General features: G+C 61.3%; 55 protein-coding genes and 4 pseudogenes (2 of these 59 only partly in view). 22 read left to right on the forward strand and 37 right to left on the reverse strand.

What is annotated here, in order from left to right; all coding sequences use genetic code 11:
• From ACWNC0_RS04440 to ACWNC0_RS04505, 14 genes and pseudogenes are all read right to left on the reverse strand, one after another.
• Positions 1-751, reverse strand: the 5' portion of a protein-coding gene (locus ACWNC0_RS04440; protein ID WP_449469915.1) for an efflux RND transporter periplasmic adaptor subunit. Its footprint begins 740 nt before the window's first position; only the first 751 of its 1,491 coding nucleotides appear in the window; it begins with the start codon at positions 749-751; its stop codon lies off the left edge, out of view.
• Entirely contained in the window at positions 748-1,977 is a 1,230-nt protein-coding gene (locus tag ACWNC0_RS04445) for a TolC family protein (RefSeq protein ID WP_449469916.1), read from the reverse strand. The genes ACWNC0_RS04440 and ACWNC0_RS04445 overlap by 4 nt, the downstream gene beginning before the upstream one ends.
• A 135-nt stretch (positions 1,978-2,112) precedes the next feature.
• Positions 2,113-2,406, reverse strand: coding sequence for a hypothetical protein (locus ACWNC0_RS04450; protein ID WP_449469917.1), 294 nt, complete (start codon positions 2,404-2,406; stop codon positions 2,113-2,115).
• A gap of 102 nt (positions 2,407-2,508) precedes the next feature.
• Positions 2,509-2,883: a hypothetical protein gene (locus ACWNC0_RS04455; protein ID WP_449469919.1), complete on the reverse strand. Its 375-nt coding sequence runs from the start codon at positions 2,881-2,883 to the stop codon at positions 2,509-2,511.
• Between the two features lie 46 nt (positions 2,884-2,929).
• Positions 2,930-3,373 (reverse strand): DUF411 domain-containing protein, encoded by a 444-nt coding sequence (locus ACWNC0_RS04460; protein ID WP_449469920.1) that lies wholly within the window; start codon positions 3,371-3,373, stop codon positions 2,930-2,932.
• A 43-nt stretch (positions 3,374-3,416) separates the two neighbouring features.
• Entirely contained in the window at positions 3,417-3,767 is a 351-nt protein-coding gene (locus tag ACWNC0_RS04465) for a DUF305 domain-containing protein (RefSeq protein ID WP_449469921.1), read from the reverse strand.
• Positions 3,768-3,882: 115 nt separating this feature from the next.
• A complete protein-coding gene (locus ACWNC0_RS04470) occupies positions 3,883-4,329 on the reverse strand; it encodes a DUF305 domain-containing protein (protein WP_449469922.1) in 447 nt (148 codons plus the stop codon).
• A 44-nt stretch (positions 4,330-4,373) separates the two neighbouring features.
• A complete protein-coding gene (locus tag ACWNC0_RS04475) occupies positions 4,374-5,099 on the reverse strand; it encodes a PepSY domain-containing protein (RefSeq protein WP_449470008.1) in 726 nt (241 codons plus the stop codon).
• Positions 5,090-6,319 (reverse strand): copper resistance protein B, encoded by a 1,230-nt coding sequence (locus ACWNC0_RS04480; RefSeq protein ID WP_449469924.1) that lies wholly within the window; start codon positions 6,317-6,319, stop codon positions 5,090-5,092. Before ACWNC0_RS04480 ends, ACWNC0_RS04475 begins: the two co-directional genes overlap by 10 nt.
• Positions 6,316-8,211, reverse strand: coding sequence for a copper resistance system multicopper oxidase (locus ACWNC0_RS04485; RefSeq protein ID WP_449469925.1), 1,896 nt, complete (start codon positions 8,209-8,211; stop codon positions 6,316-6,318). Before ACWNC0_RS04485 ends, ACWNC0_RS04480 begins: the two co-directional genes overlap by 4 nt.
• 93 nt (positions 8,212-8,304) lie before the next feature.
• Positions 8,305-8,878 (reverse strand): annotated as a pseudogene (locus ACWNC0_RS04490) (RNA polymerase sigma factor).
• Positions 8,875-9,311 (reverse strand): annotated as a pseudogene (locus tag ACWNC0_RS04495) (periplasmic heavy metal sensor). The pseudogenes ACWNC0_RS04490 and ACWNC0_RS04495 overlap by 4 nt, the downstream one beginning before the upstream one ends.
• Positions 9,308-9,589: a hypothetical protein gene (locus tag ACWNC0_RS04500; RefSeq protein WP_174839324.1), complete on the reverse strand. Its 282-nt coding sequence runs from the start codon at positions 9,587-9,589 to the stop codon at positions 9,308-9,310. The pseudogene ACWNC0_RS04495 and the gene ACWNC0_RS04500 overlap by 4 nt, the downstream one beginning before the upstream one ends.
• 139 nt (positions 9,590-9,728) lie before the next feature.
• Entirely contained in the window at positions 9,729-10,325 is a 597-nt protein-coding gene (locus tag ACWNC0_RS04505; protein ID WP_449469926.1) for a c-type cytochrome, read from the reverse strand.
• Between the two features lie 222 nt (positions 10,326-10,547).
• On the opposite strand from ACWNC0_RS04505, the gene copC reads away from it, so the two are divergent.
• Complete coding sequence (copC, locus tag ACWNC0_RS04510) at positions 10,548-10,928, forward strand: copper homeostasis periplasmic binding protein CopC (RefSeq protein WP_179563643.1); 381 nt, start codon at positions 10,548-10,550, stop codon at positions 10,926-10,928.
• A 4-nt stretch (positions 10,929-10,932) separates the two neighbouring features.
• A complete protein-coding gene (gene copD / locus ACWNC0_RS04515; RefSeq protein WP_449469928.1) occupies positions 10,933-11,868 on the forward strand; it encodes a copper homeostasis membrane protein CopD in 936 nt (311 codons plus the stop codon).
• Positions 11,869-11,984: 116 nt separating this feature from the next.
• Here copD and ACWNC0_RS04520 read toward each other — a convergent pair whose 3' ends face one another.
• Positions 11,985-13,196: a type II restriction endonuclease gene (locus ACWNC0_RS04520; RefSeq protein WP_449469930.1), complete on the reverse strand. Its 1,212-nt coding sequence runs from the start codon at positions 13,194-13,196 to the stop codon at positions 11,985-11,987.
• 66 nt (positions 13,197-13,262) lie between these two features.
• Positions 13,263-13,535 carry a flagellar biosynthetic protein FliQ gene (locus ACWNC0_RS04525; RefSeq protein WP_149524083.1) on the reverse strand — a complete coding sequence of 91 codons (273 nt, stop codon included), beginning with the start codon at positions 13,533-13,535 and terminating at the stop codon, positions 13,263-13,265.
• 314 nt (positions 13,536-13,849) lie between these two features.
• Here ACWNC0_RS04525 and ACWNC0_RS04530 point away from each other — a divergent pair, with 314 nt between their 5' ends.
• The 9 genes from ACWNC0_RS04530 to ACWNC0_RS04570 all read left to right on the forward strand — a co-directional run bounded on the left by ACWNC0_RS04530 (position 13,850) and on the right by ACWNC0_RS04570 (position 30,575).
• The gene (locus ACWNC0_RS04530; RefSeq protein WP_449469932.1) at positions 13,850-14,737 is read left to right on the forward strand and encodes an NAD(P)/FAD-dependent oxidoreductase; all 888 of its coding nucleotides are present in this window, start codon (positions 13,850-13,852) and stop codon (positions 14,735-14,737) included.
• A 209-nt stretch (positions 14,738-14,946) separates the two neighbouring features.
• Entirely contained in the window at positions 14,947-17,205 is a 2,259-nt protein-coding gene (locus tag ACWNC0_RS04535; protein ID WP_449469934.1) for a heavy metal translocating P-type ATPase, read from the forward strand.
• Positions 17,202-17,591 carry a Cu(I)-responsive transcriptional regulator gene (cueR, locus tag ACWNC0_RS04540; protein WP_196227735.1) on the forward strand — a complete coding sequence of 130 codons (390 nt, stop codon included), beginning with the start codon at positions 17,202-17,204 and terminating at the stop codon, positions 17,589-17,591. The genes ACWNC0_RS04535 and cueR overlap by 4 nt, the downstream gene beginning before the upstream one ends.
• Positions 17,592-17,957: 366 nt before the next feature.
• Positions 17,958-22,319 (forward strand): AAA domain-containing protein, encoded by a 4,362-nt coding sequence (locus tag ACWNC0_RS04545; RefSeq protein WP_449469936.1) that lies wholly within the window; start codon positions 17,958-17,960, stop codon positions 22,317-22,319.
• 158 nt (positions 22,320-22,477) lie between these two features.
• The gene (locus ACWNC0_RS04550; protein ID WP_449469937.1) at positions 22,478-25,126 is read left to right on the forward strand and encodes a PD-(D/E)XK nuclease family protein; all 2,649 of its coding nucleotides are present in this window, start codon (positions 22,478-22,480) and stop codon (positions 25,124-25,126) included.
• Entirely contained in the window at positions 25,126-27,321 is a 2,196-nt protein-coding gene (locus ACWNC0_RS04555; RefSeq protein ID WP_449469938.1) for a UvrD-helicase domain-containing protein, read from the forward strand. Before ACWNC0_RS04550 ends, ACWNC0_RS04555 begins: the two co-directional genes overlap by 1 nt.
• Positions 27,308-28,534 carry a 3'-5' exonuclease gene (locus ACWNC0_RS04560; protein ID WP_449469940.1) on the forward strand — a complete coding sequence of 409 codons (1,227 nt, stop codon included), beginning with the start codon at positions 27,308-27,310 and terminating at the stop codon, positions 28,532-28,534. The genes ACWNC0_RS04555 and ACWNC0_RS04560 overlap by 14 nt, the downstream gene beginning before the upstream one ends.
• On the forward strand, positions 28,531-29,784 hold the full coding sequence (locus tag ACWNC0_RS04565) for a phospholipase D-like domain-containing protein (RefSeq protein ID WP_449469941.1): 1,254 nt from the start codon (positions 28,531-28,533) through the stop codon (positions 29,782-29,784). Before ACWNC0_RS04560 ends, ACWNC0_RS04565 begins: the two co-directional genes overlap by 4 nt.
• Positions 29,781-30,575: a hypothetical protein gene (locus ACWNC0_RS04570; RefSeq protein ID WP_449469942.1), complete on the forward strand. Its 795-nt coding sequence runs from the start codon at positions 29,781-29,783 to the stop codon at positions 30,573-30,575. Before ACWNC0_RS04565 ends, ACWNC0_RS04570 begins: the two co-directional genes overlap by 4 nt.
• Positions 30,576-30,610: 35 nt before the next feature.
• On the opposite strand, the gene ACWNC0_RS04575 is transcribed toward ACWNC0_RS04570, so the two are convergent.
• The 3 genes from ACWNC0_RS04575 to ACWNC0_RS04585 form a co-directional block, all read right to left on the reverse strand.
• Positions 30,611-30,865: a helix-turn-helix domain-containing protein gene (locus ACWNC0_RS04575; RefSeq protein ID WP_449469943.1), complete on the reverse strand. Its 255-nt coding sequence runs from the start codon at positions 30,863-30,865 to the stop codon at positions 30,611-30,613.
• On the reverse strand, positions 30,853-31,170 hold the full coding sequence (locus ACWNC0_RS04580) for a recombinase family protein (protein ID WP_449469944.1): 318 nt from the start codon (positions 31,168-31,170) through the stop codon (positions 30,853-30,855). Before ACWNC0_RS04580 ends, ACWNC0_RS04575 begins: the two co-directional genes overlap by 13 nt.
• A 170-nt stretch (positions 31,171-31,340) precedes the next feature.
• Positions 31,341-31,763, reverse strand: coding sequence for a MerR family transcriptional regulator (locus ACWNC0_RS04585; protein ID WP_014072603.1), 423 nt, complete (start codon positions 31,761-31,763; stop codon positions 31,341-31,343).
• 76 nt (positions 31,764-31,839) lie between these two features.
• Here ACWNC0_RS04585 and ACWNC0_RS04590 point away from each other — a divergent pair, with 76 nt between their 5' ends.
• The 4 genes from ACWNC0_RS04590 (at position 31,840) to ACWNC0_RS04605 (ending at position 37,094) form a co-directional block, all read left to right on the forward strand.
• Positions 31,840-32,235 carry a mercuric transporter MerT family protein gene (locus ACWNC0_RS04590; RefSeq protein ID WP_449469947.1) on the forward strand — a complete coding sequence of 132 codons (396 nt, stop codon included), beginning with the start codon at positions 31,840-31,842 and terminating at the stop codon, positions 32,233-32,235.
• 12 nt (positions 32,236-32,247) lie between these two features.
• Positions 32,248-32,577, forward strand: coding sequence for a heavy-metal-associated domain-containing protein (locus tag ACWNC0_RS04595; RefSeq protein WP_004213249.1), 330 nt, complete (start codon positions 32,248-32,250; stop codon positions 32,575-32,577).
• A gap of 37 nt (positions 32,578-32,614) precedes the next feature.
• The gene (gene merA, locus ACWNC0_RS04600) at positions 32,615-34,033 is read left to right on the forward strand and encodes a mercury(II) reductase (RefSeq protein ID WP_004213247.1); all 1,419 of its coding nucleotides are present in this window, start codon (positions 32,615-32,617) and stop codon (positions 34,031-34,033) included.
• 91 nt (positions 34,034-34,124) lie between these two features.
• Positions 34,125-37,094, forward strand: coding sequence for a Tn3 family transposase (locus ACWNC0_RS04605; RefSeq protein WP_014072601.1), 2,970 nt, complete (start codon positions 34,125-34,127; stop codon positions 37,092-37,094).
• Positions 37,095-37,106: 12 nt separating this feature from the next.
• Here ACWNC0_RS04605 and ACWNC0_RS04610 read toward each other — a convergent pair whose 3' ends face one another.
• The 8 genes from ACWNC0_RS04610 to ACWNC0_RS04645 form a co-directional block, all read right to left on the reverse strand.
• The gene (locus ACWNC0_RS04610) at positions 37,107-37,346 is read right to left on the reverse strand and encodes an SMODS domain-containing nucleotidyltransferase (RefSeq protein ID WP_449469949.1); all 240 of its coding nucleotides are present in this window, start codon (positions 37,344-37,346) and stop codon (positions 37,107-37,109) included.
• A 9-nt stretch (positions 37,347-37,355) separates the two neighbouring features.
• Positions 37,356-37,649 (reverse strand): hypothetical protein, encoded by a 294-nt coding sequence (locus tag ACWNC0_RS04615; protein WP_449469950.1) that lies wholly within the window; start codon positions 37,647-37,649, stop codon positions 37,356-37,358.
• A 223-nt stretch (positions 37,650-37,872) separates the two neighbouring features.
• Positions 37,873-38,052: a hypothetical protein gene (locus ACWNC0_RS04620; protein ID WP_449469952.1), complete on the reverse strand. Its 180-nt coding sequence runs from the start codon at positions 38,050-38,052 to the stop codon at positions 37,873-37,875.
• Between the two features lie 47 nt (positions 38,053-38,099).
• Positions 38,100-38,453 carry a DUF488 domain-containing protein gene (locus ACWNC0_RS04625; protein ID WP_021318864.1) on the reverse strand — a complete coding sequence of 118 codons (354 nt, stop codon included), beginning with the start codon at positions 38,451-38,453 and terminating at the stop codon, positions 38,100-38,102.
• Positions 38,453-38,782 carry a hypothetical protein gene (locus ACWNC0_RS04630; RefSeq protein WP_449469954.1) on the reverse strand — a complete coding sequence of 110 codons (330 nt, stop codon included), beginning with the start codon at positions 38,780-38,782 and terminating at the stop codon, positions 38,453-38,455. Before ACWNC0_RS04630 ends, ACWNC0_RS04625 begins: the two co-directional genes overlap by 1 nt.
• A gap of 77 nt (positions 38,783-38,859) precedes the next feature.
• Positions 38,860-39,108 carry a hypothetical protein gene (locus ACWNC0_RS04635; protein WP_015449313.1) on the reverse strand — a complete coding sequence of 83 codons (249 nt, stop codon included), beginning with the start codon at positions 39,106-39,108 and terminating at the stop codon, positions 38,860-38,862.
• Between the two features lie 37 nt (positions 39,109-39,145).
• A complete protein-coding gene (gene metB / locus ACWNC0_RS04640; RefSeq protein WP_449469956.1) occupies positions 39,146-40,318 on the reverse strand; it encodes a cystathionine gamma-synthase in 1,173 nt (390 codons plus the stop codon).
• A 425-nt stretch (positions 40,319-40,743) separates the two neighbouring features.
• Complete coding sequence (locus ACWNC0_RS04645) at positions 40,744-41,118, reverse strand: MarR family winged helix-turn-helix transcriptional regulator (RefSeq protein WP_449470010.1); 375 nt, start codon at positions 41,116-41,118, stop codon at positions 40,744-40,746.
• A 115-nt stretch (positions 41,119-41,233) separates the two neighbouring features.
• On the opposite strand from ACWNC0_RS04645, the gene ACWNC0_RS04650 reads away from it, so the two are divergent.
• From ACWNC0_RS04650 to ACWNC0_RS04660, 3 genes are all read left to right on the forward strand, one after another.
• Positions 41,234-43,018, forward strand: a complete 1,785-nt coding sequence (locus ACWNC0_RS04650; protein WP_449469958.1) for a chloride channel protein — start codon at positions 41,234-41,236, stop codon at positions 43,016-43,018.
• 129 nt (positions 43,019-43,147) lie between these two features.
• Positions 43,148-43,528: a response regulator gene (locus ACWNC0_RS04655; protein WP_435568550.1), complete on the forward strand. Its 381-nt coding sequence runs from the start codon at positions 43,148-43,150 to the stop codon at positions 43,526-43,528.
• Positions 43,529-43,674: 146 nt separating this feature from the next.
• Entirely contained in the window at positions 43,675-43,950 is a 276-nt protein-coding gene (locus ACWNC0_RS04660; protein ID WP_449469961.1) for a hypothetical protein, read from the forward strand.
• 239 nt (positions 43,951-44,189) lie between these two features.
• Here ACWNC0_RS04660 and ACWNC0_RS04665 read toward each other — a convergent pair whose 3' ends face one another.
• The 8 genes and pseudogenes from ACWNC0_RS04665 to ACWNC0_RS04700 form a co-directional block, all read right to left on the reverse strand.
• Positions 44,190-45,545, reverse strand: a complete 1,356-nt coding sequence (locus tag ACWNC0_RS04665; RefSeq protein WP_449469963.1) for an efflux transporter outer membrane subunit — start codon at positions 45,543-45,545, stop codon at positions 44,190-44,192.
• A 46-nt stretch (positions 45,546-45,591) separates the two neighbouring features.
• A pseudogene (locus ACWNC0_RS04670) lies at positions 45,592-46,490 on the reverse strand (efflux RND transporter periplasmic adaptor subunit).
• A gap of 1 nt (position 46,491) precedes the next feature.
• On the reverse strand, positions 46,492-46,716 hold the full coding sequence (locus ACWNC0_RS04675) for a DUF1656 domain-containing protein (protein ID WP_008828027.1): 225 nt from the start codon (positions 46,714-46,716) through the stop codon (positions 46,492-46,494).
• A pseudogene (locus tag ACWNC0_RS04680) lies at positions 46,713-48,788 on the reverse strand (FUSC family protein). The gene ACWNC0_RS04675 and the pseudogene ACWNC0_RS04680 overlap by 4 nt, the downstream one beginning before the upstream one ends.
• Before the next feature lie 145 nt (positions 48,789-48,933).
• Positions 48,934-49,203, reverse strand: a complete 270-nt coding sequence (locus ACWNC0_RS04685; RefSeq protein WP_100239764.1) for a hypothetical protein — start codon at positions 49,201-49,203, stop codon at positions 48,934-48,936.
• A gap of 402 nt (positions 49,204-49,605) precedes the next feature.
• Positions 49,606-49,923 (reverse strand): hypothetical protein, encoded by a 318-nt coding sequence (locus tag ACWNC0_RS04690; protein WP_275504688.1) that lies wholly within the window; start codon positions 49,921-49,923, stop codon positions 49,606-49,608.
• Positions 49,924-50,096: 173 nt separating this feature from the next.
• Positions 50,097-50,537, reverse strand: coding sequence for a DUF934 domain-containing protein (locus tag ACWNC0_RS04695; RefSeq protein ID WP_020820542.1), 441 nt, complete (start codon positions 50,535-50,537; stop codon positions 50,097-50,099).
• Positions 50,530-52,164, reverse strand: coding sequence for a nitrite/sulfite reductase (locus ACWNC0_RS04700; RefSeq protein WP_100239765.1), 1,635 nt, complete (start codon positions 52,162-52,164; stop codon positions 50,530-50,532). Before ACWNC0_RS04700 ends, ACWNC0_RS04695 begins: the two co-directional genes overlap by 8 nt.
• Before the next feature lie 225 nt (positions 52,165-52,389).
• On the opposite strand from ACWNC0_RS04700, the gene ACWNC0_RS04705 reads away from it, so the two are divergent.
• On the forward strand, positions 52,390-52,833 hold the full coding sequence (locus tag ACWNC0_RS04705) for an Rrf2 family transcriptional regulator (protein ID WP_008828736.1): 444 nt from the start codon (positions 52,390-52,392) through the stop codon (positions 52,831-52,833).
• Positions 52,834-52,861: 28 nt separating this feature from the next.
• On the opposite strand, the gene ACWNC0_RS04710 is transcribed toward ACWNC0_RS04705, so the two are convergent.
• Positions 52,862-53,347 (reverse strand): DUF6306 domain-containing protein, encoded by a 486-nt coding sequence (locus tag ACWNC0_RS04710; protein ID WP_449469966.1) that lies wholly within the window; start codon positions 53,345-53,347, stop codon positions 52,862-52,864.
• The gene (locus ACWNC0_RS04715) at positions 53,344-54,192 is read right to left on the reverse strand and encodes a LysR family transcriptional regulator (RefSeq protein WP_054435103.1); all 849 of its coding nucleotides are present in this window, start codon (positions 54,190-54,192) and stop codon (positions 53,344-53,346) included. The genes ACWNC0_RS04710 and ACWNC0_RS04715 overlap by 4 nt, the downstream gene beginning before the upstream one ends.
• 64 nt (positions 54,193-54,256) lie before the next feature.
• Between ACWNC0_RS04715 and ACWNC0_RS04720 the strand changes: the two genes are divergently transcribed.
• The 3 genes from ACWNC0_RS04720 to ACWNC0_RS04730 all read left to right on the forward strand — a co-directional run.
• Positions 54,257-54,730 (forward strand): hypothetical protein, encoded by a 474-nt coding sequence (locus ACWNC0_RS04720; RefSeq protein ID WP_156800006.1) that lies wholly within the window; start codon positions 54,257-54,259, stop codon positions 54,728-54,730.
• Positions 54,731-54,783: 53 nt separating this feature from the next.
• Complete coding sequence (locus ACWNC0_RS04725) at positions 54,784-54,963, forward strand: hypothetical protein (protein ID WP_449469967.1); 180 nt, start codon at positions 54,784-54,786, stop codon at positions 54,961-54,963.
• A 97-nt stretch (positions 54,964-55,060) separates the two neighbouring features.
• Positions 55,061-55,579: the 5' portion of a peroxiredoxin gene (locus ACWNC0_RS04730; protein ID WP_008828739.1), read on the forward strand. 123 nt of this gene lie beyond the right edge of the window; 519 of the gene's 642 nt are visible here — the first part of the coding sequence; its start codon is at positions 55,061-55,063; its stop codon lies off the right edge, out of view.

A 55,579-nucleotide genomic window follows, 5' to 3' on the forward strand; every position in this document is an offset into this window, starting at 1 on the left:
CCGTGCCAAGGCCGTTGACCTCGGCAAGCGTCTGTCCTGCCGTCATCGTCATGCCGGCCCGCACATCTAACGTCTTGATAACGCCGCCGGTTGGCGTGGAAATCGTGATGACATTGTGCGGCCGACCCGTTCGCTCGACCGATGCGACCGTACCAGACGGCATGCCAAGCAGTATGAGCCGCTGGCGCGCTGCCTGTATCAAAGCCGCGCTCCCGGTGCGGCGGACCGCCAGGAACTCGGCCTGTGCGCCACCCCATTCGGGAACGAGCAGGTCGGCGAGTGGGGCACCGGCGCCAATGATGTCGCCGGGCGCCCGGGCATAGACCCTTTGAACGAACCCGCCAGCGCGCGCCTGGACGATCGCGACATCGCGCTGGTTGAAGTCGATCGTGCCGGTGGCGGTCAGACTGCTGGTCAGTTGTCCCCGTCGTACGGCGACCGCGCGCAGCCCCAGCGTTTGGGACGCAGCGGGATCGATGCGGATGCCCGGCGCGTTGCCGCCGCCTTCATCGGCATATTTGGGGATGGTCTTCATCCCCATCGACGAAAGCGTATCCGGATTGTTGTAGTGCTCTTGCGGCACCATAGGATCGTACCAGTAAAGCGCCTTACGACCGGAATCGGCTGTTTGCGTAGGAGCGGTTTCGCTCCCACCGAGGTGGGCGATGCCATAGCCTGCGCCACCAGCGACGAGGGCGAGCGCTGCGGCGGCAAGACCCAGCCGGGCGCGCGGTGATATCTCGAGGCTCATCGATCTTCGCTCCGGTATGTGAGAGTCAATCGCGCGCCGTCAGCGGCGACCAGCGCCTCGCGGTCGAGGACAGTGAGGGTTGCGTCGGCCAGCGCGGCATAAGCGTCGGCGACATCGACAAGACTGGCGCGTCCAGCACCGTAGCTGGCGGTCTCCAGTTTCACGCGCTGCTCGGCCAGCGGCTGCAGCGTTCCTTGCGCGCGCATCCATTGTTCGTGGTGCATGACATGGTCGGCGATATCGGCATCGAGGTCGGCAGCAAGAGCGCGGCGCGCCGCTTCGCGTTCGGCCAGAACGCGCCCGGCATTGGCCTGGGCAGCGGCGATTCCGGCGTTCTGACGATTGCGGGTGAAGAACGGCAGGCTGACCGTCACGCCAGCAGAGACATAATCGCCGAAACGGGGATCGCGGCGCTGATAGGCGACATTCACGCCGAAGTCAGAACGCCGACCGGCATCCGCCACCCTTACATCGGCATCGGCTTGCCCAGCCTGGGCATCGATCATCTGGATGGTGGGATGGCGATCGAGGGCAGCACGAAGCTCGGTCCCATCGACCGGAAATTCGGGAATTGGACCGGCAATCTCCGGCGCGGGATCGCCGGTCCAACGGGTAAGTGTAGCGCGGGCACGCGCGACGTTCGAGACCAGTTCGCTCCGGCGATCCTGCATCGTGGCGATGGCCTGCTGACCGGCAAGCGTCTGCGCCGGCCGTACGCTGCCCGAAGCGACAGCGCCGGTCGTGGTCCCTACGACGCGCTCGAGCCGGGACAGCACGTCTTCAAGAGCGGCAAGCCTGCGCTCGGCATAGGCCAGATTGATCCACGCCAACGCCGTACCTACCTCGACGGTGCGCGCCTCGACCGCCGTATCAGCCTCCGCCGCCCTGATGTCGCTATCGGCGCGCGCCTGCTGGGCATGGCGCTTGGCGAGGTTAGGAATGTCCTGAGACACGCCCACCCGCGCCATGGTAAAATTGTCCCGCTGCGGCTCGAACGCGAGCGGTCCTGATATCGGGAAGCTGTCTACGCCCACTGCGAGGGTGGGATCGGGCAGCGTTCCCGCGGCCCCACGCGCCGAACGCGCGGCATCAGTGCCAAGTGTCTTCGCTCGAATGGAGGGAGCATCGTGCTTAGCCTGGCGAAGCGCCGCATCGAAGGTCAGCGGACCGGCGAACGCAATCCCGGGGATCGCCGCGAGCAGCGGCGCACAAACAAACAATCGCATGGAAAACTCCTGATCGGAGGACCGGATCGGCCGCGCACACTATGACAGGCATATCAGTGGCGGCGGAATGGGGGGCATTCCGCCGCCACTGCTGGCCTAGCCGTCTATGCGACCTGAAGCGGCCAGAACTTTTGCCTAACCGACCGACGGGGCCGACGAAGGCAATGCCATGCTGTGCATCTGCTTCATGCAATCAGCAGCGTCGGCGCTGCTCATCTTCATCATGTCGCAGTCGCACGCCGCCACTTGCGTGGTATCAGGCACCCAGACGCGCCGCTGTCCCTGGAGCGGCGCACGCGGTCCATATTGCGGGACCGACTTCCACTCATAATGGCCGGACTGTTGGCTGTGGTCCGGTTGGCCGGCGAATGCGGCGACGGGTGCGGCAAGGGCTACGCCCAGCAGCGCATAGAAAACACGGTTCTTCATGACTATCATCCTTTGGCAAATCATCGGGGTAGCCGCAGGTTGGACAGGAGGTTCGATCCGCGACAGGCGCGACGACCCTTCCAGCCTTACGGCCGAGTTCGATCAGCCAAGGAGAGTCGGCGGTTCCGGTTCGGGAGCAACGTCACCGCCGCGCAGGACAGTGGTGGTCGACCAGAAGGCCAGGGTCGGATCGGCCGCGCGCACCGCAAGCGTCGGTGCGTCATTGCGAACCGCCATGGGAATGACACAGCCCATCGCGGCGATGCAGGCGAGCGTCATGCCCTTGCAGGGTTTCTGCGCGGGCTGCTGTTGCTGCGTCATCATCTTCATGCAGTCTTCGGACATGCCGGAATCGGCCGTCTCGGTCATCGCCATCGATACGGACACTACAGGCGGTGCTGACGCAAAGGCGGCTTCCTGGCCGAGCAGACCGAGCAGAGCTCCGAGCAGGAGAAAGAGGGGAAGCGCACGTTTCACAGCTGTAATCAACTACGCCAATCTTGATCCAAGAGCAACGCCATGCTCATCCGCCGTGCCGCGCGTAGATAGTTTCGCTTCCTGCACCAAAGGCTAAGACATTGAACGGCTGAACCGGCTGCCCGGGGGCCTCCATGCCTGGTGATCCGAGAGGCATGCCCGTTACGGCAAGACCGCTCACACCACGAGGACGCTGCGCGAGAACGCGCTTCATGTCCCCGATAGGGACGTGTCCCTCGAAAACCATGCCGTCGACGATCGCTGTATGACATGATGACAGCCGAGCGGGCACGCCGTGCGTGCGCTGAAAGGCAGATCGCTGCTGATCATCGATTATGGCCACGCGCCGGCCGAATTGCTGGCGGACCTGGGCGGCCCATTTCTCGCAGCAACCACATCCTGGATCGCGATGGACTGTGATAGGTACAGCCGCGGCACTGGCGACCGAGACAGACGCGGCGAACGCAGCAAGAACGAGTTTCAGTGGCATATACACCTTCAGTTATCCCCCGCCCTTGGGCGGGGGAAAGTCTCTACTGCGCACGCTTGTGGCGAGCTCTTAGCCAGCCCTGCAGCTCGCCCACTTCCCGAGTCTGCTCGGTAATCGCCTTGGTCGCCATCGTTCGAACCTGCGCTTCCTTTGTGTCGCGCAAGACGATGCGTGACATCGCGATCGCGCCGCGATGATGCTCGATCATCTTGCGAACCCAGGTTTCCGTCGCGTCGCCGCCCATGGCGGACATCATCTTCTGATGCATCTCCATCTCGGCCGGCGGATACGGGTTGGCCGGCGTAGGGTTCGTCATCTGGCCCATGTCCATCTTCGAATGGTCCATGCCCTGCATTTGCGCGATCGCGGGTGTGGTCAACAATCCGACGATCATGACGGCGATTATTTTCTTCACAATTCTCTCCTCATCGCCCCGCATTGTTAATACGCGCGAGCGCGCCCTTACCCTCGCAAGCCTGCGCGAATTTTCGAGAATGGGATGGCGGAACCTACCTGCGGGCGAGAATAGCCTTCATCTCATCAATCTCGCGCCGTTGGGATTCCTCGATGCCACCGCACAGCCGGACGATTTCCGGGTCCTTCAGGCTCGCCTCGCGACACATGAGGATCGCCCCCGAATGGTGCGGGATCATCGAACGCAGGAATGCCGTGTCACCGATCGTCGTTTGCGTGCGGATCAGGGCGAACGATCCAGCAAATATCACAACCGAGCCGACCAGAAGGGCCGCATTGGCTGCCTTTGATGGGAACATATGACCCATTGCGAGGATCATCAGCACCACCATCGGCGCGACCATCATCAGCGTCATGTAGACCATATTGAGATTATTGTAGAAGCTCCCCAGGCTGTCGATCATGACGAACATCACCAAATACATGATAATGCCGCCGACCAGCGTCTGCAGCGCGAGGCTCGCATAAGCATTCTTCATCATCGGTCGTCTCCTTTGGCCCCCGCCCAAGAATTCCCCATGTTCGTTCAGTTCTTGCGGCGCCGCTTTCGCGGCCAGCGAAAATACAAAAGGGCAGAACCAGCGATCGCCAGCGCAAGCCCCCCAGCGGCGAATCCAATCAGCCAAGGTGTGTTGAAATCCTCATGGTTCTTCCAGTCCATGATGTGGAGGCCCCAGAAGAAGTCGTAGAGACGCCAGGTGCCGTTCCTGACGGCGACGATTCGACCGCTGTTTTGCGCAACATAGATACGGGTCGCGTCGCGGTCCGGGAAATCGACCCGCCATGCCGGCAGCGTCGCCTTATATTCGGTGCTGGCGGTCAAAATGGCGCGTACGCTCGGCGGCGGCGCCACGCCGCGATAGGCTTGGACCGCGACTGCTCGCGCCATTGCAGCATTTAGAGGAGGGATGCGCTTTCCAGTCTCGGCGTCGTGAAGCAGCACCGCACCATCGGCCAGCTCGACCTCGGCGACTTCGCGTCCCAGCAGCAGACGATATCGGACCTCTCGCGCGGGTTTGTTCGCCTCGCGCAACACGAGATCCAGCGGTGCACGGGGACGAGCTTGATCAAGCGTCGCTGGCGATACCCGCTCCACGAGACGTTCACCGCGAACCCGGTCGATCGGCAGCACGCTCATGATCAGGCCGCTGGCAAACCACAGCAATAGCTGGACACCGATGATCAGAGCCAGCCAGCGGTGGACGCGGCTAGCCCCGACGTGGAGCCGAAGCCGGTTGCTCCTCAGAACCAGGTCCGCACGCCAATGACGAAACTCGTCGCCTTGACGCCTTTTCCATCGGCGCGGGCATAGTCTGCGGTCTGCCCGAATTTTCGATCGTAGGACACGCCGATATAGGGCGCAAACTCACGTCGAATCTCATAGCGCAGGCGCAGGCCCAGCTCCGCGTTGGAGAGGCCCGACCCGATCCGGGTTTCGGGCACATCCTGCGCCGATAGGTTCAGTTCGACGCGGGGCTGAAGGATCAGGCGCTGCGTGAGGCGCTGATCGTAATAGCCCTCGATCCGTCCCAGCACCTCGCCCTTGTTCGACAGAAACACGGCTGCTTCTGTTTCGAACCAGTAAGGCGCGACGCCCTCAATGCCGATCGTTGCGTAGGTGCGGGAGGGATTGGGTTTAAAATCGTAGCGGACGCCCGCCTGCACATTCCAGTAGGGATCTAGCGCGCGACTGTAGAGTGCCTGAACTTCGGCGCTATCGACGCCTTCTCGAAAAGCCCCTTCGCCCTCGGTCTTTACGACGAGCCGGTCGAGATCCTTGCCGAACCACGCTTCGCCATCCCACCGATAGCCATCGCGACCATTTCGGACCTGATATTCGGCCAGATTGAACAGGATCATCGAGGATGTGCTGCCGCCATGTTCGTTGTGCAACATAGCGCGGGAATCGGCCATCGCGCCGTTCTGGTAAATCCGATCCGCATAATGATCGCTCGGCGGCAATGGTGCCGGCGCGTTGCCCGGTGCAAGGCTCGTGCCCCCTGCCCCATGCCCCGCCATCTGCCCGTCCATCGCCATCCCGGGCATCGACGACATGTCATGCTCCATCGGCTGACCACTTCCAGCAGCAGGCATATTCATGCCGGGCATATCGTGTTTCATAGCGCCACCCGCCGTGTCCGGCATTGTCATGCCAGGCATGCTCGACATGTCATGTCCGGCATGGGGATCGGCCTTCGGAGATGCCTTGCTTCCCGTCGTTCCCGACATGTCGTGCGCGGCGGCATTGGGTTTCGCCGCAGGTGTCGCGCGCCTGGCGGGTGTTGGTCTGGTAGCCGGCTTGGCCGACGTTTTGCGCTTGGCGGGCGTAGCGGGCTTTGCTGCAGGCCTTTTCTTCGCGGGCGCCTTGGCTGCAGGCATGTTCATGCCCGGCATATTCTGCATGGATTGCGCGCTCGCCGGTACTGCGAAAGCGAGCGGCGCGGCGCTGATCAGGAGAAGAAGCGACTTCATGCGGCTTCTCCCCGGGGACGGACAGAGACTACGCGCATCATCCCGGCGTGCATGTGGTAGAGCATATGGCAGTGGAAGGCCCAATCTCCGACGGCGTTGGCGGTGAGATCGAAGCTCACCTTGCCGCCCGGCGCGACGTTCACCGTGTGCTTGCGCGGCGAATATTCGCCATGGCCCGTGACCAGCTCAAAAAAATGTCCGTGAAGATGGATCGGGTGCGACATCATCGTGTCGTTCACCAGCGTGACACGCACCCGTTCATTTTCGAGAAACGGAATTGGCTCCCGCTTGTCGCTCAGCTTCACGCCGTCGAACGACCACATATAGCGTTCCATGTTTCCGGTCAGATGAATCTCCATTGCGCGGTCGGGAGCCCGCACGTCGGGATTGCGGTCGACCGCCATGAGATCGCGATAGACCAGAACACGGTGCCCGACATCGTCAAGGCCCTGTCCGGGCTCTCCCGTGCGATCCATCGGCATAGGAGAGATCGTCTGCACGCCAGGGCCCATCTTGACCTGCGGGGCTTTGCTGGCGTCGCGCATATTCATGCCGCCCATTCCGCCCATCGCCATGCCGCCCATCGCGTCGCCGGCCGGCGCACCCATTCCAGGCATGTTCGCCATCGAACCATCGGCCGGCTTGTCCATTGCGGGCATCGAGGCCCCGGATTCCATGTTCATTCCAGCCATACCGCCCGCAGCGGCCCCGCTTGCCGACATGTCATGTCCCATCGCTGAGTGGTCCATGCCTTGCATGCCACCCATATCCATGTCCCCCATGCCCATGTCTTTCATATTAGCGAGGGGACGTTTGCGGAGCGGAGGCACTTGGGCTGTCATGCCTTCGCGCGGGGCCAGAGTGGCGCGCGCCATGCCCGACCGATCGACGGATTCGCCGACCAACGTGTAGGCGCGATCATCGACCGGCGTGACTATGACGTCATAGGTCTCGGCGACCGCGATCTGGAACTCTTCGACCTCGACGGGCCTGACATTGAGACCGTCGGCCTGAACCACCGTGAGTTTGAGGCCGGGAATCCTGACGTTGAATGTCGTCATCGCAGAGGCGTTGACAAAACGCAGCCGGACGCGCTCGCCAGGTTTGAAAAGAGCGGTCCAATTATCCTGGGGCCCATGCCCGTTCACGAGGTATGTATAGGTCGAACCCGTAACATCGGAGACGTCGGTCGGGTCCATCCGCATATTGCCCCAGTCCAGGCGCTCTTTGAACGGTTGGTCTTCCTTGTTCAGCAGGCCGGCCAGCGTTTGACGCTGGTAGCTGAAATAGCCGCCACCGACCTGTTTGAGCTTCCGGAAAATGGCATGTGGATGCATCTGACTGTGGTCGGAAAGCACTATGACATGCTCACGGTCAGACCGGATCGGATCCTCGCCCTCCGGATCGATGACGATCGGCCCATAATGGCCCATCTGCTCCTGCAACCCCGAATGACTATGATACCAGTAGGTTCCGGCCTGAACGATGGGGAACTCATAGACGAAGGTCGACCTGGGCTTGATGCCGGGAAAGCTGATCCCGGGCACTCCATCAAACTGGAATGGTACGAGTAAGCCATGCCAGTGGATCGAGCTGTCTTCGTCGAGATCGTTGATCACCGAAAGGCGCGCCGTCTGCCCCTGGCGCAGCCGGATGAGGGGTGCCGGCACCGTGCCGTTGATGCCAATGGCATGGCTTGCCCGGCCATCGATCATCATCATCTGATGGGCGATTTTGAGCGTGATATCGTTCCCGGTGACGATCGGGAGCGGCTTCACGATCCCGGCCGAAACGGGCTGAGCCCATGCTGGCATCCAGGCCGACAATGCCAAACCACCGCCGGTCAATGCGGCACCGCGGAAAAGGTCGCGGCGGTTCAATACCGGGGGCATAGTATCTCCTTGTTCAACGTGCAGCACTCCGGGTCCGCAAAGGCGCTCGAGCGCGGTATCTCTCTCTCCTTACGCGCGAGCGGGGCGCACCCCTCATTCCTCGGCCAAGATTTCCGCAAGGCGCGACCGCGCACGGTAAAGGCGCGTCTCGACCGCCTTGCCACTTATCGAGAGCGCAGTTGCCGCTTCCGACTGATTCAGCCCTTCGACTGTGCGGAGCAACAGAACTTCCCGCAACGAGACCGGTAGCGCGCTGATTGCGGCGGCCATTCGTTTGATCTCCATTTTTGAGTCGGCACTGGCATGCGCGGAGGGTGCATCATCCGGCACTTGTTCGATCTCGGCGTCGGACGCTGCAGAACCGAAGGTGAAGAGCTGCCGCACCTTCTGGCGGCGGCGCCAGTCGCGGCATTTGTTAATCGCGATCCGGGACAGCCAAGCCCGGAGCGGCCGCGCGCCATCATATTTTCGCAGATGGCTGAACGCGGAGACGAAGCAGTCCTGGGTGAGGTCTGAGTGCGTCCTCGGCATTCCCCACCAGGCCGCGTACCAGTCGAAATATCGCAGCCTGGTGCCGATGCATGATCTCTGCGAAGGCCGGCTGCCGACCCGCGAGCGTTAGCGCCGCAAGTTCACCGTCCGAGCACGCGCGAAGATCCAGACTCACCGTGCATCGTCGGTGAGCGCATGTACCACCGCCTGATCGAAGGTCTTGGCCTGATCAGGGCGCAAGATCTGGCGCATCGCGAAGATATGGCCAAGCGTTTCCTCTGCAGCTCGCCCATCGCCTGATGCGACTGATCGACGGCCGCCGTGACACCCGGTCCGTTGCCATGTTCGGCTTCGATCGCGGCCGCGAGACGCGCGTTGTCCGCTCTCAGTTCGAGCTCCAGCGTGCGACGACGCACGGCAAAGCGCTGCTCAAGCAGTTCGATCTGCGCCTTCTGACGGTCGTCCAGGTCGAGCTTGCTGTGCAACACGTCGTGGAGTTCGACACCGGTCGCCTTGGGCTGGGGGAAGAAGTGACGCCCAAGGAACACGCCCGCAACGGCTGCGACGAATGCGACGACAGCTACCAAAACAAGCAATTTTGCCTTCATTGAGAGCCTACCAGCAGCGTCGAGGGGGCAAGCGGATTGGATGGCCCGAACGGCGAGAGCGTGACCGATGCCTCGGCAGGCGGCGTAAATCCGTTGCTGGCGATACCGAGCAGCACTGCTCCAAAGGCGGCCACTGCACCAAACCGGAGTTGAGAAGCGGCCGAAACCTGCGGCAATGCCGCAATGCGTTGGAACACGGCCTCCTCCAGACCGATCAGGCCCGGATGATCCGGTTCATTGCGCAAGCGGGTCAAAAGCCCATCCAAGTCTGTTTTCATCGCAAATCCCAATCTCTATCTGTTCAGCGCGCTGGCACGAGTGCCGCCCTCTCTGCCGTTCGCTCAACCAACCCTCAGTGATTGCGTGCCCCGCGGTCGGTTTGGCTGAACGGCGACCTGTCGGCAGGCGGACACATTGTTACGGCATCATCTTTTTCATGCCAGGCATATCCTTCATCATCGCGTCATGGTCTTCAGGCGCACTGGCAAGTGCTGCCTGATATTGCGCCGGGGTCATCTTGGGCAGTTGCCGCACGAAAGCCACCATGTCCCAGATCAATTCGTCGCTATGCGTTTTACCCCAGGCCGGCATCGCAGTCAGCTTGACCCCGTGCTTGATGATCCAGAATTGTTCCCTTGCCGATCGCTGTGGCTCCCGGAAAAGCTCGGGTGCCTTGGGATAAAGGCCTTGGCTGATCTCGGACTTTTCCAGACCCGGTGCGAGATGGCAGCCGCTGCACATCTCGGTGTAAAGTCCTGCGCCGCTTTGCAGCCGTTTCATGTCCGTTAGGTTGGCCGGGACGCCCACGTTGCGAGCCCGGACGGCGATCGAACGATCACGAAGCTGCTCTATCAGCCAATAGACCGGTCTGGTGTGCGGCGAATCCGCCCCGATGTCATAGGCGCCCACATATACGACAATCCCAGCCAGTGCACCGCCGACCAGCGCCGCGACCGCGATGAACGGGCCGCTCGGAAAATGTTTCCGAAGCCATGCCTTCCTTAAATCTTCCATCGCGTTCTCCCCAGCCGAAATGCCCTTGGTCGATCGGTGATGTCGCACCCATCCACTTGATCATACGCGCGGCGAGCTTCCACCCCTCATCCGGCGCGCAGGTCTGCGGCGCACACCAGTTGGCGCCCCGAATTCGAAGAAATCGTGCCCGTCGGATGAGGGGTCACGGTGCGCGGTGCGTAAATCGCTTTGTCGGCAGTATCGCCGCCCATGGAGAAATCGATGTTTCGTAAAACAGCTTTCGCCGTCGCCATGGCGGCGTCCGTCCTCGCCGCTACCGCTGTTCAGGCACACCCCAAGCTCAACAGCGCAAACCCGGCAGCCAATGCCGTCGGCGCATCCCCAACGAGGATCCAGCTCGTCTTTTCCGAGGCGCTGGTCGCGCAGTTCTCCGGGATCGACCTGACGATGACCGAAATGCCCGGCATGAAGATGGGGCCGATGAAGATGAATGGCGTCACGACGACCGTGGCTGCAGATGGCAAGACGCTCGTAGCCACGCTTGCCAAGCCGCTGCCGGTTGGAACCTACAAGGTCGACTATCACGTCGTCTCTACCGACACCCATCGCATTCAGGGCAGCTATACCTTCAAGGTCCAGTAAGAGCGTGCCGGACATCATAGCGATTGCGGTCAGGCTAGGGCTTTATCTCGATCTCATGCTGCTTTTCGGGTTGCCGATGTTCGGCCTATATACGTTACGCGGGACCGAGCGAGCATCCGGTTCGGTCCTGCGCTTTCGCTCGGTCCTGGCGACGATCGCGCTCGCCGGCATCGTATTATCGATCTTGGGCATGATAGCCTTGGCGGCCTCGATGGGCGGTGTGCCGGTCGATCAAGTGGACCGCGCCACTGTCAATCTTTTGATATCGGGCACAGCGATCGGCACCGTCTGGCAAGTTCGGGTGGCAGCACTCTTACTGGTCCTGTACTTTTCCATTGTCGGGTGGCGACGCCCTGCATTCGCCCTCTGGTCAGTTTCAGTAACGGCAGCGATCGCTCTCGCGACTTTGGCCTGGACTGGTCACGGCGCAGCTGATGAAGGGTTGTGGGGATGGATCCATCTTGGCGCCGACATCACTCATCTGTTGGCCGCAGGCATATGGATTGGAGCGCTTTCCGCCCTGTGCCTGCTCATTTTTCGCCCAGCGGCCCGCATGGCAATCGATCATGTCCACCTGTCTCACCGGGCGTTGAATGGCTTCGCAAAGGTAGGATCGATCGTCGTGGGTCTGCTCATCCTGTCAGGCTTCATCAACAGTTGGATCTTGGTAGGACCGTCCAACCTGGCGGCGCTTTTTACGAGCCTCTACGGCGTGTTGCTGGCAGTGAAACTGGTGCTGTTCGGCGCGATGCTGTTCCTGGCCGCCGCTAATCGCTTCTTCCTCACCCCTGCCCTGGCGGGAGCGATCGAAACTGGGGAAATATCATCGGCGATCGGGTCACTTCGGCGCAGTCTCATTGTCGAGAGCGGCTGTGCGCTCACCATTCTCGCACTTGTTGCCTGGTTGGGATTATTGGCCCCCCCTGCTTCGGGGATGTAGACATGCTGCCTTACGGCAAAGCACGCGATATGGCCTTGATTGCTTTAAGGCCCGAACCGAACCGGGCAATCGCCTCTCTGTGGCGCTCGAGCTCGCCATAGGGAAGATAGGCAATCTCAAGATCTGCGATGCGACTGAATGCTGGCCGCGCGAGCTGTGCCCGCACTTCGCTCTCCCGTGCATCGGGGGCCACAAGGAACAGTCCGGCTGTGGCGTGCAGTTCGCTCCCGCTCAAGGCAAGATCGAGCATCCGGACGATGCCCGAATAAATCGACGTCGAATGCTCGACTTCGAAGGCGGCCGTGAACTCGGTCCCCGCCTCGCTCGAGCCAAAGCACATCGATAAGGCGGATGGCATCAGCGCCGGTCGATGTTGAAATTGAAGCTGGCAGGCTCTCGAGACACCCGTCCCCCAAGCGCACGCCATCGTGAAGTCGCCCCCGATCGTTGGATGCTATCCAGATATCGTAGCCCAACGCACGGCCTATATCGCGGAGCCAGGCCTGGATTTCCGAATGGGTTCGATCGCTCTCTCCCTGTTTCTGAAGCGCCTTGTTGAGCGTTTGCGCCTCGGCCCTGGCCTGTTCGAGACGCGCCGCCCAAGATCCAACCGTCTGGTCTTCCTCGTCGCGCGGCGGAGCCGGGTAACGACCCGAGCCGATATCGAACAGGAGGCCGCCAATCGCGCCGAGATCGTTCGACAGCAGATCGCGAAACCGTTCGTTCAGGTCCAACACACCTGAGCGCATCGCGAGGAAATGCTGCCAGCTTCCGAGCTTCACCTTGCCGCCGGTCAGCTTGTTATAGCCGTTGACGATCGCCGTATTGAACGGCGGCACGAGGGTCGGATGCAGGAAATAGAGGAGATTAGCGACTGCTGGCCCAAGCCCCTTGATGTTCAGCCGATCGATCGTGTGAATACCTGCAATGATTTCTTCGGCAGTGTCGCAACAGGCGCAGTGATCGAGCAACCGGCCGAACGCGCGTTGGTTCGCTGGATTTTCATAGATGTCAGGGATGCGCAATTTTGGCTTCCAGAGAAACGCATGGTCAGCGCCTTTGAATATCTGCCTCTGCTCCGCGACTGAATGAACGACCGTTTCCAGCGAGGAGCCCCGATACACCACGCCAAACCGACCGGCTTCGATCTCTGCCACTACCTGAGCCAGACCACGCCGGATCGAACGGAAGTTTTTGATGCGCTCGTCCCAAAGAAACCAGCTTTGATAGGTCGCGTTGGGGTCTTCCTTCCATCGTTGGATCAGTTGCCGCGCAAGCAATTCAAATTCCGCCAAACCCCGTTCCCCACTCACGTCGATCTTCTCCAACGCTAGCACTCCGCCCCGTATACGAACAGTTTTTGCGCGCCCGCCCAGGACGAAAGGCGGCCCGCGTCATCTGATGTCGTCGGGAATATGCATCAGCAGGTCACGGGTGTAGTCGATTAGAAGATCGCCAACGGTTGCCCCGTAAAGCGCGAGAAACAAGATGAACGCCAGGAGCTTGGGGACGAAGCTCACGGTCTGTTCGTTGATCGACGTCGCGGCCTGGATCATCGAGATAATGAGTCCGACCACCAACATGATTATCAGCGGTGGTCCAGCGACGAGCATCATCACCCAAAGCGCTCTGCCCATCGAAACCGAAAAAGGGCTGTAGGTCTCCATCTCTCCCCCGTCGATGATGGTGTCGTCGCCCCCTGACGTTGCGACCAGTGGTTGTTGCGGGGGCGAGCAACATGGTGCGCGATCGGGTTTATACCCGTCCGTCCTCCCCATCCGCTCGCCCCCGCGCCACGCTGCGACCCGTGGGCACCTGAGTTGTCCATCCTGCTTGGCGATGGTCTTCATCTGAATTTACGCAGCGACGCGGTTTACCCCTCGCGACCCACCGCATTTTTTCGAAGAACGCGCAGGCTTTCGAGGGAAGAAGGGGCGTGCCGCGTAATAGGAGTGACGGGCGAGGTCAGCGAAAGGCAGGCATGTACGACTGCGTAATCATCGGAGGCGGCCCCGCGGGGCTGACAGCAGCCACCTACCTGGCCCGGTTTCTGCGTTCTACGCTGGTGATCGACGCTGGCGACGGCCGCGCCACCCGCATCCCGACGACACATAACCTCCTCGGTTTTCCAGACGGTATCTCAGGCGAAGATTTGCTTGTCCGTATGCATCGACATGCTGCGCAGTACGGTGCCGAATTGGTTACGGGGATCGTCGATCGCATCGGCCGGGTCGGGACGGGTTTCGTCGTCGATACGAATGCCAAAACTTTCAGCGCACGGACAATATTGCTTGCTCAAGGCGTGACGAACCATCGGCCGCGAATGGCGCAGGGAACGCATGATCAAGGCGTCGCTCAAGGACTGATACGGTATTGTCCGATCTGTGATGCCTACGAGATCCGCGGCAAGAGAGTCGCCGTGCTCGGCTGCTCCGGCCACGGCGCGGCCGAAGCGATTTTCGTTCGCCACTACAGCGATACCATCACCTTGCTTACTCAGGATGCTTCGGAACTTTCACAAGCTGACGAGGCAAATCTGACACGGAACGCTATAAGCGTCGAGCGAGCGCCTGTCAGCGATTTGTCGGTCAACGAAAAAGACCTTCTCGTGCATTTGGCCGATGGCCGATTGCTCCAGTTCGACACCCTATATGTCGCCCTCGGAACCTCAATTCGCTCGGAACTGGCGAGAATAGCTGGCGCGGAACTGAGCCCGGCAGGTTGCATCGTTGTCGATGAGCACCAGCAAACGACGATCGCTGGCCTGTTCGCTGCCGGTGACATGATTGAAGGGCTGGATCAAATTGCCGTGGCGGCAGGTCAGGCGGCTAAGGCCGCGACGGCCATCCACAATCTGTTGTCGGGCTAAGGCGGCAGCGCTGGGTGAGCCAAGCAAAAAAATAAGTGGGTCGGGCTTGACCCTGACACGATGTCAGACCCCAGATTGCTATTCGTCGAAAAGGAGACGAGCCTGTGACTGACCCTGTTCCTGCAAGCAATTCGGGTGCGCACCACTGCTGCTCCGGCAAGCACGGCGGCGACACGGACGCGAAGAGCGCCAAGGATCTGGTTTGCGGCATGAAGGTCGATCCGACAGCAACGCCTCATCATGCCTCGCATGATGGCAAGGACTATCATTTCTGTAGCGCAGGCTGTCGCACCAAGTTTGTCACCGACCCCAATCGGTATCTGTCGGGCGAGGGCAACACGGCCGCGGTCGCAGCGCCGGGTGCGATCTGGACGTGCCCAATGCACCCGGAAATTCGTCGCGATGGTCCGGGCACCTGTCCGATCTGCGGCATGGCGCTCGAACCCGAAGAGCCGTCGCTTGATGATGCTCCGAATCCTGAGCTGGTCGACTTCACCCGGAGGACGTGGGTGGCTGCTGTTCTTGCCGTCCCGCTGCTGGCAATCTCGATGGTCGCGGAGATGCTCGGCATGGATTTCGTGCCGCCGACATGGTCGCCCTGGGTGCAACTCGCGCTGACGGCGCCGATCGTCCTGTGGGCGGGCTGGCCATTCTTCCAGCGCGGTTGGACCTCGATCGCAACATGGCACCTCAACATGTTCACGCTCGTGGCGATCGGCGTCGGCGCGGCGTTCGCCTACAGCGTGGTCGCCACGGTCGCGCCGGGTCTGTTTCCTTCCTCCTTCCAGATGCACGGGATCGTGCCCGTTTATTACGAGGCGGCAGGCGTCGTGGTGACGCTGGTCCTGCTCGGACAGGTGCTCGAGCTGCGAGCGCGGGCTGCGACCGGTCGCGCGATCCGTGCGCTGATGGATCTTGCGCCGAAGACCGCTCGGCGGATCGATGCCGAGGGCAAAGAGGTGGAGGTCGATCTCGCCGAAGTGATGGCCGGCGACCATGTCCGCGTGCGCCCTGGTGAGGCGGTGCCGGTCGATGGCGTTGTTATCGACGGGCGCTCGTCGGTCGACGAGTCCATGATAACGGGAGAACCTGCCCCCGTCCTCAAGGAGAAGGACGCAACTGTCACGGGCGGCACCGTCAATGGCACGGGAACGCTGGTGATCGAGGCGCGCGCGGTCGGCACAGATACGGTGCTCGCGCGGATCGTGAAGATGGTCGCGGAAGCCCAGCGCAGTCGCGCGCCGATCCAGGCGGTTGCTGACCGCGTATCGGGCTGGTTTGTGCCGCTCGTCGTCGCGATCGCGATCGCGACATTCATTGTATGGAATTTCGTCGGTCCTGAGCCGCGCTTTGGTCATGCCCTGCTCAATGCGATCGCCGTGCTCATCATCGCCTGTCCCTGTGCGCTCGGCCTGGCGACGCCAATGTCGATCATGGTAGGAACCGGCCGCGGCGCGCGTGCCGGTGTGCTCGTCAAGGATGCCGAAGCGCTGCAGATGATGGAGAAGGTCGACACGCTGGTGATCGACAAGACCGGCACGCTGACCGAGGGCCGCCCGGCCCTTACGACCATCGAGTTGGCTGAGGGGTATGAGCACGACATGGTGTTGTCGACCGCAGCCGCCGTTGAAGCTCTATCGGAACATCCGCTTGCCCAGGCCATCGTCGAAGCCGCGCGCAAAGCCGAGCTTCCGATTGCGAAAGTCGAGCAGTTCGAGTCCCAGACCGGGCTTGGTGTCAGTGGCAAGGCGAACGGGCGCGACGTGGTGGTCGGCAATGCCGAACAAATGCGTCGCGTTGGTGTGGATCCGTCATCCTTTGATAACGTAGCCGACAAGCACCGCAGTGAGGGCGCGGGCGTGATGCTCGTATCGATCGATGGCCACCTGGTCGGCCTCCTCGTGGTCGCAGATCCGATTAAGCAATCGGCGGCCTCCGCGATCGCCGCCCTGCGCGAGGAAGGGCTGCGGATCGTGATGCTTACTGGCGACGCGAGAGCGACAGCCGATGCGGTGGCGCGGGCTATCGGCGGCATTGACGAAGTCCATGCCGGGCTGAAGCCCGAGGACAAGGCCCGCATCATTGGTGAACTCAAAGCAAAAGGCGCAGTGGTCGCGATGGCCGGCGACGGGATCAACGACGCCCCGGCGCTGGCGGCGGCGGATGTCGGCGTCGCCATGGGCACCGGGACTGACGTCGCCATCGAGAGCGCGGGTATGACGCTGACCAAGGGCGATCTCGCCGCGATGGTTCGTGCACGCCGGCTCGCAGTCGCCACCATGCGCAACATCCGGCAGAACCTGTTCTTCTCGTTCGTCTTCAATGGGGTCGGCGTACCGGTCGCTGCCGGTATCCTCTACCCCATCGCAGGCATCTTGCTGTCGCCGATGATCGCTGGCGCCGCGATGGCACTGTCGAGCTTCACGGTGGTGACCAATGCGCTCAGACTCAACCGGGCCAGGCGATGAAGATCGGCGAGGCATCGAGCGCCAGCGGCGTCTCGCAGCGCATGATTCGCCATTATGAGAAGATCGGCCTGATCGGTGCCGCGCCGCGCGGCCAGTCTGGCTATCGCGATTATTCCGACGCCGACCTGCATCGTCTCCGGTTCATTGCCAATGCCCGTGACCTGGGCTTTCCGATCGAGGATATTCGGTCGCTGCTAAGCTTGTGGTCGGACGGTGCGCGTGAAAGCGCCGACGTGAAGCACATCGCATTGTCCCGTGCCGCCGAATTGCATCGCAAGGCGCTTGGATTGGAAGCGCTCAGAAGATCGTTGCTGGACCTTGCCGAGCGTTGCAACGGGGACGAGAGGCCAGATTGTCCCATCATCGACGCACTACAAACCAAATGATTTGGGTGTAGCTTGCACACCGATAGGTCTTCGAAACGAATAAGAAGCGGCCGTATCTAGGGTGCCGGACGATGCCAGCGGGTCGCGATTTGGTGACCTTGCCGGTGCACAATGAAGGTCAGCAGCCTCTTGATGCTCGGTTGAGGTCGGTCAGCGCTGAAGGCTCCAGCCAGTCTTGTTCCGCTGCTTCATCTCGACGAAATCAATGTGAAAGCGCAATTTTCGGTGACGTGGTCGACCAGTTCGGGCAGCAACGGGCGGCAGTCCGCGAAGGGTTAGGACTGGCGTACGACCGCTGATACTCTCCCCCCTGGGGACCGTGCAGCGCGAGCTGCGCGGTTGAATTCGGTGCGTGGGGTGGGTGCTTTGAATTTCGCAGGTGAAACGATCAAGGAGATATCGATCAAGGTATCTCAGTATTTCCTCGACTTCTTGGAGTCCGATTTCAAGCGCCAACAGGCGCCGCGCCGTCGCATCGTCCTTCAGAACGAAAGCGGGTTCCGCTCGGCGATGCGCGTGGCCGTCTATCCAGGCCTCCAGCACAACCTTTGGCAAATCATGGGGAAGCGGTCCGAAGGCGATCCGACGCTCAAATTCGCGCCTCGCATCTATGCGCGCCCCATCACGAACACGCTGCGTGTTATCATCAAGGAGCAGGTCCAGGCGCTCACCGACGACAATCTGCTCAGCGTTAGGGCGGCTGTTTTCGCCGATGCCGAGGCAAGCCGAGGGCTGGCGGTCGAAAATCCCGAGGAATGGGTCGATCGAATCCGGCTCAAGCTCGCCGACGAGATCCGCCAACAGGTTGTAGCCCCTCTCCTCGCGCTCCTCGACGGTCCGCTCTCGCAGCAATCCTATTCGGTCCACGATTCCATATACTCCGCGGAAGCCGAGCTGATCGAAATCGTCGCGGCACGGCTGGATGCCATCCTGCCGGAGGTACTGAGCCGGTTTCTCGCCACGGGCGAGAATGGCGAGCTGATCGAGCTCCTCGAAAGCCACCTCGCCCTCGACGACGTTCGCGCCGAGGTGCTGAGCTACTTCGAAAACTTTATGGCGGCCGACGCCTTTCTCGAATTCCGAGATCTCGACACCTACGCGATGACCGGCGAAGGCTTGCAGCTCTATCTCTATATCGGCCAGCTCAAATATGGCGGCCACGCCTATCCGCTTTTCTACGTGCCGATCGAGGTTACCCGCGGAGACGGCGGTTACACGCTCACGCTCCTGAACCATCTCTATGCGAACAAGCGCGCGATTGATTACGTGCTGCAGGAGCTTGGCGAGCGGCAGCTCCGCCAATGGCTGAGTCCCATCACTGACCGGATCACTTACCTCGCCGAAGGCGAGAGCCTTGCGGACGCGGTTCAACCCCTGTTCCGCAAGATCGCCAATGCCCTCGATCTGGGCGGGCAAATCGAGTTGCAGCCGGGACCGATCAGCGAGGCGTCGAACACCGGCGTTCATTTGTCGACCGCGCTCCATATCGCTGTCTTCGACCGGTCGGACGAGGCTCTCCTCAACGACTATGAGGAGATGATCACGCAGGCTCGCCTAGACGAGCCCGGCGTCATGGAGCTGTTCCAGGGTATCGTCGGCAGCGTGCTGACGGAGAACCCCAAAAGCATCATGCCTGAAATCGACGCGCAGTGGGACAGCCGCTCGATCGTTGACAGGGTCGTGATCGATTCCCCGGTTCCTCTGAATGAGGAGCAGATCAAGATCCTCAATGCCATCCAGCATCCCGATGGCCGCATCATCGTCGTCGAGGGGCCGCCGGGCACGGGCAAATCGCACACCATCACTGCTATCGCGGCCGACTGTGCGCTCAAAGGCAAATCCTGCCTGATCCTGTCGGACAAAACAGAAGCGCTAAACGTCGTGCAGACGAAGCTTTCCGACACAATGAGCCAGGTCCGGCACAGCAAGGACTTCTTGAATCCGATCCTGCGGCTCGGTCAGGATCAGGCCAATTTCAAGAAGCTGACATCACAACAGGCGCTGACGCAGATCACGGCTTACGTCCGGGCCGCGCGCGCTAACCAGCAAAAGATCTCCGGCGAACTCACCGACACTCGTGACATGATGAAGGACCGGATCGACCGGACCGTTGGTTCGCTCGGGCAACTCTCGCTTCGGGAGATCGCCGAATTCTATCTCGTCGAGCGCGACATCGAGGGTATCGATCCGGCGCTCGCGGAGCGTCTGCGTATGGTCGATGCAACCCCGATCCAAGCTGAATTGCAGAAGATCGAGGGCGATGAGGCCACGCTAAAGACCTATCTCGTCGACGTTTTCAAACGCCTGCCCGCCGCGTCGGAGGTGAGCCGCGACGTACTCGAACAACAGCTTGTCATGGATGCCGCCATCCGCGACCTCGCCGCTCAGGTCGATCCCGCGCCATTCGGCATCTTTGACGGCTGCACAAAGGAGCAACTCGCCGATCTGTCCCGCTGGTTGCTCGAATATGACCAACTCAGGATGCCGATCCTGGGTTATCTGTTTCGCGGCAGCGCCGTGAGGGCGATCGAGCGCGATCTCAACAGCACATTCTCCGCCACGCGCCCCGTCCTGATGCGCCGTGAGATCTCGGCCCTCCGGGATGTTCAGCGTCACGCGACGACGCTCAAGCGCGGGCTGGTTGAGCACAACATCTCCGAGACCTTTTTAAGTCTGGTGTATCGACAGATCGCGCAGGGACGCGTTCCCCCTGCCCTCACCGCGAGCGTCCGCGACATCGTCATCGGGTTCGGCAAGGCCTTCAAGGGCGACTTTCCCTCCGCACTCCTTGTCAGCGAGCCAGACGTCGCCGCTGAGCGCTGGGTGTCGGCCCTTCGCTACGTACGGGGTTTGGCGGGGATCAACGCGGTCTTCGCGAAGGCTCCCGAGTTCGACTACGCCGGCAGCAAGTCCGTTCTGGAGCGGCTGAACGTGTCCGTCATGAACGCCGAGGTCGATGCGCGGCTGGTGGATTTCATGAACAACTCGCGTGCGGATGCCCGTGTCCTGTCGTCCATCATCGCCAACCGCCAGAAATTCCCCGAAGAGAAATTCGACGGGGTCAAAAACGCGTTTCCGGTTATCATCGCCAACATCCGTCAGTTTGGCGAGTATATGCCGCTTGCTCCGGGCGTCTTCGACGTCGTGGTGATCGACGAAGCGTCCCAGGTGTCGGTCGCTCAGGCCTTTCCTGCGATGCTGCGCGCAAAGAAGCTCGTCGTGCTCGGTGACACCAAGCAGTTCAGCAACACCAAATCCTCCAACGCCAGCATCGCGCTCAACGACAAATACAAGTCCGACCTCAACGCCTTTTTCCGCCAGAAGGTCGCCCATGACGCTGGCACTCTGCAGCGCCTTTCTCGCTTCGACGTAAAATGCTCGATCCTAGAATTTTGCCAGCTATGCGCCAATTACTCGATCATGCTGCGCAAGCATTTCCGCTCCTATCAGGAGCTGATCAGCTATTCATCGCAGACCTTTTACGGAAGCCAGCTTCAGGCGATCAAGATCCGGGGCGTCCCGCTAGACGAGGTGATCCGCTTCGACCAGGTCGACGCGTCCGCCACGCCGACAACGCGCGGCACCAACATGGCGGAAGCAAACTTCATTCTCGAGCAACTCCTCGATCTTCTCGACGACGAGGAACCGCCCACCGTTGGCGTCATCACACCATTCCGCGAGCAGCAGGCACTACTGACGAAACTGCTTTTCTCCCATGCCAGCGGTGCCGACTTTCAGGAGAAGCTTCGCCTCAAGGTGATGACCTTCGACAGCTGCCAAGGTGAAGAGCGGAAGATCATCTTTTATTCGATGGTCGCAACCGCCGAGCATGATGCGCTAAATTACGTGTTCCCGGTCGACCTCGCCGACGCCGAAGAGAAGGTGGAAGAGAAACTCAAGGTCCAGCGGCTTAACGTCGGCTTCAGCCGCGCCGAGGAGATGATCTGGTTCGTCACCTCAAAGCCGATCGCGGACTTCAAGGGTTCGATCGCCCGCGTGCTGAACCACTATAACAACCTGCTGCTAAAGGGGGATGTGACGCCCGATCGGACCGACGCCAACAGTCCAATGGAGGCGAAGGTCCTCGACTGGCTTCAGAAGACGCCCTTCTACCAGCAGCACCGTGACAGTGTGGAAATCCTGCCTCAGTTTCCGATCGGCGACTATCTGCGCCAGCTCGATCCCACCTACAAGCATCCCGCTTGGCGCGTGGATTTTCTCGTGACCTTCCTATCGGACGAAGGAATGGCGCGCATCGTCATCGAGTATGACGGGTTCGAGCATCACTTCCAAAAGGGCAAGGAGGTCAATATCGGCTCCCACGAACGCTACCTGCTCGAAGCCGATGTCGAACGACAGCTCACGCTGGAAAGCTATGGCTACCGCTTCTTGCGGATCAACAGATTCAATCTTGGCAAAGATCCCGTCCAGACATTGTGCGACAGACTGACCCGGTTGGTCGAGAAGCTCTATAACGACAATGAGGTGATTGCCGTCGAGGAGGTGCAGGCCATGGCCGGAGGCCTCGCATCGAAAGAGCTGAAAGAATGTACGCGTTGCAGCTCGATCAAGCCTTTGCGCGATTTCTTCGACCCCTCGCTCAACGGCGGTGCCGGATCCAGCGGTCGCGTTTGCATGGCCTGCAAGGGTGCTGACGCCACGGCGAAAGCCGCAAAGGCAAGTACCGGTGGCCGTGGGCGTCGGAGATACCGTCGGCGATGGCGCTGAGAACGAAATCGCGACGGCGTCGATCATACGAGCCGAAGCCAGAACTCGCGCGCGGCTAGAACGCACGTCGCGGTTGCTAGTTATCACGCGAGCCCGTCGTTGATCCAAACCCACCTGCCATCTACTCTCGAAAGATTGGCAAAAGTCGAAAGTGTCTCATGCAGCGGCAGACCTATATCGTACACGGTCGTCTCGCGTCCCGTGAGATCCGTCTCGACGCCGCTCGCAACCGGCACCACGGCACCCAGGTAATGGCGTTCGAGCAACTGGCGGCACGCCTTGCCGGCGGCTTCGCGCAGCCCATTGACGCCGAAACGCTCCGCGATGCGATCCAGCGCGTGCTTCCGGAAACCGATCTGGGCGAGCTCGACACCATCAAGCTGCTGCCCGGCATGGTCGGAGCCGCGGCGGATACGCTGCACAAGGTCTGGCGCACCGGAATCGATCTCTCTGCACGAGCCGCCAGCCATCCCCGGCTCGCCGCCATGGCAACGCTCGAGGAGGGCGTGCTGGCCGTGCTGCCGCCCACCATGCTCCGGCCGGTCGATCTGGCCTCTCACGCAATGGACCGGCTCCAACACGCGCCTGCGCTGTTCGGCGAGATCCATATTCAGGGCATCAGCGAGCTATCGCCGTGTTGGCGCGACCTGTTGTTCGGTCTGGCGAAAGCGGTGCCGGTTCGCTGGCACGCCGGCCCGCGCTCGGTGCCCGCGTGGCTCGACGGCTCGCCGGTCGAGATCGTCCGGTCGGCGCCGACCACACCGCAGATCGAGGCGGTGAGCGCCGCCAACGGTTACCACGAAGCGATCGAGGCTTTGCGCTGGGCACGTGAGCTGATTGCGAGCGGCACGGCCATACCGTCCGAGATCGCGATCGCGGCGGCGGCGCCTGCAGCCTATGACGATGAATTCATGGCACTGAGGGCCGACGCCAATATCGATCTGCACTTCGTACACAGCATTCGCGTCGTGACGACGCGTGACGGTCAGACGGCCGCCGCGCTAGCCGACATACTAGTGCGGGGCGTGTCGCAGGCGCATCTGCGTCGTCTCGCGACGTTGCTGGCCGGAAAGGGATTGTTCAAAGGTCTGCCGGATGGTTGGCAACGCGTGCTCCCACCGGATGCGCCGCTCTCCTCCACCGACGCCTGGACGCGGCTCCTTGGCGCGCTGACGCCCGATCGGTGGCCGGACCGCACCGACCACGCACCGGCATTGCGCACGATCATCGACACGCTTTCAGGCGGCATCCCGCACGCAGAAGAGATCGGGCGCGCGTTCCTCTCGGGCGGCGCGCTGCGTATCTGGCGCAAGGCCTTGCTTGCCGGAAGCCCTGCAGCCATCGATGTCACCATCGACAGCCTTCGCCAGGAAGATGCCTGCGAAGCGTGCGTTTCGGTCGCCTGGATGCCGGCGTCGGCACTGGCGGCCTCGCCACGCAAATTCGTGCGCTTGCTCGGTCTCACCTCTACCGGCTGGCCGCGGCGGATCTCGGAAGACCGCCTGCTATCGGATCACATCGTTCCAACCAGCGAACTGGATCCGCTGCCAGTGACTGCCGCCGATCGTCGCGACTTCGAGACGATCCTTTGTACCACAGCCGCGCAGGTTGTGCTGTCGCGGCCGCGCCGTGATGGCGAGGGTCGTCTGCTCGGCAAGAGTCCATTGCTGCGCGGCCAGCCCGAGGCCGGCTACGTCCGCCGCAACCGTCGACCCGCACACGCGATGAGCGAGACCGACCGCCTCGTCGCCCGCCCGGTCGATTTTGGCGCCTTTGCGCAGTCGCTCTCGGCGACGGCATGCTGGCAGGATTGGCAGCGCCCGACCGTCACCGCCCATGACGGCTTGGTGCGTGGCGACCACCCGGCGGTGCTAGCGGCGCTTGAACGCCCGCAGTCCGCGAGCTCGCTCGCCAAACTGCTGCGCAACCCGCTTGGCTTCATCTGGACCTACGCGCTTGGGATCAGGGCACCTGAGAGCGCGGAGGAGGCGCTGGTACTGGATGCGCGGCAGAGCGGCATCCTGCTCCACGATACGCTGGATCATGCCGTGCGATTGCTTGAGGGGGCGGGAAGTCTGGCGCGCGCGCGACCGGACCAGGTCGTCGCGGCAATCGAAGCTGGTGCCGCGACGGTTGCGGCACGGTGGCAGGCTGAGCAGGCCACCCCGCCGCTCGTAGTGTGGCGGCGCACCCTCGAGGATGCCAAACAGATCGCGCTGAACGCGTTGCAGCACCCCGAACCACCGCTTGCAGATCAGAAAAGCTATACCGAGGTGCCCTTCGGCGGGCAGGCAGCGAAATCTGACGGCGGGATTCCGCGGGATCCCGCCACACCGGTCGCGATCGCCGACACCGGGTTTCAGATCTCGGGCTACATTGATCGCCTCGACCTTTCGGGCGATGCCGCACGGGCCCGCGTGCTCGACTATAAGGGCGGCAAGCTGCCGCCAAAGCCGGTCGTGCTACAGGGCGGCAAGGAGCTTCAGCGCTGCCTCTACGCTTATGCGGTCAAGGCGCTGCTCGGCGACGATATCGAGATCGATGCGGCCTTGCTCTATCCGCGCGATACCGAGGCCCGCCATCTCGACGCGCCGGCCGACGTCCTGGAGGAGCTTGCCGGGCACCTGCGTGCGGCGCGCGCGAGCCTGCTCGCCGGGCGCGCGCTGATCGGCCCAGACAATGGCGGTGATTATGATGATCTCAGCTTCGCGCTGCCCGCGAACGCCCCCAACGGGTATTGCCTGCGCAAACTCGAACACGCGCGAGCCGCTCTCGGCGATGCGGCCATCGTGTGGGAGGCGATCTGATGACCGGTACGACACCCGCTCTGCGCGACGAGACCGCGCGCCTCGCTGCAATGACCGCACATGATCGCTCCGTGCTTGTCGAAGCCGGAGCCGGTTCGGGCAAGACCGCTGTCATGGCCGGCCGCCTTGCCCTGCTGCTGGCCGGCGGCACCGCCCCCAAGGCGATCGCGGCAGTCACCTTCACCGAACTCGCGGCGAGCGAATTGCTCGCCCGCGTTCGCGACTTCGTCGATGAGCTGCTCGACGGTAGAGTGCCGCGAGAACTGGCCATCGCCCTGCCGAACGGTTTGTCGGCAGAACAGCAAGCGAGCCTCGATGAGGCGGCTGCGGCGATCGACGAGATCACCTGCTCGACGATCCACGGCTTCTGCCAGCGGCTTATCAAGCCATATCCGGTCGAGGCCAATATCGATCCAGGCGCGGCGCTGATGGATCCGGCGCAGGCCGAGCTGGTGTTCGGCGATATCGTCGATCGCTGGCTGCGCGATACGCTCAATGTCGGCGACGACAGCCTTGTCGCTGAACTTGTCTTCCAGAACCCGGCGAAGGCAACCGAGCTGATCGCAACGACCGCCGCGGCCCTGCGCGACAACCGGGTGCTCGTACCGCCGGCCTCCGGCCCGATCCAGCCGCTGGTGGCGGCGTTCCGCACCGCCACGGGGGCATATCGCGCCTTCGTCGTTGGCGCGGTTGCGCAGGAAGAGGAAAGCATCGACGGCGCTTCGGCCTTTATCGAGATGGCCGCCGGTGTCGCGTTCGCCGAGATGGACGAGACGCCATCGGCGCTCGTCGGGCTTCTGACGTCGCTGCCGCATCCTTCGCTCTGTACCGCCAAAGGGGCGTTCAGCGTCTACAAGAAGAAGGGGAAATGGGAGGCGGCCGCAAAGGCCGCAGGCCTCGCCAAGGCGGAAGGTGGCGTGCTGAATGCGCGCGCCGAGGAGCTGCATCTCGCCTGCTGCGAGGGCTGGACGCGTTTGCGGCAGGGCGCTGCGGCGCGCGTTCTGGCGGGACTGATCGGCGCGATCCAGCCGATCGCGGAAGGCTTTCGCGATTACAAGCGCTCGGCGGCCCTGCTCGATTTTGACGACCTAATCTTTGCCGCGCGCGATCTCCTGCGCGACCATGGCGATGTTCGGGGCGCCCTGTCGCGCCGCTACGCTCATGTGCTGGTCGATGAATTCCAGGATACCGATCCGTTGCAGACCGAGATCTTCTGGCGGCTGTGTGGCGATCCAGCTCCCGGCGCGGATCCGCTCGACTGGGCCAGCTACCGGATCCGGCCGGGCGCGCTGTTTTTGGTCGGGGATCCCAAACAGGCCATCTACCGGTTTCGCGGTGCCGACGTCACCGCCTATGTGCGAGCGCGCGAGGCCATCCGCGCTTTCAATCCGGACGATCTGCTCTCGATCTCGACCAATTTCCGGTCCTGTGCCGCGATCCTCACTTATGTGAACGAGCGCTTCGCGCCCCATCTTACGGAGGACAAGGGGCAGCCCGGCTTCACCGCGCTCGACAGCTTTCATCCCGATCACGAGGAAGGACTGTGCGTCGCAGCGCTTCCCGTTGCCTGCGCAGACGAGGACGGCAAGGCCAAGGCGGGCGTGCAGCGCGACTGCGAGGCCGAGGCGGTCGCTGAGATGTGCAGCCGCCTGATCGGCAGCCAGATCATCGTGGATCGCAAGACGGATACGAAGAGGCCGTGCCGCCCTGGCGACATTGCATTGCTGGCCCCGGGCGGCACCGAGTTATGGCGCTACGAGGAGGCGCTCGAGAAGCGCGGAGTGCCGGTAGCGACCCAGGCAGGGAAAGGGTTCTATCGCCGGCAGGAGGTGCAGGACCTCATCGCGATCGCCCGCGTGTTGGCCGACAGTCGTGACACCCTCGCGCTTGTCGCACTCCTGCGCGGGCCACTGGTCGGGTTGAGCGAAGAGCAGATGCTCGACCTCGTCTGGAGTCAGCCGCGTGATCCCGAGCGCCCCGATGCCCGACCCAAGCTTACCATCCATCTCGAGGCGGAGGCGATCGGGGACCCATATGCGCGCGACATCGTCGAAAAGCCTGCAGGCTCTCCGCCGCGGGATCAACGCGACGACTCCGCACCAGCTTCTCGCCGAAGCCGTCGACCTGCTCCGCGTGCGCCCTATTCTGCTCCAACGACACAGCGGGCAGGCAGAGCGGCCGTTGGCAAATGTTGATCTCTTCCTGAGTCTCGCGCAGCCCTATGGCGTGCGTGGCATCAGGGCGTTCGCCGACGCGATGACCGCTGCCTGGGAGGGGAAGACCCGCTCGGCGGAAGGCAGGCCCGATGCGCAGGAAGAGGCGGTATCCCTGGTGACGATGCATGCGTCTAAGGGATTGGAATGGCCTATTGTCGTACCGATCAACACGATGACCTCGGGCAACGACGTGCGCGATCCGATCATCGACAGCGAGACCAAGACAATCTTTCTGCCGATCTTCGGCGTCGCGCCCGCGGGCTATGAGGACGCCAAGACCGCCGAGGTCGCTGAGCGCGAGCGCGAGCGCCTGCGTCTCTGGTATGTCGCAGCGACCCGGGCGCGCGAGCTTCTCGTGCTGCCCAAGCTCGACGTGGCGCCGGCGCGAAGCAGCTGGAACGCCCTGATGGACTTCGATCTCGACGGATTGCCGTTGATCGCGATCGATCACCACCCACCGGGCTTCGAGACGGTCGATAGCGATCCGGAGAATAGCCAAACGCGTGAGACGTTCGCGGCCGAAGCCGCTGCCATAATGGCGGCGACGATGCGCCTCCGATGGATCGCACCGAGCCGTGACGAGGATCCGCAAGGACCTCTCGAGGTGGTCGCCGAACCGCAGATCGTCGTGGCCGCCGACGACGCGCCTGCGCCGGACGTGGCGATCTCGGTGCAAGGCGGACGCGAGCGGGGTCTCGTGATCCATAAGCTGTTCGAAGAGGTGCTGACCGGGGAAACCGCGGACGATCTGTCCACACTCACCGCCCGGGCGGCGGATCTGGCGCGCGCGATCGGGCGCGAACCAGGAACGGACGCGATGTCGGGTCTCTCTGCCGAGGAGATGGCGGGCACGGTCGCGAAGACCTTGCAGCTGTCGGAGATCGCGGCGCTTCGCCCCCGACTCCTGGCCGAACTCCCCGTCTACGGCCTAAGCGAGGATGATGGCGTCGACCTCGCGACGTTCGGCATCGTCGATGCGCTATGCGTCGGCGAGGACGGCAAGCCCGAGCTGGTGATCGACTGGAAGAGCGACGTCAGCCCAAGCGCCGCAGCGTCGGATCACTACCGATCGCAGGTCCGCCGTTATCTGGATGTCACCGGCATTCCGGAGGGTTTAGTCGTGTTCGTGACTACAGGCGACATACTGAGGGTTTCGGCGCCTGTCTTCACGCTCTCGAAGGCCCAGACTTGAGCCGCCAACCTCGCCTTCGCGTCCAGCCCGCAACCCTCATTGCGAATGACGCGCCGGAGGATCATGCGAAGGCGATCGCTGAAATAATCGCGGACGCCGACGAGATCATGATCGCGGTAGCTTTTCTCAAGCTTGGGGGTGCTGACTTTTTGGCACCGAAACTGTCGAAACGCCTTAAAGCTGGCGCCGCCGTCGAGCTGTTTATCGGCACCGACTTCTACCTAACCCAACCCGCCGCTTTGCAGCGGCTCCTTGAACTCAAGAACCAACATCCTTCCTGCAGAGTGAGCGTTGCGGACAAGGCATCAGCAACTTTTCATCCAAAGGCTTACCTTTCGCGTCGAGGGACCGGCTACCGAACTCTCATCGGTTCGGCCAACCTCACTCAGGGCGGATTGAAGTCGAACGACGAATTGTCGATATGCGTCACCCATACCAAAGGAGACGATTTTACACGCGCCCTATTGAATACCTTCAATCGATATCGGGTCGGAAAGCGCTTCCAGGATCTAGATCCACTGGTTCTTCAACAGTACGCCTCGAGGTTTGAGATAAATGAGCGCGAACGGAAGAAGTTCGAGAAAGCGAGAGATGCCGCGCTTCCCGCTGGCTTCGACCTTCGTGTGATCGAAGCCTGGTACGCGCGATACCTTGCTGATCCACAGGCGGTGGCGGATCTCGCCGAACGGAAGAAGCGTCGGTCGGAAGCCCTTAAAGTTCAAAGGCGCATTGCCGCGTTGAAAGATGGACGGCTCGATCAAGCCGCGCGGACTACCTTTCAGGATGGGCTTCGGGATCTGATGACCTCCAAGGGAGGCCGGCATCTATGGGGGTCGGGCGACATCCATCGAAGGGGCACCGAGGCTCTGGCGCACCCAAAGCCGATGATCGATCTCTTCGCGTCAGCTCAGTCTGCCGCGCAACGGCCGCCCCGTGAGGGTTACGAATTGATCCGCAAGCTTGCCGACCCAATCCCAGGCGTCGGTCTCAACATGGCGACTGAGATCCTCTGCAACTTCGCGCCGGACCGCTACGCGATCTACAACGGCAACACGATTGGCGCGTTAGGGGCTCTCGGCATTGCGGCTCCCCAGTACGCCAATTTTCAGGCAATCGGACCGGCACGATATGAGGGACTTTGCGCAACCATCAAAGCCCTAGGCGGCCGTCTTGGCGGCGCGAACTTTTCAGAGTCGGACGCCTTCCTCAACTGGCTTTACTGGAAGACCAAGAAAGCTAAATCTACATGAGCAGCCCACAGAGCGCAGGATCCGCAGGTTCCTATAGCGCGCGCGTCGTTGCGTTCGTGGACATCCTCGGCTTTGCCGATCTCGTGAAGCGTGCCGATCGAAACCCCTCGTTGCGTGAAGCCATTATAGACGCTCTACGGAATGTACGAAGCTTCGCCTCTCCTACAGATTCCGATACCGATCTCCGCGCGCAGAATTTCTCTGACAGCCTAATTGTGTCGGCCGTAAACACACCTGATGGTCTGTGGCACCTCGCATTGAGCCTCGACTCGCTGGCCTGGAACCTTTTGAACTTGGGGCTGCTTGTTCGCGGCGCGATTACGATTGGCGGTGTCCACCAAGACGATGAGATAGTGTTCGGTGTGGGGGTGAACGAGGCGTACCAACTGGAATCCAAGATCGCCCGGTTTCCACGCATCATTTTTTCGCGCTCGGCACTTTCGGCCGCAGATAAATGGGGGCGCGAAGATGAGATATGGAAGACCTACCATGACTCTCGACTGCGCCGCGGACACGACGGAGTTTGGCACCTCAACATTTTGACCGAAATGGGATGCTTCAGCCGCCAGCAGAATAGCCCAGGCGTCCAACAGCATCCCTTCTTTGCTCAAGGGGAGCTGATGCGCGGTATCATACAATCGATGCTTGACCAGGCCGTGGAACAGCCAGAGGTATATTCCAAAGTGGAATGGTTCGCCCGGTACTGGAACGACGAGGTCGCAACCAGCCCATCGAATGGTCAGCCGACAATCGTCGGGCGTGTTGGCGTCACCTCAAGCTTTGTACGCTGAACAACGATTTTCCGGACATAATGTGAACATTGGTGTCAGGCAGCGGCGCGAAGGTACTGGTAGAGGGTTTCGCGGCTGATGCCCATGTCGCGCGCGATGGTCGCCTTGCGTTCACCGGCGGCAACGCGGCGGTGCAGATCGGCAATCATCTCATCCGAGAGCGACCGTTTCCGCCCCCGATAGGCGCCGCGCTGCCGAGCGATCGCAATGCCTTCGCGTTGCCGTTCGCGGATCAGGGCGCGCTCGAACTCAGCAAACGCACCCATGACCGAGAGCATCAGATTGGCCATCGGGGAGTCCTCCCCGAGAAGGACAGGCTTTCCTTCTCAAACTCGATCCGGATACCTCGCTTGGTGAGGCCCTGGACCAGCTTGCGCAGGTCATCCAGATTGCGGGCCAACCGATCCATGCTGTGGACGACGACGGTATCGCCTTCGCGGGCGAAAGTGAGCAGAGCTTCAAGCTGGGGGCGGTTGACGTCCTTGCCCGATGCCTTGTCGGTGAAGGTCCGATCGAGCGACTGACCTTCCAATTGGCGATCCACATTCTGATCGAACGTGCTGACCCGGACATAGCCGATCCGTTGCCCCTTCACTGCGCACTCTCTCCATCAAAATGTCAGGTTGAAATCTATGATACGCAACGACATTCGTCAACAAATTCCGTTTAGTACCCTAATCTGACAGAAACCGCGGTAGCGCCCTGACGTCCGGTTAGGCTATACTCCAAGCTGACATCACAAAATCAAATCCCTCAAAGATGGCGTCAATTGCCTTGATGGGGTAAAAACTGGAGTGCTTCCAGGATGGGACATTCGGCAACGTCATCTCCAGTGCATCTGGCTAACGTGGTCGCCAGCGTCACCTCTATCTTCTGCAAATCTGCAATGCGGCGGCGGACATCTTCAAGGTGGAGTTCGGTTCTCGCCATAACCTCCGCGCAGGTTTGTGCACCGGTATCGGTGAGCGACAACAATGACCGTATCTCATCCATTGCATAGCCAAGGTCGCGCGCGCGCAGGATGAACTGCAACCTTTGCACCAGTTCCGGCGAATAGACGCGGTAGCCGTTGGAACTGCGAGGCGGCCCCGGCAGCAATCCCACCTTCTCGTAATAGCGGATGGTTTCGAGATTGCAGCCTGTTTTCCGGGCAAGCTGGGCACGCAAGATGCCGACCTGTTGCTCCATGAAAATACCTCTTGAGTCTGTAGTGGCTACAGAGCCTACACTGCGAATCACTCAGTTGGAACAAGGGATTCAAGCCATGGTCTCAACGCCGGAAGCGGGACAGCCAGCCCTCACCGAAAACCACGAGCCGAAGCAGGCAAACTGGGTTGCGGCGGGCGCATTGATCGGCGCGGGGCTCGCCTCGGCTTGCTGCGTCGTCCCGCTACTGTTGGTTATGCTCGGAATTTCCGGCGCGTGGATCGCCAACCTGACGGCGCTCGAACCTTACAAGCCCTATGTCGCAGGCGTAACGCTCGCGCTGCTCGGCTACGGCTTCTGGCATGTCTATTTCAAGCCGAAACCGCCCTGTGAAGACGGTTCCTACTGCGCTCGTCCACAATCGGCTTGGACCACCAAGGCGGTGCTGTGGCTGGGCCTTGCCGTCGCCATCCTGGCGCTCACCATCGACTGGTGGGCACCCTGGCTCTATTGAAAGGAAATACCCATGAAAAAGACAGTATGTATCGCTATGGCCGTGCTGGCTATGGCTGGCGGCGGGGTCGCCTATGCAGTTAGTGGCACGGCGCAAGATCGCCCCGCGGCTACCGCAACCGCTCAGAAGCAAACCACCTTTGCCATAGAGAACATGACCTGCGCCACCTGCCCGATCACCGTGAAGAAGGCGATGGAAGGCGTCGCCGGGGTAACGGCGGTCACGGTCGATTTCGCAGCCAAGACCGCGCGCGCAACCTATAACCCGCGCCGCACCAATGCTGCTGCGATTGCCGCTGCATCAACCAACGCGGGTTATCCGGCGCGCGCTATTCAAAACTGAGCGGGGCGCCGCCAGCGCCTCAAGAAAGCGATAAGCAATGAACGACTGTTGCAACCGCCCCGGGCAGGAAGGATTTGACGTGGCCGTCATCGGCGCGGGTTCTGCCGGGTTCTCCGCCGCGATCGCCGCTGCCGATCTGGGCGCGAAAGTGGCGCTCGTCGGTCACGGCACGATTGGCGGCACCTGTGTCAATGTTGGCTGCGTTCCTTCCAAGACGCTGATCCGCGCCGCCGAAGCGGTGCATGGTGGGCTTGCCGCCGCGCGCTTTCCCGGCCTTGGGGGCGCTGTCCAGATGGATGACTGGTCCGTATTGGCGGCGTCGAAGGACGATCTTGTCACGACGCTGCGCCAAAAAAAATATGTCGATCTGCTGCCCGCCTATGACGGTGTGAGCTATATCGAGGGCAAGGCACGCTTTGCCGATGGTGCGCTGATTGTCGGCGATGCGCCCATGAAGGTCGGCAAGGTCATATTGGCGATGGGTGCGCACGCCGCCGTGCCGCCGATTCCGGGGATGGACAGCGTGCCCTACCTAACCAGCACATCGGCGCTGGCGCTGGATCGCTTGCCCAAATCGCTGCTGGTGATCGGTGGCGGGGTGATCGGGGTAGAACTGGGACAGATGTTTTCGCGTCTGGGCGTTGATGTCACCATCTGCTGCCGAAGCCGCCTGCTCCCCGAAATGGACCCGGAAGTGAGTGCCGCGCTGAAAAACTATTTGGAAGCCGAGGGCGTGCGGGTTTGCGCAGGTGTCGGCTATCAGCGTATCGCCCAAACACAGAGCGGGGTCGAATTGACCTGCGAGGGGCATTGTGACACCGTCGCGGCGGAACAGGTGCTCATCGCCACCGGACGCCGACCCAATAGCGACGGGCTTGGGCTGGAGGAGCGCGGCATAGTGCTTGCCCGTAATGGTGGAATCGTCGTCGATGACCACCTCGAAACGTCGGTTCCAGGCATTTACGCGGCGGGCGATGTAACGGGACGGGACCAGTTCGTCTACATGGCCGCCTATGGCGCAAAACTGGCCGCGCGCAACGCGGTGACGGGCAACCAATACCGCTACGACAATTCCTCCATGCCATCCGTCGTCTTCACCGACCCGCAAGTCGCCAGCGCCGGCCTCACTGAAACGACAGCACGGGCGCAAGGCCTGGACATCAAGGTTTCGCTGCTCCCGCTCGATGCTGTGCCAAGGGCACTGGCAGCACGCGATACGCGGGGTCTCATCAAACTGATTGCCGACAAGGCGAACGACCGTTTGCTGGGCGGCCAGATCATGGCACCCGAAGGCGCGGATTCGATCCAGACACTGGTGCTGGCGATCAAACACGGCATGACCACCCTGGAATTGGGTGCAACGATATTTCCTTACCTGACCACTGTGGAAGGCCTCAAACTGGCGGCCCAAACGTTTGATAAGGATGTCGCCAAACTGTCTTGCTGCGCCGGGTGATTGCTCGGGGATCAACCGGCAACGAATGGCCTCCCTCCAGTGCAAGCCGCTTTGGTGTCAATTTTGTTATTCGCCTCAGCGGGAGAGCAAAATGGCACGACGCCGACTTCTGACCGGAGACGAGCGCCGGCGCCTGTTCGATCCTCCTGTCCAAGAAACCGCGATCATTGGGCATTATACCCTTTCTGCGGAAGATGTTGAATTGGTTGGGCGCCGCTATGGTCCAGCAAATCGCCTCGGTCTGGCTGCACAAATCGCTTTGATGCGACATCCCGGCTTTGGTCTGCAACCCGAGATCGGGCTTCCCGACGTCATTCTTCAGTACCTCGCGGCACAGTTATTCGTCGATCCTTCCTCCTTCTCTGCATATGGTCAGCGCGCGCAAACCCGTACCGATCATGCCGATCTCGTGGCGCGTTATCTTGGCATACGCCCGTTTCGACGCGGCGACCTGGCACTTGCCCTGAATCTTGCCGCGCAAGCCGCCGAGTATACAGACAGAGGTGAACCGATTGTTCGCGCCCTCATGGTTGGCCTGAAGGGTGAGCGGTTCATTCTTCCGTCAGGCGACACACTGGAACGCGCCGGTCTTGCTGGCCGGGCACGCGCACGCAAAGCTGCCGCAGCCGCAATCGTCGAAGGCCTCAGCTCTGCTGAACTGACACGGCTAGACGAACTCGTAATCAACAACCCGGATTTCGGCATGACACCGCTGGCGTGGTTGCGTAATTTCGAAGAAGCCCCGACTGCGGCCAATATCAATGGCTTGCTTGAGCGCCTGCGCTATGTTCGCGGCATAGGTATCCACCCGGTAGTTGGGGGCGCCATTCCGGAATTCCGCTTTGCCCAATTTGTCCGCGAGGGCGGCGTGGCACCGGCATTCCTGCTTTCGGATTACAGCGTCAATCGCAGGCGGGCGACGTTGACGGCCGCAGTGATCGACCTTGAGGCCAGACTTGCCGATGCCGCGATCCAAATGTTTGACCGACTTATCGGCGGCATGTTCACGCGCGCGCGGCGTGGGCGCGAGCGTCGCTACCAAGATAGTATTCAGTCGGTGGGGCAACTCATGCGGCTGTTTGGCGCCACGATTACAGCACTTGATGAGGCTGTCCAGAATGGCGGCGATCCGCTCGAATTGATTGACGAAGCGGTGGGCTGGCACCGGCTTGTTGCGGCAAAGGCCCAAGTAGATGCCCTTGCTGATCTTGCCGGCGAGGACGCACTGGTAACGGCAACCGAGCGTTACGCCACGCTACGGCGTTTCAGCCCGGCATTTCTGGACGCCTTCACCTTCAAGGCGTCTGGAACAGGGACGGCACTGATCAAAGCCATCGATGTCATTCGCGATGCGAACACACGAAAGTCGCGCGACCTTCCCGATGGCGTTCCACTGCCATTCCCCAATCGGCAGTGGAAGCGTCTCATCACCGAAAGCGGCCGTATCGACCGCCGACGTTATGAAATTGCGATCATGGCAACCTTGCGTGATCGTTTGCGCGCCGGTGATGTATGGATCGAGGGAACCCGCAACTATCAGCGCTTCGATGCCTATTTGCTGGGTCGGCGCGACGCCGCCAAAGTGGCGGATGTGCTTCCGTTCGATTCAAATGCTGCATCCTACCTCGCTGACCGGGCACGAAATCTTGACTGGCGGCTGCGCCGATTTGCCAAGCAGTTGAAAACAAACAAGCTTGAGGGAGTGTCGCTCGAACGAGACCGGCTCAAGCTTCAGCAAATGCCGCCTGTCACCCCACCGGAAGCTGAAGCCCTCGATCGCAAGCTCGATACCCTGCTTCCCCGCGTGCGCATCACCGAGCTGCTGCTTGAAGTCGCCGAACGCACTGGTTTTTTGAACGCATTCCGTGACCTGCGCTCAGGCAAGGAGCACGACAACCCCAGCACGGTACTCGCCGCAATTCTGGCTGATGGCACCAACCTCGGGCTGGAGCGGATGGCCAATGCCAGCGAAGGCGTCAGCTATGCCCAACTCGCATGGACCCACAACTGGTATCTTTCACCCGAGAACTATCAGGCCGCGCTGGCCATGATCATCTCAGCCCATCACGAATTACCCTTCGCGCGGCATTGGGGCGCTGGCACCAGTTCGTCGTCCGATGGCCAGTTCTTCCGGTCGGGGCGGAGCCGTTCAGGGGCGGCGGACGTCAATGCCAAATATGGCGCCGAACCTGGCGTGAAAATCTATTCTCACCTTTCCGATCACTTCGCATCATTCGGATCACGGATCATGTCCGCGACGGCAGGTGAAGCGCCTTACGTGCTCGACGGGCTTGTCCTGGGCGCCGGCAACCTTCCGTTGCATGAGCACTATACCGATACCGGCGGCGCCACCGATCATGTTTTCGCACTCTGCCACCTACTCGGGTTCCGCTTCGCGCCACGGCTGCGCGATATTGGCGACCGCAAGCTGGGTTCGATCGCTGCGCCATCGACATACAAGGGCATCGAAAATCTGATGGGCCGCACCATCAAAACGGCAGCGATCGAGGCCGATTGGGATGACATCGTCAGGATTGTCGCCTCAATCAAGGATGGCACGGTGGCGCCGTCAGTAATCTTGCGAAAACTTGCCGCCTACAAACGCCAGAACAGGCTGGATTTTGCATTGGCTGAACTGGGCCGTATCGAGCGCACTTTGTTCACGCTCGATTGGCTTGAACAACCGGAACTGCGACGTGCCTGTCAGGCCGGTCTCAACAAAGGCGAGGCGAGGCACACGCTTGCCGCCGCCATCTATACCAACCGGCAGGGTCGGTTCACCGATCGCTCGCTGGAAAATCAGGAATTTCGCGCATCTGGGCTGAACCTGCTGATTGCGGCGATTTCCTACTGGAACACGGTCTATCTCGACCGGGCCGCCCAGCACCTCAACGCTGTCGGCACGACGTTCGATGCGGCACTGCTTGCGCACCTTTCTCCGATGGGCTGGGCGCACATCAGTCTGACCGGCGATTACCTCTGGGAGCAGGCCAGGCGACTTCCAGCAGGTGAATTCCACCCACTCAACGAGCCAATGGCGCGGTTGAAGCGTGTAGCGTAGCCCATGTTCCGCTTATGTCCGAGAAATCGTTGTCTGGCGAACAAACCTTGAGGTGACGCCATCAACCGGTTTGATAATCGTGTCGTGCGCCCACGAACCCTGCTCTTCAAACCCACGGACCCGGGGAGACCATTCACATTGGCGGATGAAATTTCTGATCGCTTCCACATTGGATTCAAGCAGATCGATGCGGGTCTGGTTGAGGTTGACGGTCTCTTTGAGAAACGAGGCGAATTGAGAAACCAGCTTCATTATGTCGCCTCAGGCTGCCAGAGCGATGGTCGCGCGCTCCGCACGATTGAAGGCGAAGCCTACCGGTGTGACCGCGCGCGTCCGGAAAAATGCGACCGTATCCGCGTCGAGTTCGACGCGATCCAGAGGGCCAAGCAGCCAGCTCTCCCCATAGATTTCCAGCCAAACCTCTAAGTTGCGTGTCGCCAACCCACCGAGTGCGAGAATATCCTCGGCAGACACAGACGAATGATTGGTCGCCCGCAGGCAGCCATCGATGTCGATGATATGGCGGCCGATCGAGGCCCTGCTTACGCATTTCATCCTATCGTCTCCGATTCGGTTGTCACACCGTTACAATCGGCGATGAGGGTGACAAAAACGGACACCCATGCTCACAATAAGAAAATCGCCGTTCGCAGGACCACGAAGCCAGGTATCCGTCTGTCCGTGCGGACGACTTGGGAACTACGTGAATTCAGGACCGGCGCTGCGCTCAGGCGAAACTGGCGAGGCGACCTGAAGCGTCGATCTCGATCGCGCCACGCTAGGCGCCAGGCACCGCAGCCAGATCTTCTGAACAGTGATCGGTGACGATCAGCTTGGTCCAGAACAGGCATATTGGCGCGGTGACCGGTTTGCCCCAGCCCGCAAGGTCGATACGGGCCTTGACCTCGATCCGGATGCCTTGCAGCCGCTTCGCGCCGTCAGTTGCCCCTCGCCACATGACGTTTCCTATGCGTTCGCCCTTAGCGAACAGATACGTCGCGTTCGTTACCTCACCCCTGCAAGAAACTCCGCCAGGACAGCGGCATGGTTCACCACAGGATCGCGTGCTGCGTAAAGAAGCGTGATGTCCTGCCTTTTTGCGAGGGCGAGCAGCTGCCCAACCACCTCAGTGTTGTGGGTCAACTCGTCACGGTATTTTTGCCGAAAGGCGTCGAAACGCGCGGGATCGTGAGCGAACCATCCTCGCAGGTCCGGGCTGGGTGCGATGTCCTTGAGCCACAGATCGAGAGCCGCGGCCTGGCGAGAGACCCCTCTCGGCCACAACCGATCGACAAGCACGCGACAGCCATCGTCTGGTGCGAGAGGCGCATAGATCCGCTTGATCTGTATCTTGCCCATCAACTGCCTTTCCTAGCTTTGTGTCCGACCCAGGCCGGAGGATCGCTTGCCGGGAAAGATTCGATCGAAGCCTCATCGATCTCATCGATGAGTTTGCCGCTTGCCAACACTTCACGCACTTGGCGCGCGATTTCCAGCTTAAGGCCAGCCAGGATCGAAGCGCTGCGACTGTCATTGGCCGACGTCACGCAGCCGCAGAAGCGTTCGAGCACGACCTCTTCGACAAGCAGATCAAGCGGTCGATCCTCGACGCGGTGACGTTCGGCGATGCGCCGCGCGGCGGCGGCGACCGCTTCGGGATTGATTGGATCATCATATTCATGCGTCATCGGCCCGCTCCGTATTCGCCTAAACCAAAGCCATCCTGGCCGCAGCGATCAGAACATCGAGCCTCAATCCCGACTACTCATCGCGCCAGATTGAACAAGGTCAGCATACCGCCAATCGCGATACCGAAGACCATCATCATGACGCCGGCGATCCGCAGAATATAGGTAAGCGGATCCTCATCCTCATTTCCCGCTCGCAACCGGCTTGCGGGCGGTTTCGGGCGTCCGATAGCTCGCCTGAAGCTCGCCTGCCGGAACGCCATGTTGAAACCGAGCAACACAAGAAGCAGTCCGAAAAAATCCACGAGCCATACATAACCGGGCACATTTCTCTCCTGAAGTTTCCAGGATTGCCGCGCGCGTTCATCCCGCGCATGCCGCCAATCCCTGATCGAGGCCGGCGATCAGATCTTGTTCGGCTTCGAGGCCAATCGAAAGCCGCAGCAGGCTGTCGCTGATGCCCGCTCTTGAGCGCGCCTCCTCGCCCATATCGGCATGGGTCATGGTCGCCGGATGCGCGACCAGGCTCTCGATCCCACCCAGCGATTCCGCGAGCGTGAAATAGCCGACCGCAGCGACAAACCGCCGAACCGCTTCCACCCCTCCTGCGAGTTCAAAGCTCAACATCGCCCCGAAACCGCGCTGCTGGCGTGAGGCGATCCGGTGGCCGGGATGAACGACGAGACCTGGATAGTGGACTTGGGACACCGCCGTATGTCGGTCGAGATATTGCGCGACGATCATCGCGTTGCGCTGCTGCTGCTCCATCCGGGCAAATAGCGTGCGAAGGCCCCGTAAGGTTAGCCAGGCATCAAACGGCGCGCCTGTGCTCCCCACGACATTTGCCCAATTACGCAAATCATCGACCTGCACCGGATCAGCCGCGACAACTGCGCCGCCGATCACGTCGGAATGGCCGTTGAGATATTTGGTCGTGGAATGGATGACATAGTCTGCGCCCAGCGCGATCGGTTGCTGGATAGCCGGTGAAAGAAACGTGTTATCGACGGCAACCGCAGCCCCCGCCGCGCGCGATTTTGCGGCAAGCTCTGCGATATCGACGACCCGCATCAAGGGATTGCTCGGCGTCTCGATAAGCACCAGTGCCGGAATATCCTCCAGCGCGGCGGCAAAGGCGCTCTCGTCCCCCTGATCAACGAACCGGACGACGCAATGCCCTCGGTTCGCGCGCGCCTTCAACAGGCGCATCGTACCGCCGTAGCAATCATGCGGTGCGAGGATAAGATCGCCCGGCCCCATTCTCCCGACGAGAAGATCGAGCGCGGCCATGCCGCTCGCCGTGATGACCGCGCCTGCGCCACCTTCAAGCTTCGCCAGTGCCTGCCCGAGAAGATCGCGGGTGGGATTACCCGCCCGACCATAGTCATAGGAGCGCGGTTGATCGTAGCCGGCAAACTCATAGGTGCTCGAAAGATAAAGCGGCGGAGCGACAGCTCCAAAGGCCACATCGCTGGCAACGCCGTGCGCGGCGGCGACTGTCTGAAGGCGAGATGCCTGATCTTTGGGTTCAGTCATTGAAGCAACGCCCCTCTGTTACTTGAGGTACGATGCCAGATCGGCTGAGTGGCCAGTTTGCGGCCCAAATAATTTTGTAAGTGACCGGCCTGACCGAACTTCGGAAAGACGCCGGCTGCGGCAGGGGGGGCCGCGAGCCGGCATCTAACCTGGTGAAGTAGCCGCTAAACCGAGACGCCTGCGCCGCCGTCCAGCGATGCGGCCACATCCTGCACCGATCGCCATACTCCGTCTGCGTCATGCACTCATCCTCGGTTTCTGGCTCCCTTCCCGCGCTCCGGCCTGCTTTCACAGGATCCTCTCCGGGCGCTGTTGTCGTGAAGCAACTTCACTCTGCAGATCGCGTTGTGCCGATTAGAATACCATAAGACAAATGAATGTTATTTCTGTTTCAATGCATCATAATTGCATTAAATGCTGCTTGCTCATCCCAATTGTTCGAAGATGCCGGTGAAGACCGGCCGCAAGCGCTGAATTTCCTTGCGATGGACAGCCGACAGGGCGTCGAGCAAGGCATAAGCCTTGGGGGTAAGGCGTAGCAGCGCCCGCCTGCGATCGGTAGCAGCCGCCTCGCGCGTAATAAGCGCCAAGGCTTCGAGGCGATTGATCAGGCCCGTGGCGCTATGCGGCTTTAATATCAGACGTTCCGCAACATGGCCGACGGTGGCTTCATCCGGCGGACAGCCCCGGATCGCGAGGAGAGCCTGGTGCTGTTGCGGCGTCAACCCGACTTCGATGGCCTTTTCCTCGCTGAACGCCTGGAAGCGGCGAATGGCGTGGCGAAATGAGGCCAGCGCCATATAGTCGGAATCCCCCAGCAATTTATCCTTTTGCCCCAATTGATCCTCACTGATTGAATTACATCGCAATGCGATATAATGGGCTCGAGCTACTTTTGCAGGATAATATCGATTCATGTCGCTGACACCCCCACGTTCCGTTGAAGGCCACCAACTCGCCGACCATAGTGTCGATCGCCGCATGGTCATGCTGGCGGTCATGGCCGTCGTGGTCGGGACAGGCGGTGCCTTCGGCGCATGGGTGCTGGTCAAACTCATTGCGATTGCCACCAATCTCTTCTGGTTCGGCCGCCTCTCCGCCGATCACTCCGTGATAACCGACGCATCGGTGGGCTGGCTGGTGGTGGTGATTCCAATCATCGGCAGCCTTATCGTGGGTCTGATGGCGCGTTTCGGATCGGACAAGATTCGCGGCCATGGCATTCCCGAGGCGATCGAAACGATCCTCTTCGGCGAGAGCCGACTGTCGCTCAAGGTCGCGCTGCTCAAACCCCTGTCCTCAGCGATCTCGATCGGCAGTGGCGGACCCTTCGGCGCGGAAGGACCGATCATCATGACGGGCGGGGCCATTGGTTCGCTGTTCGCCCAATGCTTCCATCTCAGCGCGGCCGAGCGCAAGACGCTCCTCGTGGCCGGTGCGGCAGCCGGCATGACCGCCATCTTCGGTACGCCGCTCGCGGCGATCTTGCTGGCCGTCGAAGTGCTCCTGTTCGAGTGGAAACCGCGCAGCTTCGTCCCCGTCCTCGTTGCAGCACTTGTTTCCTTCGCCTGGCGTCCGCTTCTGCTCGGATCGGGACCGATGTTTCCAATGGCGGCGATGGCTCCGCAGGAAAGCTGGGCCCTGCTCGCTTCCGGCGGGATCGGCCTCGTCGTCGGTCTTGAAGCCGCTCTACTATCGACATCGCTCTACCGTATCGAGGATCTCTTCCATCGCCTGCCATTCCACTGGATGTGGTGGCCGGCGATCGGTGCGGTGGTCGTTGGTCTGGGTGGTCTCATCGATGCACATGTGCTTGGCGCCGGTTATGCGAGCATCGAGGCTCTCCTCAATGGCTCGCTATCGCTCCGGGTCGTTGCTGCGCTCCTCGTCGTGAAGGCCATCGTCTGGTTGGTCGCGCTGGGGTCGGGCACGTCTGGCGGCGTTCTTGCCCCGCTCCTCATCCTGGGCGGCGCAGCCGGCTTCCTGCTCGGGCAGTTCCTGCCCGGCGATCCGGGGTTCTGGGCCATGATCGGCATGGCGGGAATCATGAGCGGCGCGATGCGTGCGCCGATGACCGGCGCGATCTTCGCGGTCGAACTCACCGGGCACTTCAGCGCCATCCCATGCACGATCGCGGCTGCGGGCGGCGCCTATGCCATCAGCGTGCTGCTGATGCGGCGATCGATCCTCACCGAGAAAATCGCGCGGCGCGGACGGCATATCCTGCAGGAATATACGGTCGATCCGCTCGACCTCATCCAGGCCGGTCAGATCATGACGCGCGATCCGGCGACCCTACCGGGCACGATGACCGTGGAGGCGGCGGTATCCTTCTTCGCAACCAAAGCCGTGCATCGCAGCTATCCGGTGACCGACCCGCAAGGAAGATTGCTGGGTCTCGTCTCTCGCACCGATGCCCTGCGCTGGCAGGGCGACCGCGACGACGATCAAACGCCGCTCATCGACGCCATCTCGGACGCAGCACAGCCCGTTGCCTATCCCGATACGCCCACCGGCGTCGTCGCCGATCTCATCGTCGAATCCGGCATCGGCCGCATTCCGATCATCGAGTCCGGAACCAGGCGCGTGCTCGGCATCCTTTCGCGCCAGGATCTGCTCAAGACCCGCAGCGCGAACCGCCATGCCGAACTTGGTCGCTCACGCCATCTCGGAACAAAACCCCAACCACGCACGCAGTAGAACGGCCTAGAATCGGTTAGTTACGACCTGCGCGGACTGGACCGGGTAACCAACCCGCACCCATTTTCGTTCGTATTGCGATACAATCTCCTGCCGCGGCATCGGAAAAGGAGGAACGGGGGACGTCGCATGTCGGACGCCAAGGTGCTGCTGCTGGTCGAGTACGAGCGGCTTATCCTGTGGACGCTGCAGGAGATGCTAGAATTCGGCGGATACGTGGTCATCGCCGCGACCTGTGGGGTGGATGCCATCACCATTCTCGATAGCCGTCATCCTGAAATCGCCGGAGTGGTCACCGATGTGAGGCTTGGGGTGGGTCCCAACGGATGGGAGGTATCGTGGCGCGCCCGAGAACTGCAACCGGATATTCCTGTGGTGCATGCATCAGGAGATAGCGCCGCAGAATGGCCGCTTTATGGTGTTCCCAAAAGTATCATGGTTCCCAAGCCATACGGAACGTCGCAAATGCTGACGGCGATCTCGTCCGTTCTTATATCGTCGACGCCCTGAGCGTCTCGTCGCCAGTCCTTACAAACGACCTGCGTTTTCGAGATCGAGAGCGCTGAGAAGCGCGGCGGCATCACAACAAATTTCTTGATGGAAAACTTCAATATCTTGCGGTTTTGCGTTGGCTCGATCCCGCTAGAAGGCACAATATGTGTAAACCTCTTCTCGCGCTCGTCGCGCTGCTTTTGATCCCGTCTGAACTCGAGGCGAAGGACGAGGCAAAGCCGTCATTGCAATTCACCGTTCTCGAAGACGACTATCAGTGGAACAATGACATCGAGAAGGCACGCACCACTCTTGCCCGGGAGATTCCGCCAGGCACGTCCTTCTGGAGCGCGCTCGACGTCCTTGAAGAGGCTGGCGCGCATTGCACGGGCGATCGGCAAGATCCGAGATCGCGCGTTGTGTCTATTCCGACTGGATGATGGTGCATGACTACTACCGAGCCAATTTTTACTGGACGGCGGTCGTCCGCCTCGACGATGGCAAGGTGGGGAGCCTCACGCTCGATCGCACCGTCGAGGAGAAATGAGCGGGAACCGGGTTCGGCATCACCGAATTTGTACTGCGGTCTTCGGTCAGCGAATCCTGGAAGGCTGCGCGCACGCGCCAGCAGCAAACGTGGCAGCCCAGGTTCTGACGGCAGAGGAAATCACATCGCGTCTCAGTTGGTCCATCCCCCGCCAAGTGTGAGGAACAGCGTAATCTGATCGTCATTGATCGCCGCGCGCGCCTCGGCCGCCGCCTGATCCGCCGCGATCCGATCACGTTCAGCCTCGAGCGCGGGCAACGCGGCGATCTTGCCTCCACGCCGCAACCGGCCTATCCGCATCGCTGCTCGCATGGCATCTTCGGATGCACGATCCAGGCTTTCCTGCTGCTCAAGCCCAGCTTGATAATTGGTCAGCGCCGTCTCAACCTCTCGCAACGCCTTGATCACCGCGCCGTCAAACGCGGCGAGGTCGCCGCGACTTTGGGCCTCAGTTGCCACAATGCGGGCGCGAACGGCATGTCGGTTGAGCGTCCAACTGATCAGCGGCCCGAGACCAAAACGGTTGGTAAGCGGTGACAGGAAATCGGCGGCAGCCCCCGTGGAGCCGATCGATGCCCCCAGGCGGATGTCTGGATAGAGATCCGCCGTGGCGACGCCGATCCGCGCCGTCGCCGCGGCGAGCCGGCGCTCGGCCATGCGGATGTCGGGCCGACGCTTGAGCAGCGCGGCACCGTCGCCAACGGGGATCATGCGTGTCAGCGCAAGCGGGGCATGGCACGCCAACAGGCCGGGGTCCGCGTCGCTCGGCATGCGACCGGCCAGCGCTGTGGCACGGAAAAGGGCGTTGCGTTGGCGCGCCACCAATTGTGGGAGCCGGGCCTGGCTCGCTTCGAGCAACGCTTGTCGCCGGTCCAGTTCATAGGGTGCCGCGCGTCCATGCGACACCATGATCCGGGTTAATCGAACACTTTGCTCTAGGACAGCAATCGCACGACCCAACACATCGCGCTGATAGCCCGCGTTACAGATGTCGGCATAGGCGCGCGCCGTCTCGGCCGCGACGGTCACACGCACCAGATCGCGCGCCGCCACGGCAGCGTCGGCATCGGCACTTGCTGCCTCGATCCCGCGCTTTATTCCGCCGAACAGATCGAGATCATAGCTGGCCCCGATGCCCATATTGTAGATTTGCCGCGTCGGCGGCTTCACATGGCTCAACTCGGCTTCCGCCGAGCGCTGGGCCCAGCTTGTTTCGGCGTTCGCGCTGCCCTGAATTTCCCGGCCCGCATTGCGCTGGTCGAGCAAGGCCAGACTGCGTTCGAGATTGGCCTCGGCCACTCGCAGATCCGTATTGGCGGCGAATGCCTGTTCGATCAGCCGGTCGAGGGTCGGGTTCTCGTAGAGCCGCCACCAATGATCGGGCAGCGGTTCCTGCGTCGTGGCCGCGCCTATCGACTGAAACGCGCCTTGCGCCGCAGGTGCCTTCACCATCGCGGCGTCAGGCACATGATAATCGGGTCCGACCACCGTGCAGCCGCCAGGGCGGCTGCAGCCGCCAGCACCAGCGCGCGCCTTACCATGGCAGGCTCCGGTGCACGCTGCGCCCATCATCGCGCGGATGAACGACAACCGTGGCCGTCTGGCCCGGAATCATCCGTACATTAGGCGGTATTCTATCAATCGTGACACGCACGGGAATGCGCTGCGCGAGGCGAACCCAGGTGAAGGACGGGTTTACATTAGCCAGTTGCCCGTCGGTTCCGGCCCGCTCGCGATCCTCGACACCGCCCGCAATGCTCTGAACATGCCCCTCGATCTCGTCAGCAACGCCCATCAGGTAGATGCTTGCACGGTCGCCGACGCGGATCGCCGGCAATTTTGTTTCCTCAAAATAACCTTCCACCCGGAGCGAGTGGTCATAGACGAGCGCTAACGCGGCTTTGCCGGCCGTCAGATAGACCCCGGGCTGGAGCGACATGTTGGACACGGTCCCGTCCACCGGTGCACGCACGATGGTTCGTTCCAGATTGAAGCGGGCCAGGTCGCGCGCTGCCACCGCCTGACCAATCGTCGCCCGCAGTCCTTCGACCCGCGCCGTGCCTTGTTCGATCACTTCAGCGGCGATCACTTCGGGCATGGCCCGGTTGCGCCGATCCTCACGGACAGCTTGCGCGAGCGCGGTGCGCTGGCTTGCCACGTTGGCCTCGGCCTGTTCCAGCGCAAGCCGGTAGCGCGGACGGTCGATGATGAAGAGTATCTCGCCCTTTCGGACCTTCTGATTGTCGGCGACCTTCACCTCGGTGACGAGCCCACTGACATCGGCGGCCACCGGCACCATGTCCGCGCGCACCTTGCCATCACGCGTGACCGGCTCGACCTGATAGCGCAGCCACAGTGCATATATCCCCCCAGAACTACGAGTATGACAAGGAGCGTGGCGAGCGATCGCAGGAGATTTTGTCGGTGCAACATGTCAAGACGCGACCCATCGGTAGAGGAAACTATCGGCGAGCGCGCTCAGGCCCCACCACAGCAGAATGAAGAGAGCGAGCTCGAGCAGGCTTGGGTGCCAGAGCAGTCGATAGCCCGGCAGGCGCTGCAGGAGCCCGCGCACAATATAGACGAGCACCGCGGCCAGCACGCCCCAGGCGAGCGCCGCCGGCATATAAATGCCGAGCACATTTATCTCCTCGATCATGCGCTTTCCCCAGCTCTTGATGAAACGATATGGGGCGCAGCGGCAGTCGGGAAGAGATTGCAGCGCATCCCTACCAGCGCCCGCAAGGCAGGCCGGCGATGCTCATCGAGCGGCAGGCTGAGAAGCGCTTCCAAGGCCCGGTCGATCGGATCGAGCAAGCCGGGCGGCGGAGCATCCGCATTGCCATGGCGCCAGCGATCCCCATAAAACACCGCCAGCACGGCAAGTACCGCGCCCAGGCGGTGCCGCACGTTATGCGGGACATGAGACAGCGCCCGGCGGATCGGAATAATGTTGCGGCCGATCCTGAGGTCCGCCAGACCGTCAGCGGCACGGAGTCTATCGCCGGCGGGCGCCACCGCCATGCGTGCAGCCACCTGCCCGAGCCGATCGACCGCTCTTGCCGTCCAGCGGTCCGGACGGAACGGCCGACGAATGTCCGCAAGTAGGGCCAGTTCACCCCAGTTCGCGCGCAGGATACGCCGGGCGGTCCACAGGACATTGGCCGATCGGAACATGCGGGTGACGGCAAGCGTCGCTACAATTCCACCCAGCTGGGCCAACCCCGTGTTGATGAACAGTGCAAAATCCGCCTGAAAACGCGCGAGAAAGCCCATGGCGACAATGAAGCAGGAGAACATCGGCAATGCCTGCGGCGAACGTGCGGGATCGGCCTGGATATAGCCCATCCACAGCAAGGCTGGCGCCAGGGTGACGATCAGCATTTCATAGCCATCGACCCGGGGCAGGATCACGAAAAGATAGAGGGCCGCCAACGGAAAGGTCTTGAGCGTCGCCACGAGATAGCGACCGATCACCGGCGCGGGATCGTCCTGTGCGGCAAAAGAACAGGTAATGAGCGCGGCAAAGGCCGCGGTCGCCGATCCATTAGGCCAGGCGAGCAGGATCCAGACGGCGCAATAGAGCCCGATTGCCGTGGCGGTCGCCAGGCCCGCGAGCGCAGCGACGCCATGATCGCGGGCAAGCGAAAAGGATTCTGCGGCAAGAATTTTAGCGCTGGGCCGACCCGGTGACCCGATCCTGTCCGCCAGCCTTCGAACTCGCGGCCAATGCGGTCAGGAACTCGGCGATGCGGATGCAGGCGCTCGCGGTCAGCAGGTCGTTCCAGTCGCCGCGCGCCTCAGCGGCAGCCGCCAGCGCCTCGCACCGCCGCACCAGCGATCCCACCCGGTGCAGCTCGCTTTGCTCATCATCCAGCCAGTCGGTGACGTCGGCCAGCAAAGCTTCGAGCTCCGGGGGGAGATCGCCAGCTTCGCGAAGGCGGTCGAGCCGGTTCGCCGCAGCCGAGGCAAGTGGCAGGACGGTGGCGAGCTGCTGTTGCAAGGCCGTAACCCGTCGCCGGGTCGCGGGAGCCCAGCGCTGATCGAACGGCAAATGGACCGCGATCATGCCGAGTTCGGTGACGTCCGCCGCCAGTGCGCGGCGATGCGCGTCCTCGAGACGGGTATGTTGACTGCCAAGCGCCTCTGCGGTCCAGCGGCGGGCGTGACCCAAAAAAGATTGGACACGGGCGCGAATAGCCGGCGTCGCACTCCAGGGTTGGAGCAGCGCATGAACCGCCGTCACGCACAGGATAGCAACCGTCATCTCCTGCACCCTCGCGGCCGTGGTTTCGAAAATATTCCCCGGATCATCGAGATACGGAAAGCTGATCACCGCTGAGCTGAACGCCGCCATCTGGAACAGGAAAGCACGCGGGGTGCGATCAAGAACCGCAAGATAGATGCAGAAACCTGTCCAGGCCGCGAGGCACAAGACCAGAAGTTCGGGCGAGTTCTGCAAGTTGGGAACGAGCAGGATCGTGACAGCGGCACCGGTTAGTATGCCGCCCAGACGGTAGAGAACCTTGGGCCGAAAGGCACCGGCCATGGGTTGAGCGGTAACGTATACCGTCAACATAGCCCACCAGGGCGCGGCAAACTGGCTGAGAAGGCTATGGCCAACGTAGCGGCTGCCGCCAGCAAGCTGCTGAGCGAGAAGAGCAGCTTCTGGGGGTCAACCACCAAGGGAGAGGCTGGCAGGCGTTTCCCGCCTGCAAACGCAACAAGCATCACTGACAACCATGACAAACGGGATTGTCACGATCGACAGCGACCGTGGTCATTACCTCCCATGGATATGAGAAAGCTCTTTAACCGAGCCAGCGCCCTAAACCGTAAATCAAAATATTAATGGATAAGCGCAAATATTTTGCGTTTAATTCTTTCTTGTGGACGCGCGCGAATTGGTGCCCTGGTCTGTCTTGTTCGAACCATCAGACATGTCCTGCCCTTTGCCCGACACAAAGAATGCGGCGATCGGTACGGCGAGGAAAATCAGCAGCATAGTCTGCTCCTCACTGAGGAGGCGATATTCGCTGAGGCAATAGAGAGCAAAGGCGAGCCCAGCGAACAGAAGCGTCCACAGAGCCCGCGACCATGTAAAAACGGCCTGTGTAGCAGGGTCGCCCGACATAAACCTCTTCATGCGGCATCCTCTCCTGTCGATGCTCGCTCGCAACCAGCTATCTTCATGGTTTGATAGAAGCAGGGTGAAAGAATGCGCACTGCGTCGCAAACGAATGTTTTTGCAGGTTAAGCGCAAAAACTCTGAGGTCGCGCAAACGGGGCATCAGCATAGCACGCAGGGGCGTTCGCAAAGCGAGAGTAGGAAGCGCCTATTCGTCCGCTATCAACTGAGGAGTTGGCGCTTTCAAAGCCGCTTCGATCAGGCGACGCACCTTCCCTCGGCGTGCTACGTCCGAACCCCCAGCTGCAGCGGCTTCACGCCGGGCTCGTCGAACGAAACTGCGCATTTCAGCAAAGCTCGGCCGTCTATTCTGGCCTAGAACCGCGATGAGGGCAGGATAGATCCAGATCTGCGTTGCCATCAGTGCTTTCCTTTAGAGAGGGCGGAGCGGCCCGGCTTGGTATCGCGCGAAGATCCTCCATCCCGTTCTTCCCGGCCTACCAGATAGAGCAGGCCTGCCCCAACCAGAGCGAACACGGTGGCCATCTTCACGAACTCACTTTGCCCTAACGCAGCCAGCCAGGTGCCACCGACTATGATGAGCAGAAAAGCCGCGCCCCAGCGCGGATGATGAACGCGGGTGGCCAGCCACCAAGCCAGACAGGACAGCGATATCGCGACCAGCAAGCTGCCCAACGTCAGGCCGACAGCCGTGACCAGGATTTGCAACATCGGCATATCTGCCTCCATCGACATCCCCTCCGCGCCCTTCGTTCCAATATATCGTGTTGCGATATATTTACAAGGACCCCGCTCATCACTTCCAGCATTCAAGGCACGATGGTCTGGTTAATATATGGTGCGCGCGCCCGGTGCCGAACTACCGTCCAAACCAGAGGAAGGAACTGCCTTCATTCCGTGGCGAATTGGGGATGCCGCAGCGCCCAAATCGGTACTCGCCCATCTGTCGCGGACTGATAGACGTCAGGGTAGCGGCTCAGCGCAGCATCGACGGCACCCGGATGAAAGGGGGCGTCGGGCTCGAAGCTGTCGAAGCCGCAACGCCGCATAAAGAATACGAGATCAATGAGCACGTCACCGATCGCGCGGATTTCGCCTGTGTAGCCCGCCTCGCGCAATATGCTTGCGCTGGAAAAACCACGCCCGTCGCGAAACCGCGGAAAGTCGATCTCGACGAGCCGCACGCGGCCAAGTTCGGGTAACAAGGCGCGGACATCATCGCCCGCCTCGAGAAGCACTGAGGTTGCGTCCTTCTGATTGAGAAACGCATCCAGGGAAACTCCCGGCTCATCCGGTGCCGGATCGTCCCGGAAGCGTAACGGATCACCCATAAATAGCCTCCTTGAACGGATCCATGCCAACGCGGCGATAGCAATCGAGAAAGCGTTCACCTGGCTCGCGAATCTCACGATAGCGTTCGATCGTGCGTTCGACGGCATCGACGATCCCGGTCTCGTCGAAGCCCGGCCCGGTGATCTTGGCCTGCGAAACGTCCTCGGCCCCGGACCCGCCAAGCAGCAACTGGTAGTTCTCTGTGCCCTTACGATCGACACCAAGGATACCGATATGGGCCGCGTGGTGATGACCGCAGGCGTTGATGCAGCCCGAAATCTTGATCTTGAGTTCGCCGAGGTCGAGCTGACGATCGAGATCGGCAAAGCGCTCTGCGATCTGTTGGGCGACGGGTATCGAACGCGCGTTGGCCAGGCTGCAATAATCGAGTCCGGGACAAGCGATGATGTCCGTGACGAGGCCGAGATTGACGCTTGCCAGCCCCGCCGCGTCCAGCGCCTGCCAGACCGCATGAAGATCCCGCTTGCGCACATGGGGCAGCACGAGATTCTGGACATGCGTCGAGCGCAGGTCATCGAAGCTGTAGCGTTCGGCAAGGTCGGCCACGAGCTCCATCTGCTCGGCTGAAATGTCGCCGGTTATACCCCCGTCGGGTTTGAGGCTGATATTGACGATGGCATAACCGGGCGCCTTATGTGCGGCGACCTGGCGATCGACCCATAGCGCGAAGTCGGGATCGGAGCGGTCGAGCTCCTCGGAAAGCCCGGTCTCGAACGGCGGCGGGTCAAAATGGGCGGCAATCCTGTCATACTCGGCCTGCGGAAAATCCCGGCCCAGCGTCAGGATGTGCTCGAACTCCATCTCCACCTGACGGCGGAACTCTTCTTCCCCCAGTTCATGAACAAGGATCTTCATCCTCTGCTTGTGGATGTTGTCGCGCCGCGCATGCCGGTTCCACACCCGCAGGATCGCCTGGATATAGGAAAAGATCTGGCCTGCCGGACAGAACGTCCTGATCGGGAAAGCGATAATCGGCGTGCGCCCCATACCGCCGCCAGCATAGACCTCGAACCCCTGCTCACCGCTCTCGTTCTTGATGATGCGCAGTGCACAGTCGTGCCAGCGCAGCGCGGCACGGTCTTCCTGCGCGGCGATCACTGCGATCTTGAACTTGCGCGGCAGATAACTGAATTCTGGATGGAACGTCGTGGCCTGGCGGATCAGTTCGGCCCAGGGCCGCGGATCGCATATCTCGTCGGGAGCAGCTCCAGCATAATGATCCGCCGACAGGTTGCGAATGCTCTCGCCGCTCGTCTGGATGGCGTGCATTTCCACCGTCGCGAGCTCAGCGAGGATGTCGGGCGCATCCGCCAGTTTGATCCAGTTATATTGGATGTTCTGTCGTGTCGTGAAATGACCGTAGCCTCGGTCATATTTGCGCGCGATATGCGCCAGCTTGCGCATTTGCCGCGAATTGAGCGTGCCGTAAGGCACCGCTACGCGCAGCATATAAGCGTGCAGTTGCAGGTAGAGCCCATTCTTGAGCCGCAGAGGCTTGAACTGGTCTTCGCTGAGATGGCCTTCGATCCGACGGCGCGTCTGGTCGCGAAACTCTTCGACCCGGGCATCGACCATGGCCTGATCATACTCGTCGTATTTGTACATATCAGCCTCTCACGCCCAAGGGGACATCAGGATGGCATCACGAGCACTCATGCACAAAATGACTTTTAATGCAGCGATCCATCAAAATAATTGCTCGATAAGGCCGGTCGCTGCAGGCCAACAACCATGGGCCGATCGTTGCAAGCCGGCTCGAGGGCGATCCCGGCCTTAACATGTCTGTGACATACAGGTATGGTGTTGCAGATTGGTTCTCGGGAGTTCTGCGTGCGGCTGACACGCTACACGGATTATTCACTGCGGGTCTTGATTCACCTGGCCCTTCACGAAGAGCGCCTGTGTTCGATCGGCGAAATCGCGCGGGCTTATGATGTCTCCCACAATCACCTGATGAAGGTCGTCAACGCCCTGGCGCACGACGGCTTCATCGAAACCGTTCGCGGTCGCGCCGGCGGCATGCGTCTCGCCCGACCAGCGGATGAGATCACCGTCGGCGAGGTCGTCCGCCGCACCGAGGAAGGCTTCCAACTCGCAGATTGTTCCGGGTGTGCGCTGTCTCCCGCATGTGGACTGACCGGCGTGCTGGCGCAAGGCATGCAGGCGATGATGGCGGTATTCGATACCTACCGGATTTCCGATCTCCTGTCCGATCGTGAGGCCATGAAGCGGCTGATTAACCGCCAATCACCGCTCGGCGTCGGCATGGACTAAATGATACAGCTGCGGATTTCCGCGCAGGTCAATGCTCCGCTTCAAGATGCGCTGCGGCGCGATCGATGTTGACCCGATGGCTCTCGAGCATCTCGCGAAGATCGGCATGCAATGCCTCGTCACGAACCCTAGGGGTCAGAGATTCCAGTTTGCGAACCACCCAGGCTTGTCCGCGGTTGAGAAAGGCGAGCCTTTCAAGCGGATCAGGGATTGCCAACGCCTTCTTGTAAAAGGCGCCGGTCTTGCGTGAGGGCGCTGCGCCCAATCGCCTGATCTGCCTCGAGAGCATCGCGCACCAACGTGCTTCGTCGGCACGGACCGATCGCATCAGTTCGGCGTAGTCGGGATCGTTCGCCGACTTGGTGCTGGCGAGCGCGACGCGGGCGCCGGCCCGTTCGGCTTCCAGCAGTTGGTGGAGCGCCGCGAGGATCTCCTCGCGACCGGCAAAGCCCATGTAAATGTCATCGGCTTCGCTGGCGTAACAAACGGGCGAGGATGGTTCGTTCACGGTCATGCTGTAATCGCCGCGGCCGCCTTGAGGCCGGCACGAATGCGGTCCATCACGCCCGGGTCGGCCTTTGTGCTGTGGACGACATAGGCCGAGTACGAAAATTCAGGACTTCCGGGGACGAGAGCGAGGCGGCCTTCCTCGAGATAGGAGCGGATGAAGCCTTTGCGAAAATAGCCGCTACCCCCTGTCGCCAGGATATAATCGAGCGCGAGCGGACCATAGCTTATCGAAACGACGGCGTTAGGCTGATCCGGGAAAGCGGCGTGATAGCTCCCGGCAAACTCCTCACCCCAATCGATCTGAACATGATCTTCCGGTGCGAGAGGGCTGCTGGTTGGCGTGGTCCGCACCAGGACCAACTTTTCCTCGAACAAGAGTTCGGCGATGATCCCCGGACGGCTCGGCGCGGCATAGAGCACCGCCATATCGAGTGAGCCATCCTGGACCTGCTCCATCAGGCGTTCGGATGTGTCGATATGGGTGCTTACCGCGATTTCCGGACATTCCCGACGCATCCAGAGCAGCCAGTGCCGCAGCAAGGGACTCCACAGACTGAGCTCGGCGCCGACCGTTACCACGGTCTCCCGTCCCGGCGGGAGCGCGACGGCGCGGCGCGCCCGATCCCAGACCTGCACCATGGTGGTTGCAAAGCGCAGAAACTGCTCGCCCGCCGGTGTCAGCTTCGCACCTGCCTTGTTGCGGATGAATACTGGCCGATCGAGCAGGTCCTCAAGCACCCGGATGCGGGCACTGACTGCGGTCTGCGTGAGGTGAAGGTTCGACGCAGCGTTCACAAAACTGCCGGTTTTGACGACTTCCAAGAATGTGCGCGCAACATTGATATCCATAAGCCATCATCCTTGCGCTCAATGCGCAATAATATTCATTTGCTTGCTTCATGGTAGCGGGCCGATGATGGGATCACAAGGCAAGACCCGTGTGATCGACCCTGGACAGGCACCAACAACCATAAGGCGTCCAACGGTTTGGGCGAACTTTCAGATGAAACCTTTAGGCCGCTTCACGCCCGAACCGCCGCCGCCGCGGGCCGAAATCTGGAAAGTCAGCATAGCGCTGGCGTTGCTGGTTTTAGGGATAGGCATAGCACTTTTCAGTTTTTACGACGCTGGTGCGATCAGTGACGATGTCTTCGTTGCCGTGGTGGTCTTCGTGATCGCGGTTTGTATCGGTGTGATCCTCTCTCTCGATTGGGAACAAACGGCACATCGCCGAGTGCGTCAGCCCTGGCAGGAAGTGCCCCCTCCGTTTGACTTCATTGCGCTGTGGTCATCTGAAGACCGACAGCCGTCGGGTGAAGATGCCCCTAATCTTCAGGAAACCTGCCGCCGCAAACCGCCTCCCTCGTCACGGACAAAGCTGCCGTGAAGGCTGACAACGATGATGACCGACAAGCGCGTGGACCAGAGCGCCCGCCCTCCATGTCCGGGCTCTATCTGATTTTCGCCGCAAGCATCGCCTTCGTCTCGATCCGCCATTTTGTCGATTTGCTCCGCCAAAACGGCTTCGTCGCCGAAGGGGACGGCAATGGGATAGTGCTGTTCGCCATGCCGATAGCCCTCCTCGTGATCGTGGGGCTCGGACCGGGAACCCGGCGCTAATTTATATCCAATATCTTTGCTGATAAATAATAATAACATTCGTTTGTATGATGCTTCGTCCATCTCCACATCAGATCTGCGATATGAAGGAGTTCCCATGGCCATTCAGCTCGGGCAGATCGCCCCCGATTTCGAGCAGGACAGCACGCACGGTCGCATCAGCTTCCACGATTGGCTCGGCGGAAGCTGGGGTGTCCTGTTCAGCCATCCCAAGAATTTTACGCCGGTCTGCACGACGGAACTGGGCGAGGTTGCCAAGCTCCGGTCCGAATGGGACAAACGCAACGTCAAACCCATTGGCCTCTCGGTGGATCCGGTCGAAGCCCATCACAAATGGGAGCTCGACATTCACGAAACCCAAGGGACGAAACTCGACTTCCCGATGATCGCGGATGCCAACACCAAGGTGTCGGCGCTCTACGACATGATCCACCCCGAGAGCGACCCGACGGTCACTGTCCGTTCCGTCTTCGTCATCGATCCGTCACGCAAGGTGCGGCTGATCCTGACCTACCCGCCTTCGACCGGTCGGAATTTTGCCGAGATTCTCCGTGCCATCGACAGCCTTCAACTTACAGATGCCCGTAGCATCGCAACGCCCGTCAACTGGGAACCT

This window comes from Sphingobium chungangianum (genome assembly GCF_977014255.1).

What these genes read in the sequence shown, in the direction of transcription:
- ACWNC0_RS04445 (WP_449469916.1), bottom strand. Translation starts at nt 1,977, where the DNA reads ATGCGATTGTTTGTTTGTGCGCCGCTGCTCGCGGCGATCCCCGGGATT.
- ACWNC0_RS04450 (WP_449469917.1), bottom strand. Translation starts at nt 2,406, where the DNA reads ATGAAGAACCGTGTTTTCTATGCGCTGCTGGGCGTAGCCCTTGCCGCA.
- ACWNC0_RS04460 (WP_449469920.1), bottom strand. Translation starts at nt 3,373, where the DNA reads ATGCCACTGAAACTCGTTCTTGCTGCGTTCGCCGCGTCTGTCTCGGTC.
- ACWNC0_RS04465 (WP_449469921.1), bottom strand. Translation starts at nt 3,767, where the DNA reads ATGATCGTCGGATTGTTGACCACACCCGCGATCGCGCAAATGCAGGGC.
- ACWNC0_RS04470 (WP_449469922.1), bottom strand. Translation starts at nt 4,329, where the DNA reads ATGATGAAGAATGCTTATGCGAGCCTCGCGCTGCAGACGCTGGTCGGC.
- ACWNC0_RS04480 (WP_449469924.1), bottom strand. Translation starts at nt 6,319, where the DNA reads ATGAAGTCGCTTCTTCTCCTGATCAGCGCCGCGCCGCTCGCTTTCGCA.
- ACWNC0_RS04485 (WP_449469925.1), bottom strand. Translation starts at nt 8,211, where the DNA reads ATGCCCCCGGTATTGAACCGCCGCGACCTTTTCCGCGGTGCCGCATTG.
- ACWNC0_RS04500 (WP_174839324.1), bottom strand. Translation starts at nt 9,589, where the DNA reads ATGAAAACAGACTTGGATGGGCTTTTGACCCGCTTGCGCAATGAACCG.
- ACWNC0_RS04505 (WP_449469926.1), bottom strand. Translation starts at nt 10,325, where the DNA reads ATGGAAGATTTAAGGAAGGCATGGCTTCGGAAACATTTTCCGAGCGGC.
- copC (WP_179563643.1), top strand. Translation starts at nt 10,548, where the DNA reads ATGTTTCGTAAAACAGCTTTCGCCGTCGCCATGGCGGCGTCCGTCCTC.
- ACWNC0_RS04525 (WP_149524083.1), bottom strand. Translation starts at nt 13,535, where the DNA reads ATGGAGACCTACAGCCCTTTTTCGGTTTCGATGGGCAGAGCGCTTTGG.
- ACWNC0_RS04530 (WP_449469932.1), top strand. Translation starts at nt 13,850, where the DNA reads ATGTACGACTGCGTAATCATCGGAGGCGGCCCCGCGGGGCTGACAGCA.
- ACWNC0_RS04535 (WP_449469934.1), top strand. Translation starts at nt 14,947, where the DNA reads ATGAAGGTCGATCCGACAGCAACGCCTCATCATGCCTCGCATGATGGC.
- cueR (WP_196227735.1), top strand. Translation starts at nt 17,202, where the DNA reads ATGAAGATCGGCGAGGCATCGAGCGCCAGCGGCGTCTCGCAGCGCATG.
- ACWNC0_RS04550 (WP_449469937.1), top strand. Translation starts at nt 22,478, where the DNA reads ATGCAGCGGCAGACCTATATCGTACACGGTCGTCTCGCGTCCCGTGAG.
- ACWNC0_RS04555 (WP_449469938.1), top strand. Translation starts at nt 25,126, where the DNA reads ATGACCGGTACGACACCCGCTCTGCGCGACGAGACCGCGCGCCTCGCT.
- ACWNC0_RS04570 (WP_449469942.1), top strand. Translation starts at nt 29,781, where the DNA reads ATGAGCAGCCCACAGAGCGCAGGATCCGCAGGTTCCTATAGCGCGCGC.
- ACWNC0_RS04575 (WP_449469943.1), bottom strand. Translation starts at nt 30,865, where the DNA reads ATGGCCAATCTGATGCTCTCGGTCATGGGTGCGTTTGCTGAGTTCGAG.
- ACWNC0_RS04585 (WP_014072603.1), bottom strand. Translation starts at nt 31,763, where the DNA reads ATGGAGCAACAGGTCGGCATCTTGCGTGCCCAGCTTGCCCGGAAAACA.
- ACWNC0_RS04590 (WP_449469947.1), top strand. Translation starts at nt 31,840, where the DNA reads ATGGTCTCAACGCCGGAAGCGGGACAGCCAGCCCTCACCGAAAACCAC.
- ACWNC0_RS04595 (WP_004213249.1), top strand. Translation starts at nt 32,248, where the DNA reads ATGAAAAAGACAGTATGTATCGCTATGGCCGTGCTGGCTATGGCTGGC.
- merA (WP_004213247.1), top strand. Translation starts at nt 32,615, where the DNA reads ATGAACGACTGTTGCAACCGCCCCGGGCAGGAAGGATTTGACGTGGCC.
- ACWNC0_RS04605 (WP_014072601.1), top strand. Translation starts at nt 34,125, where the DNA reads ATGGCACGACGCCGACTTCTGACCGGAGACGAGCGCCGGCGCCTGTTC.
- ACWNC0_RS04610 (WP_449469949.1), bottom strand. Translation starts at nt 37,346, where the DNA reads ATGAAGCTGGTTTCTCAATTCGCCTCGTTTCTCAAAGAGACCGTCAAC.
- ACWNC0_RS04615 (WP_449469950.1), bottom strand. Translation starts at nt 37,649, where the DNA reads ATGAAATGCGTAAGCAGGGCCTCGATCGGCCGCCATATCATCGACATC.
- ACWNC0_RS04620 (WP_449469952.1), bottom strand. Translation starts at nt 38,052, where the DNA reads ATGTGGCGAGGGGCAACTGACGGCGCGAAGCGGCTGCAAGGCATCCGG.
- ACWNC0_RS04625 (WP_021318864.1), bottom strand. Translation starts at nt 38,453, where the DNA reads ATGGGCAAGATACAGATCAAGCGGATCTATGCGCCTCTCGCACCAGAC.
- ACWNC0_RS04630 (WP_449469954.1), bottom strand. Translation starts at nt 38,782, where the DNA reads ATGACGCATGAATATGATGATCCAATCAATCCCGAAGCGGTCGCCGCC.
- metB (WP_449469956.1), bottom strand. Translation starts at nt 40,318, where the DNA reads ATGACTGAACCCAAAGATCAGGCATCTCGCCTTCAGACAGTCGCCGCC.
- ACWNC0_RS04645 (WP_449470010.1), bottom strand. Translation starts at nt 41,118, where the DNA reads ATGGCGCTGGCCTCATTTCGCCACGCCATTCGCCGCTTCCAGGCGTTC.
- ACWNC0_RS04650 (WP_449469958.1), top strand. Translation starts at nt 41,234, where the DNA reads ATGTCGCTGACACCCCCACGTTCCGTTGAAGGCCACCAACTCGCCGAC.
- ACWNC0_RS04655 (WP_435568550.1), top strand. Translation starts at nt 43,148, where the DNA reads ATGTCGGACGCCAAGGTGCTGCTGCTGGTCGAGTACGAGCGGCTTATC.
- ACWNC0_RS04660 (WP_449469961.1), top strand. Translation starts at nt 43,675, where the DNA reads ATGTGTAAACCTCTTCTCGCGCTCGTCGCGCTGCTTTTGATCCCGTCT.
- ACWNC0_RS04675 (WP_008828027.1), bottom strand. Translation starts at nt 46,716, where the DNA reads ATGATCGAGGAGATAAATGTGCTCGGCATTTATATGCCGGCGGCGCTC.
- ACWNC0_RS04685 (WP_100239764.1), bottom strand. Translation starts at nt 49,203, where the DNA reads ATGAAGAGGTTTATGTCGGGCGACCCTGCTACACAGGCCGTTTTTACA.
- ACWNC0_RS04690 (WP_275504688.1), bottom strand. Translation starts at nt 49,923, where the DNA reads ATGCCGATGTTGCAAATCCTGGTCACGGCTGTCGGCCTGACGTTGGGC.
- ACWNC0_RS04695 (WP_020820542.1), bottom strand. Translation starts at nt 50,537, where the DNA reads ATGGGTGATCCGTTACGCTTCCGGGACGATCCGGCACCGGATGAGCCG.
- ACWNC0_RS04700 (WP_100239765.1), bottom strand. Translation starts at nt 52,164, where the DNA reads ATGTACAAATACGACGAGTATGATCAGGCCATGGTCGATGCCCGGGTC.
- ACWNC0_RS04710 (WP_449469966.1), bottom strand. Translation starts at nt 53,347, where the DNA reads ATGACCGTGAACGAACCATCCTCGCCCGTTTGTTACGCCAGCGAAGCC.
- ACWNC0_RS04715 (WP_054435103.1), bottom strand. Translation starts at nt 54,192, where the DNA reads ATGGATATCAATGTTGCGCGCACATTCTTGGAAGTCGTCAAAACCGGC.
- ACWNC0_RS04720 (WP_156800006.1), top strand. Translation starts at nt 54,257, where the DNA reads ATGATGGGATCACAAGGCAAGACCCGTGTGATCGACCCTGGACAGGCA.
- ACWNC0_RS04725 (WP_449469967.1), top strand. Translation starts at nt 54,784, where the DNA reads ATGTCCGGGCTCTATCTGATTTTCGCCGCAAGCATCGCCTTCGTCTCG.